The organism is Lysobacter sp. P5_B9, from assembly GCF_054049835.1.
In genome coordinates this window covers 226,647-282,885 of record NZ_JBFULP010000002.1, presented here as the reverse complement: position 1 = coordinate 282,885, position 56,239 = coordinate 226,647, and the positions used below count along the sequence as shown (strand labels likewise).

The following is a 56,239-nucleotide window of genomic DNA, read 5'->3' as shown; positions in this document are numbered from 1 at the left end:
GGATTGGTCGCGCGGATCGACTCGCACCACCAGTTGTTGTTCATCTCGTTGACGCGGTCGATCAGGATGAAGCCCGGCTCGGCGTAGTCGTACGTCGAGACCATGATCATGTCCCACAGGTGCCGCGCGCGGATGTGGCCGTAGATCTTGCAGGCGACCAGGCCGTCGTCGCGGGTGATGTAGTTGCGGTGGGTCGGCCACTCGCGCCACACGACCTGTTCGGCGTTCTTGAGGTCGATGTCGCCGCGTTCCTTTTCGTTGACCGGGAACACCAGCGGCCAGTCGGCGTCGTTCTTGACCGCGTCCATGAAGCCGTCGGTGATCAGCAGCGACAGGTTGAACTGGCGCAGGCGGCCGTCTTCGCGCTTGGCGCGAATGAAGTCCTTCACGTCCGGATGCGACACGTCGAAGGTGCCCATCTGCGCGCCGCGGCGGCCACCGGCCGAGGACACGGTGAAACACATCTTGTCGTAGATATCCATGAAGGACATCGGACCCGAGGTGTACGCGCCGGCACCGGCGACGAAGGCACCGCGCGGACGCAGGGTCGAGAATTCGTAGCCGATGCCGCAGCCGGCCTTCAGCGTCAGGCCCGCTTCGTGGACCTTGTCGAGGATGCCGTCCATCGAGTCCTCGATGGTGCCGGACACGGTGCAGTTGATCGTCGAGGTCGCCGGCTTGTGCTCGAGCGCGCCGGCGTTGGACGTGATGCGGCCGGCCGGGATCGCCCCGCGGCGCAGCGCCCAGACGAAGCGGTCGTACCAGTAGGCCTGCTTCTCGGAGTTCGGCTCGGCTTCGGCCAGGGCCTTGGCGACGCGCTGGTAGGTCGCGTCGATGTCCGCATCCACCGCCTCGCCCGACTTGGTCTTCAGCCGGTACTTCTTGTCCCAGATGTCCTGGGACGCGGGCTGCATCGGGATTTCCTGTTCGGCCATCTTCGTCTTGACCGCTTCGAGGCGTACGGTGCTCATGCCTGTCCTGTCTCCTGTGAATCGGGTGGCAGGTCGAGGCCGGCCGCCCATGCTGTTCTTATGATTGTGTGTTGCGTGTCACATTCACCGACGCCACCGACAGCGTGGCCCGCGTCGCTTTCTGACCACTCCGTTGGAGATGCCGATTGCGTCGCGTAGCCGTTGGTTTTGTTGGTCGTCCGGGCCCTTGCCGACCCGTTCCGCTCCCGCCGCAAGCCGCTCCCCCGCGCCTTCCGACCGTTGCCTCTACCTCCCAGCTTACCCCTAAGCTTGGGCTACTTCCGCCGACCAGACCACAAGATGTAGTGGCCGGACAGGAATCAAACCTAAACCCGCCCCCAAACCAAGTCAACCGTTTTTTTGCATCGTTGCGGGTGGGTGCGGCTACCCACGCGGGGGGGCCGTTTTTTCGGCCGATGCACCTGTCCGAGCCCGTTTTTTCTTTCTGACTGCGTCAACGCTCGGCTGAAGCGCACGGTCCGTAAGGGTCGGCGAAGCCTGCGGGCCGGCGCTTCAACTCCGCCTGTAGTGCGGCATGACTCCCCCACCAGTGGCGACCGCGCGGGGTCGCCTCGAGGAGACCACCATGGACATCCGTTCACGGCACGCACTGCTTTCGCTGTGCATCGCGCCGTCGCTGCTGTTGTCGGCCTGCGGCGGGGGTGGGATGACCCGGTCCGAGCCCGCGCCCGCGGCGCAGCCGCCTCCGCCTCCACCTCCGCCCCCTCCTGCAGCGGCCCAGACCGGACCGTGCCAGGCTCCCGTGACCGGTCCCTGCAATGTCACCACGCCCGGCGTGCTGGCATGGAACGAATTCGGGATGACGGGCGGTCGCCAGAGCGACTTCGAGTTGAACGTCACCGGAGGCGGTTGGCTGAACCTGCGAGGCGGTGAATACCGCTTCGGCCGCACCAGCATCAGCGGCGCAAGTCTCGTGGTCTGGGACACGCTGATCTCCGATGTGTTCGTGCTGCACGACGCCTCGTACCAGGGCAAGACCTCGCTCTGGCTGACGGGCACGGTGCGCGGCAACGTGACCAACGACGACTTGCTGAGCCTGCGGCACAAGTGCGGCACGGGCCTCAACGCATGCATCGAGGACCGCCACAGCCGCATCGAAGGCAATTACACGCAGGGCGCAACCGCCGAACTCGAAGCCGTGCTCGGCTGGGACCTGCAGATCACCGGCAGCGCGGCGCTGGATGGCAAGTTGACGCTGGTGCGCGGCACCTCGCAGTCCTACGTGATGCCGACCGCACCGGCCAGCGTGCTGATCCTGCACGCGAACGGCGGCATTGCCGGGCAGTTCGCCAGCTGGGGCAGCGACGGCCTGTTTGTCGAGGGCACCGTCCGCTACGCATCCAACGACGTGTTCTTCGATGCGACGCGCATCTCCGTGCAGGCCGCCATGGCCAGCGCCGGCCAGGATCGCGAGACCCTGGCCGTGGCCTCGCGCCTGGACCGCTCTTTCGGCCGCGCCGATGGCTTTGCCGCGGGTCCGGCCAGTGCGCTGAGCGAGACGCAGCGCCAGTTCGTGGCGTCTGCCGCGTCTATCCAGCACATCGGCGATGTCGAACAGGCCCGCCGCAGCCTGGACAGCCTGAGCGGTCGTGCGCATGCACTCGCGGCGGCAGCATTGGACGATCAGTTCGCTTCCAGCACGGCGCGCCTGCGCACGCGCCTGGATGCACTGGCTCCGGGAGCCGCCACTCCACGCATATGGTCCGAAACCTTCGCGGATTCGGGACGACTCAGCGGTGCGCATGCCACTGACGGCGTCGCGAGCGGATACGAGGCGTGGTTGTCGTCGAACTGGCTGGTGGGCGGGAGCGTCGCGAGCAGCGAGTCCTCGATGCATTTCGACCGCTACGGCGGAGAAGTGGCCGGGCAGACGCCAATGGCCAATGCCTATGCGTACTACCGCGACACGCACTGGTACGCGACGGGCGTGGCAGGAGTGGCCAGCACGTCGTTGCAGACGCGGCGCCCGATCGACCTGGGCATTGCAGGCCTGCACGACGCGCAATCGCGGCGCCGGGTCGGGGAACTGCAGATCCACGGCGAAGTCGGTGGCAGGGTGAACGTCGGGCGCGGTCGGCTGTCGCCGTTCGTGGGGCTCGACTACGCATACCGTCGCGACGACGGCTTCACCGAACAGGGCGACACCGGCTTCGAATTGGCCGCGGCCCCGGCGTCCACTGGCCTGCTGTCAGGCTCGCTCGGGCTGCGCTTCGCCCAGGACTGGCGTTTCGAAGGCAATCGATGGCTGCGCCTGGACCTGGACGCGCGCTACCAGCGACGCGTCGCCGATTACGGTGACGACCCGCAGGCCGCGTTCGTCGGCACCCCGGACGTCGCCTTCGAACTCGCCGCCTGGCAGCCCCTTGGCAGCAGTGCCATGACCCTGGGCTTCACCGGCGGATTGGACCGGTACTGGCAGTGGTCGCTGGACTACGAACGCCAGTTCGGCACGAACATCGACGACTCCGGCTGGCTCCTCGGCGTACGCCGCGAATTCTGAGCGGCTGGGCCGCGCGCCAACGCCGGCCATCGGCCGCGCCGGGAGCCCGCGAATGCGGTCCGGCGCGCCCGGCGGGGCGCGACCGGCAGGCCCGATCGTGCGGGGCATTGCTCGTCTTCAGGATCGATTGCACGATTTCCGCCGAAACTGAACCCCTTCGGTTCACGGCGCCATGCTTGCAATGAAGACCTCTACCAAGACCCTGCTCGCCCTCACTGCCGCTGCCGCGTTCGGCGGCTTCGCTGCAACGGCGCTGCGCGACGCGTTCGAGGTGCCGGCCGAGGCCGCTCCGCTCGCCGCGGCCGCCGTGCCCACCGTTGCCGCGTTGCCGGCTGCGGTCGGCACCACGCCGGTGCCCTCGCTGGCGCCGATGCTGGCCCGGGTCACGCCCGCGGTCGTCAGCGTGCACACCAAGCAGCGCGTACAGGTGGGCGTGGGGCCGTTCGCCAACGATCCGGTGTTCCGCCGCATGTTTCCGCAGCTCACCCAGGAGCGGATCAACGAGTCGCTGGGTTCGGGCGTGATCGTCGATGCGGCGCGCGGGCTGATCCTCACCAACCACCACGTCATCGAAGGCGCGGACGAGGTCTCGGTGACGCTGTCCGACGAGCGCACCTTCAAGGCTGAATTCGTCGGTTCCGATCCCGACACCGACGTCGCGGTGATGAAGATCAAGGCCAGCAACCTCAGTGCCTTGCCGCTGGCCGATTCCAGCCAGCTCAAGGTCGGCGACTTCGTGGTCGCGGTCGGCAATCCGTTCGGCATCGGCCAGACCGTCACCTCGGGAATCGTGTCCGCGGTGGGCCGTAGCGGCCTGCGCGGGCTGGGCTACCAGAACTTCATCCAGACCGACGCCTCGATCAATCCGGGCAATTCCGGCGGCGCGCTGGTCAACCTGAACGGCGAGCTGGTCGGCATCAACACCGCCAGTTTCAATCCGCGCGGTTCGATGGCCGGCAACATCGGCCTGGGCTTCGCCATCCCCACCAGCATCGCGCGCGGGGTGATGAACCAGCTGGTCGCCACCGGCGAGGTGCGCCGCGGCACGCTGGGCCTGGAAGCGCAGGACGTCGATCCGCGCCTCGCGCAGGGCCTGGGTCTGGGCGAAGCGCGCGGCGCCGCGGTAACGCGCGTGTTCTCGGGTTCGGCCGCGGCGGCCGCGGGCCTGAAGCCGGGCGACGTGATCGTCGGCGCCAACGGCGAGCGCATCGACGACCGCAATGCGTTGCGCAACTTCGAAGGCCTGCAGTCGGTCGGCAGCCGCGCGACCCTGGACGTGGTGCGCGACGGCAAGCCGCTGCAGCTCAGCGCCAGCCTGCGCGAGCAGCCGCGTGCACTGGCCGGGGCCGAACTCGATCCGCGCCTGGACGGCGCGACCTTCGCCGAGCTGCCGGCCTCGCTGCGCCAGTCCGGCGCCAGTGGCGTGCTGGTCGAGACGGTGGCCGGCGGCAGCCGCGCCGCCCGTAGCGGCCTGCAGAGGGGCGACATGGTGGTGGCCGCGACCAGCGGCGACTTCGACGACCTGCCCGGCTTCCGCGCCAGCTTCACACGGTCACCCGCAAGGTTGGTGTTCCGTATCATCCGTGGCGGCGGGCGCGGCGATATCGAGATGCTGTAACGCCGCGCTTTCCGCTTCGCCATCCCCAGGAGAAAGAGCATGTCCCCCACGAATACCGATGGCATGAAGTCCCATCTCGGCGAAGCCGGCGGCCACCTCAAGCAGGCCGCGGCGGACACGGGTGATGCGCTGCGCAGCGCCGCGAGCGCGGCGGCCGACGAGTTGCGGCTGGGCAAGGCCAACGTCAAGGCCGACCTGGCCGACGGCGCGCTGGCCGGGCTCACCGCCGCCGAACACGCCGGCGGCGTGGCGCGCGAGCAGGTGGACGCGCTGATGGACAAGGGCCGCGACCTGATCGACAGCGCAGCGGACCTGATCCGCGAGCGGCCGCTGGCCTCGTTCGGCGTCGCATTCGCCGCGGGCTGGATCATCGCTAAGCTCGCCCGCAGCGGCGACAAGTAAGCCTCGAATGTAGCCCGGGCGGGTCCGGGCGCCATCCGCATGGACGTTGTCGGGAACATCCCTGCGCAGGCGTCGCTCGCCCGGGCTACTCTCCAAGGCCAACAGGGCCATGTCGGCCAGCGGGCAGGCGATGGACGAACCGCACAGCGACGACACCACTCCGAATCCTGATGCGCGCAAGCCGCCGGCACCCGACCTGGCCGATTCGCTGCGCCAGGTCGGAGACGCCGGCCGGGCCGGACTGAAGGCCGCCAACGATGCCGCCAAGGCATTGCGCGTGCTGGTCAGCGCCGACCTGTCGCTCGCGCGCAGCGCCCTGGGCCGTGCTCTCGCTTTCACCGGCGTGGCGATCGCGTTCGGCGCTTCGGCCTGGATTCTGCTGATGGCCGCCGTCACCGCGGTATTGCACGATGCACTGGGCTGGTCGTGGACGCTGTCACTGGCCGTGTGCGCGGCGACGAGCCTCGTGATCACGGCCCTGGGCATGTGGCGCGCGATGCACTACTTCGAGCACACGCGCATGCAGGCGACACGGCGGCAGCTGGCGCGCCTGGGGATCGGCGAACTGGCCGGCTTCATGCCCGATGCGGATTCGGGCGAATCCACCCGGCACGCCGCCGAACGCGTGGCCGACGCGACCAGCGGCACGCCGGTGAAGAAGGGCCTCGGCATCGACGTCACGCCACCCTGAAGCAGCCGCACGACCAGCGTTCCACCCCGCCTCCACTTCGAGCCACGCATGGGTTTCAAGCAACTCCTCACCAAGGTGCAACAGGCCGAAGCCGCACTCGAGACGCGCGAGCGCCGCGTCGGCGCCGAGTGGCAGCGCTTGAAGGTCACGTGGAAGGAGGCGTGGACACCCGGGCGCGTGATCATCGCGGGACTGGTCAGCGGCTTCGCCGTGGGTCGCGCCCAACCCTTGCGCGCCGCTGCGCGCAGCGGCCAGGTCATGCAGCTGGTGACGATGCTGTCTGGCCTGTTCGCCGGCGGCAGCGCGCAGGTCGCGGCGACCGAGGCGGAACACGCGGCGGACACCGCCGAAGGCGTAGCCGATGCGGTCGCGCCGCAGGCGGGGTCCACGGCACCGGATGCCGCGCCGTCGGGAGCCATGCCGTCGGGAGCTGCGCAGGCGCCAGCGGCGCAGACACCGCCGTCGCAGGCACCGTCGCAAGCTGCCGCTGCACAAGACTTCCCACCTTCCGAGCCCTGAGCCGTGCCCCTGTCCGAAACCGTCATCAAACCCGCGGCAAAGAGCGACGCCGGCCCGGCTCCCGATCCAGTCACCGATTCCACCCGTTCGCGTCCAAGCTCATCCGCGGCCGCGCTCGTACTCGCCACCATCGCGGTGGGCACGGTGCTGTGGGCGGCGCAGGACCTGATCCTGCCGGTGCTGCTGGCGATGTTCTTCGCCCTGATCGGCAACCCGATCATCCGCGTGCTGCAGCGGCTATGGATTCCGCGCTTCCTTGGCGCGCTGCTGGTGCTGGCCGGCGGCCTGTTCCTGGCGGGCGCGCTCGGCAACCAGCTGATCGAGCCCGCGGGCGAATGGGTGCGCCAGGCGCCGCGCGAACTCAAGGAACTCGCGCCGAAACTGCGCGAGATGGTCAAGCCGATGCAGGAAGCGAACAAGGCCGCGGAGAATTTCGCCCGCGCCGCCGGTGGCGAATCCAGGTCGGTGCAGGTGGTGCGCACCGAGGTCAACGACCCCTATCGCGTCCTCACCACCACGCCGCGCATGCTCGCCTCGGTACTCGCGGTGGTGCTGCTGACGTTCTTCTTCATGGTCTATGGCGAGGGCCTGCAACGCAACGCGATCGCGCTGCTGCAAAGCCGGCAACGGAAGAAGTTCACCGTCGAGGTACTGCAGTCGATCGAAGCCGAGTTGTCGCGCTACGTGCTGACCATCAGCGTGATCAATGCGGTGGTCGGGTTGGCACTCGCCACTTCGCTGTACTTCCTCGGCCTGCCGCTGCCCGAAGCGCTGTTGTGGGGCACGATGGCCATGCTGCTCAATTACGCGCCGTATGTCGGCCCGCTGGTCGGGATCACGGTCATGCTGCTGATCGGCCTCGCGGCATTCGATGGCCTCGCGGCGCTGCTGCCCTCCGGCATCTACCTGCTGCTGCACACGCTGGAAGGCCAGATCGTCACCCCGATCGTGCTGGGCCGGCGCATGCGGCTGTCGCCGCTGGTACTGATCCTCGGGCTGATGGTGTTCGGCGCGCTCTGGGGCCTCGTCGGCCTGTTGCTGGCGGTACCGCTGCTGGTGTGCGTGAAACTGGTCCTGGAGCGCACCCAGGGCATGGACGGCTGGGCGCGGCTGCTTGAATGAACACGCCCGCGACCAAATCGACACACCCGCGCACCCCGCGCCGCGCGGGCGGCTAATATCGGCAAACAACCGGCTGTAGTCCCGCGAACACCCCGCAGGCGGCCGAAACCGGCAAACAACCGGCTGTCATCACGAGAACACCCGCCGCAGCCCGCAATTCAGGGCCCCCGCCGTCCGCCGTTACAATAGTGCGGTGAGCTTCCCGATCCGCGCCATCACCCTCGACCTCGACGACACCCTCTGGCCCTTCGCGCCGATCGGCGCGCGGGTCGAACAGGTGCTGCACGACTGGCTGGCGGCGAACTGCCCGCGCACCGCCGCGCAGTTCCCGATCCTGCGCATGCGCGAGCTGCGCGACGAACTCAACGCACAGCACCCGCACCTGGTCCACGACTTCAGCGCGATGCGGCGGATGACGCTGGAGCGCGCGATGCGGCTGGCCGGCGACGACCCGGTGCATGTCGATGCCGCGTTCGAAGCGTTCTTCGCTGAACGCAATCGCGTCGAGTTCTATCCCGACACGCTCGCCGCGCTGCAGCGACTGGCCGCGCGGGTACCGCTGGCGGCGCTGAGCAACGGCAACGCCGACCTGTCGCGCATCGGCGTGCACGTGCACTTCGCCTTCCAGCTCGGCGCGCGCGAACACGGCGCGCCCAAGCCCGTCGCCAGCATCTTCCACGCCGCCTGCGAGCGCCTCGATGTGGCGCCCGCGCAGGTGCTGCACGTGGGCGACGACATCGACATGGACGTGGTCGGCGCCCACCGCGCCGGCCTGCGCACCTGCTGGCTCAATCGTGAGAACCTCGCCTGGCCGCACGACGATGTGCGCCCGGACCTCCAATTCGCCTCCCTTGCCGCACTGGCCGACTGGCTGGATGCGCAGCATCAACAGGAAGAAGTAGCCGCATGACCCTGCCCGCTGGCCTCACCCGTGATTCCGCCGCCGTCCCCTTGCATGTGGTCACCCGCGCGGATTACGCCGAATGGCGCTCAGCGCAACCGACCGCGGTCGGTACCTGGCTCGATGCACAAGGCTTCGACGGCAGCGCGTATACCGCGCTGGTCGTGCCCGATACCGACGGCAGCATCGCCGCCGCGGTGATCGGCGTGGGCGACCGCCTCGATCCGTCTTCCTACGGGCACGCGCCGTTCGCGCTGCCGGCATGTGCGTGGCGCCTCGCCGACCGCCTCGACCCGGCCGAGACCGCCGCCCTGCAGCTGGGCTGGGGCCTGGGCAGCTATCGCTTCAACCGCTACAAGCAGCCGCTGCGCGCGCCAGCGACGCTGGAAATCGAAGGCGATACCGACGACATGCTCGCCGAACTGGCCGCCTGCCTGCGCGTGCGCGACCTGGTCAACACGCCGACCGAGCACATGGGCCCGGACCAGCTCGAGCAGGTGTGCTGCGAGATCGCCGAACGTTTCGGCGCGCATATCGACGTGGTCAGCGGCGACGACCTGCTGACCAGGAATTTTCCGGCCATCCACTCCGTCGGCCGCGCCTCCCACCGCGCGCCGCGCCTGATCTCGCTGACCTGGGGCAACGCCGCGCATCCGCATATCGCCATCTGCGGCAAGGGCGTGTGCTTCGACACCGGCGGCCTCGACCTCAAGCCTGCCGACGGCATGCGCAACATGAAGAAGGACATGGGTGGCGCCGCGCACGCGATCGCCCTGGCCGAGCTGATCATGTCGCGCGAGCTGCCGCTGCGCATCACCCTGCTGGTGCCGGCGGTCGAAAATGCCATTGGCCCCAACGCGTTCCGTCCCGGCGAAGTGGTCGCGACGCGCGCCGGCATCAACGTCGAGATCGACAACACCGATGCCGAAGGCCGCGTCGTGCTGTGCGATGCCCTCGCCTACGCCGCCGAACAGCAGCCGGACCTGCTGCTCGACTTCGCCACCCTCACCGGCGCCGCGCGCATCGCGCTCGGCCCCGACCTGCCCGCCGTGTATTCGAACGACGAAGCCGTCGCCGCCGCCTGGCTCGACGCCGGCGCGCAGCTGCGCGACCCGCTGTGGCGCATGCCGCTGTGGCGTCCGTACTGGCGCTACCTCACCAGCACCGTCGCCGACATCGCCAACGGTGGCCCGTCGAAGATGGCCGGCAGCATCACCGCCGCGCTTTACCTCGAACGCTTCGTGCCCCTGCAGCAGAAGTGGGCGCACCTCGACGTCTATGCATGGAACGACAGCGACCGTCCCGGCAAGCCCACGGGCGGCGAGGCGCAGGGACTGCGCGCCGCGTACGCGATGCTGAAGGCGCGCGCCGCAGGCTGATCGTGGCCTGATGATGTGCACGGCTTGCGGATCCGCCGTGCACCCCCCGTCGCCACGCGCTTGGCGGCGACACGCCGACCCGCCACACTGGGCCCTCACGCCAGGGACCGGCGCTCTGTCGTGCGCGAGAAACTTACTTCCGGCAGGTTGGCGCATGACGGACGACGCGTTCACACTGGCGCCGCCTTGAAACCGGGCGGTCGAAACGGGCCTCGCCCGTTCGTCTTCCCGACATGCCGCCCGTTTGCGCCCGCCCCAGACTCAGGATGAAGGTCCGTACCGGATGAACAATTCCGACTTGCTCAAGGAACTCCGCATCGATCGCAGCGCGCCGCCGCCTGCACCGTCGCGCACCGGCCTGTGGATCGGCCTGGGCAGCGCCGCCGCGCTGCTCGTGCTCGCAGTGGTCGGCTGGGTCGTGTTCGGCCGCGACAACGCCATCGAAGTGAAGACCGCGCAGGTGACCGCGCTCGACAGCGCCGGCGGCAGCGCCTCGGTGCTCGACGCCACCGGCTATGTCGTCGCCCGTCGCATGGCCACGGTGTCCGCCAAGATCACCGGCAAGGTGCGCGAAGTGTTGATCGAGGAAGGCCAGCGCGTCGAAGCCGGCCAGGTGATGGCCACGCTCGATCCGATCGATGCCGACGCCCAGCGCGACCTCGCCGCGTCGCAGCTCTCCGCTTCGCGCAGCCAGATCGACATGGTGCAAGCGCAACTGCACGAGGCCGAAGCCAATGCCGATCGCCTCAGCGGCCTGGTGCAGCAGCAACTGGTGTCGAAGGCGCAGTACGACCAGGCCATCGCCGCCCGCGACGCCTTGCGCGCGCAGTTGCAGACCGCGCAACGCAACGCCCGGGTCGCCGGCAGCGGACTGCGCATCGCCTCGCAGGGCGTGGACAACACCATCGTGCGCGCGCCGTTCGCGGGCGTCGTGATCGCCAAGGCGGCGCAGCCGGGCGAAATCGTGTCGCCGCTGTCCGCGGGCGGTGGTTTCACCCGCACCGGTATCGGCACCATCGTCGACATGGATTCGCTGGAAGTCGAAGTCGATGTCAGCGAGGCCTACATCGGTCGCGTGCAGCCGAAGATGCCGGTGGAAGCGGTGCTCAACGCCTATCCGGACTGGCGCATCCCCGCCGAGGTGATCGCGATCATCCCGACCGCCGACCGCGCCAAGGCCACGGTCAAGGTGCGCATCGCGCTGAAGTCGAAGGACCCGCGCATCGTGCCGGACATGGGCGTGCGCGTGTCGTTCCTTGAGCAGGAAGACAAGAAGGCCGCAGCCGTGGCGCAGGCGACGCCGCGCACGCAACTGCCCGCCGCGGCGCTGCGCAAGGACGGCGAGCAGGACATCGTCTTCGTCGTCCACGACCGCAAGGCCGAGCGCCGCGCCGTGCGCCTGGGCGGCAACCTCGGCGACAACCGCCAGGTATTGGCCGGCGTCAGCGCCGGCGAGCAGGTGATCACCGAGGCACCGGCGACGCTGAAGGATGGCGATGCGGTGCGCGTGGCCACCGACAAGAACTGATTCCCCCGTTCCTTCCCGCCTTACCCGTATAGCCCCGAACCGCTGCCCCCCCCAAGACTGAATTTCCCTAAAACCTTCCGCGAGGCCCCGCGATGAACGACATGAGCAACCGAGACGCGATGATCCAGATCCGCAACGTCACCAAGTCGTATGAGCGCGGCAAGCAGAAGGTCGAGGTGCTGCATGGCCTCAGCATCGACGTGCCCCGCGGCGACTTCGTCGCCCTGATGGGCCCGTCGGGCTCCGGCAAGACCACCCTGCTCAACCTGATCGGCGGCCTCGACACGCCCACCTCGGGCGAGATCAGCGTCGACGGCCAGCGCATCGACCAGCTCAAGGGCGGCCAGCTCGCGCACTGGCGCAGCCACAACGTCGGCTTCGTGTTCCAGTTCTACAACCTGATGCCCGTGCTCACCGCCGAGGGCAATGTCGAACTGCCGCTGCTGCTCACCAAGCTGTCCGCGGCGCAGCGCAAGAAGAGCGTGCAGGTCGCGCTGCAGGTTGTGGGCCTGGCCGATCGCGCCAAGCACAAGCCGCGCGAACTGTCCGGTGGCCAGGAGCAGCGCGTCGCGATTGCCCGCGCAATCGTCTCCGACCCCCATCTGCTGGTCTGCGACGAACCGACCGGCGACCTCGATCGCACCACCGCGGATGAGATCCTCAAGCTGCTGCAGGCACTCAACCGCGAACACGGCAAGACGATCGTCATGGTCACCCATGACCCGCTCGCCGCCGGCTTCGCCAACCGCACCCTGCACCTCGACAAGGGTCGTCTCGCCGAACAGGTAGGCGCGTGATGCGCACCGGCCACCGGAGGATCAGCCCATGACCAAGACCGGATTCGTTTTCGCCAATCTGTTCCGCAAGAAGACGCGCACGACGCTCACATTGCTGTCGATAATCGTGGCCTTCCTGCTGTTCGGCCTGTTGCAGTCACTGAACCACATCTTCAACGCCGGCCCCGACTTCCTCGGCGCCACCCGCCTGATCACGCAGGCGCGCGTGTCGTTCACCCAACCCATCCCGCTGTCGATGCTGCCCAAGCTGGAGAGCACGCCGGGTGTCGAGCGCGCCACGCATTCGCAGTGGTTCGGCGGCGTATGGCAGGAGAACACCCAACTGTTCGTGTTCGCGGTCGACCCGCAGCGCCAGCACGAGGTGTATCCCGAGTGGATCATGCCCGACGCGCAGTGGAAGGCCTTCGAGCAGACCCGCACCGGCATGATCGCCGGGCGCAACCTCGCCAACCAGTACGGTTGGAAGATCGGCCAGAAGATCCCGATCAGCTCCAACATCTATCCGCAGAAGAGCAACGGCAGCAAGGCGTGGGCCTTCGACCTGGTCGGCATCTACGACGGCAAGGACCAGGACTTCCAGAAGCGCACGATCACCGTCTTCATCAACCACGAGTATTTCGACGAGGCCAATCAGTTCAGCCACGGGCGCACCAACTTCTACGCGCTCAAGCTGAAGCCCGGCGCGGATGCGGGCCAGGTCGCGCGGACCGTCGATGCGATGTTCGAGAACTCGCCCGACGAGACCAAGACGATGACCGAGAAGGACTTCAACATCGGCTTTGCCAAGCAGATCGGCGATATCGGCATGATCGTGCGCTGGATCCTGTTCGCGGTGTTCTTCACCCTGCTCCTGGTAGTGGGCAACACCATGGCGCAGAGCGTGCGGGAACGCATTCCGGAGCTGGCGGTGCTCAAGACCCTGGGGTTCCGCGACAGCACGGTGCTGGGCTTCGTGCTCGCCGAAGCCGGCGCGCTGTGCTTCATCGGCGGCGTGATCGGCATGGGGCTGGCGACGCTGCTCGGCGCCTTCCTGGAACGCGCCAGCGGCGGCCAGTTCAACATCGCGCTGAGTCCGCCGGTGTGGGGCATGGGGCTGCTTGCGATCGTGCTGATGAGTATTGCCGTGGGCCTGCTGCCGGCGTTGCGCGCGCAGCGGTTGAAGATCGTCGATGCGCTTGCCGGCCGCTAAGGAGACAACCCCATGTTGAGCCAAATCACTGCCATAACCGGCCTGAACCTCAAGAGCATTCCGGAGCGCTGGGCCTCGTCGCTGGTCATCGTCGTCGGCCTGGCCGGCGTGGTCGCGGTGTTCACGGCGCTGCTGGCCATGGCCGTCGGCTTCGAAAGCACGCTCAAGGCGAACGGCCGCAACGATGCGGCGATCATCCTGCGCGGCGGTTCGGACACCGAACTGAACTCCGGCCTGTCCCGCGATACGGCCACGCTGATCAAGCAGGCGCCGGGCATTCGCAAGGGCGCGGACGGCCTGCCGATGGCTTCGTCGGAAGTGATCGTGATCGCCGAGCTGGTGCGCAAGGGCGACACCACCAACGGCGCGAACATCACCGTGCGCGGCGTGCAGCCGGAAGCCTTCGCCCTGCGCCCGCAGCTGAAGATCGTCGAAGGTCGCGCGTTCAAGCCCGGCCTGCGCGAACTGATCGTCGGACGCGGTGTCACCAGGCAGTTCCAGGGGGCGGCGCTGGGCCAGACCCTGCGCATGCGCGGCTCGGACTGGAAAGTGGTGGGCGTGTTCGAGTCCGGCGATTCGCACGACAGTGAGCTGTGGGCCGATGCCGAGGTCGCGCAGACGACGTTTGGGCGGGGTGGCTTCAGCTCGCTGCTGGTGCAGCTCGATGGCGACAGCTCATTCCAGACGCTCAAGGATGCGCTCAAGGCCGACCCGCGCATGAGCGTGGACGTGCAGCGCGAACAGGACTACTACAGCGCCCAGACCAAGCAGTTCCGCCAGCAGATCGGCGTGCTCGCCGGCTTCGTGACCCTCGTCATGGCACTCGGCGCGATCTTCGCCGCGCTCAACACCATGTATGCGGCCGTCGCCGCGCGCGGCAAGGAAATCGCCACGCTGCGCGCGATCGGCTTCGGCGGCCTGCCGGTACTCGCATCGGTGATGATCGAGTCGATGGTGCTGTCGCTGATCGGCGGCGTGCTCGGGGCGGTGATCGCCTACGTGCTGTTCAACAACTTCTCGGTGTCGACGCTGGGGCAGAACTTCACCCAGGTGGTGTTCGCGTTCAAGGTGACGCCGGGGCTGGTGATGACCGGCTTGATCATCGCGCTGGTCATCGGCTTCTTCGGCGGCTTGATGCCGGCGTGGCGTGCGGCGCGGATGCCGGTGACCACGGCGTTGCGCACGGCGTAGTCCGGGCTCTCGTTCGCAACATCGACAGGCCGCAGCAATGCGGCCTGTTTTTTTGGTCCCCGTCAGGCTTCCGCGACGTTCGCGCGAAAATGGAAGCACTCGATACCGAGGCCTTCGCGGAAATAGAAACGATGCGCGTCTTCCCGCTTCACGTGGGAGATCAGCTGGAGCTGGCTGCAGCCCAGCGCTCGAGCCTCGTCCTTCAGCCGCGCCAGCAGTCGCGCGCCATGGCCGCGCGAACGCGCGCGCTCGTCCGTGACCAGGTCGTCGACGTAGAGCAGCCGCCCGCAATACAGCATGTTCATGATGCGATAGCCGGCGACGGCGCGGACCTGGCCGGCGTCGCGCAGCGCCAGCAGTTGGAATCCGTCGCTGGCCTGCATGTCGCGCACCGTGGCGACGTACTGCTCGCGCTGCAGGTGCGGTCGCAGCTGGTGCATGACGTCGAAGGTCGAAGCGATCTCGTCGTCGCTCTCGGCTCGCAGGAAATCGATCATCGGGTCAAGCCTCGTAGGTTCATGCCTCGCAGGTTCGTGCCTCGCAAGTCCGCGCCTCGTGGGTTCACGCCTCGCGCGCAGGCATCGGCGTGGCCACGACCGGCGCCGCCCGCCGCCGCGAACGCAGTAGCCCTTCGAGCGCGAAGATCGCCAGTCCGATCCAGATGAAGACGAAGCCGACCAGGCGCTGCTGGTCGAAGGCTTCGTGGAACACGAACACGCCGGTGAGGAACTGCAGCGTCGGTGCGATGTACTGCAACAAGCCCACCACCGACAGCGGCACGCGCCGCACCGCGAAGGCGAAGCCGATCAGCGGCAGCGCGGTGAGCGCGCCGCCGACGATCAGCAGCGCATCCATGGCCATGCCCCAACCGGGCGCGCCGCCCAGCGGCAGGAACCCGCCCTGCCCGTGCGCCTCGCCCCACACCAGCATCGCCAGTGCAGGCAGGAACAGGTAGACGCTTTCGACGCCGAGACCGGTCACCGCATCGATCGCCAGCAGCTTGCGCAGCAGGCCATACAGGGCGAACGACAGCGCCAGGCAGATCGCGATCCACGGCGGCTGGCCGAAGTTCACGGTCAGCCAGACCACGCCCGCCGCGGCGAGCGTCACCGCGACCCACTGCGCGCGGCTCAGGCGTTCGTGCAGGAACACCACGCCCAGCACCACGTTCAGCAGCGGATTGATGAAGTAGCCCAGGCTGCTCTCGACCACGTGGCCGGCGTTCACCGCCCAGATGTACAGGCTCCAGTTGAAGCCGATCAGTGCGCCGCTCAGCGCCAGCATCCACGCCGCGCGTGGCCGCGCCAGCGCGGCGCGCAGCCAGCCGCGGCCGTTCTTCCACAACAGCCACGCCACCACCAGCAGCGTGCTCCACACCACGCGATGCGCGACCACCTGCATCGACGGCACCGCCTTGAGCAGGTGCCAGTACAGCGGCATCAACCCCCACAGTACGAACGAGGCGACCGCCACCCACAGGCCGCTGCGATTCTCGGCTACCGGATTCATGCGGCGGGCTCGCTGGCGGATGCGTCGGTGGAGTCCGTGGAGGCCACCGGCGTCGTGGACCGCGCCTTCGCCAGCGTGATGATGACGACGCCGGCCAGGATCACGGCCATCGCGCCGAGATCGTGCGTGGTGAAACTTTCGCCACCGAGCATGAAGCCGAAGAACACCGCGATCGGCGGATTCACGTAGGCGTAGCTGGTCGCCAACGCCGGGCGCACGTGGTGCAGCAGCCAGATATAGGCGGTGAAGCCGAAGATCGAGCCGGCGACGACGAGATACAGCATGGCCGCCGTGGCGCCCATCGAGGGCACGCCGGCAGAGCGCTCGCCGGTGACGAGCGCCGCGACCAGCATCCACACGCTACCCGTCAGCATCTGCACGGCCGCCGACATGAAGGGCTCGGGCAGGTCCTGGTCGCGGCTCCAGATCGAACCCCAGGCCCACGAGATGGCGGCGGTCGCCAGGCAGACCACGCCCAGCACCGACGAGGACAATTCGCTGCCCGCGTTGAGCCAGATCACGCCGAGGAAGCCGATGATCGTCCCGACCCACTCGATCTTCGTCGGGTAGCGCCCGCGCAGCATCGCGAAGACGCCGGCAAACAGCGGCATCGAAGCGACGGCGATCGCGGCGAGGCCAGAACCCACCTGGGTCTCGGCGAGGTTCACCAGCCCGTTCGACAGCAACACCATGAAGATCGACAGCACGGCCAGCGTGCGCCACTGTTTCTTCGTGGGCGGCTTCACGCCGCGCCAGCGCAGCACGGCGAACATCAGCGCGCCGGCGATGGCCATGCGGATGGCGCCGAGCAGGAACGGCGGATAGCCCTCCAGCGCGAAGCGGATCGCCAGGTAGGTCGAGCCCCACAGCACATACACCGCGGCCAGTGCCAGGGCGATGGCAAGCGCGGAGGCGGTGCGTTCGGGAGTGGAGGCGATGGCGGTCATGGGAGAAGTAACGGCAAGGGAGGGCTTCAGGAAGTGACGGTGGCGACGCGCGAGGCCTCGATCTGCCCCAGCAGCCATTGCAGCCCGGCGAGATGTTGCTGGTCGTGGCTGCACAGGTAATGCACCAGGCCACGCATCGTGACCGGGCCGTATCCATCGAACTGGGCCGTGCGGGACCAGTCGTCAGGATGCAGCGCCGCCAGCATGGCCACCGTGCGCGTCCGTGCAACGTGGAATTCCGCCAGTGCAGCCGTCGCATCCGTGGCCTGCGCATAGCGCCGTTCCGCCGCCAGGGCATAGCTGTCGATGTCGGCCAGCAGGGGATGCGTTTCGTGCAGCGTACGCTGGAAACGCACGTGGTAGCCGTCGACCTCGATGTCGCGGACGTGCAGCACCTGCTGCAGGGGCGTGAATCGCTCGCTGGGCACGCCGTCCCAGGATGCCGGCGCCCACTGCGCGAAGCCCGCGGGCACGGCGGCGTAGTGCGCCGCCAGCTGCTGCGGGAAGGCGGCGAGCGCCTGCAAGGTCGCGTCGATGATCATCGTATTCTCCTCAGGCCAACCGGCGTGGTTCGAGCACCATGCGCACGGCCAGGCCGCCGAGCACGCTGCCCATGAGGTAGCGCTGCGCCGCCATCCACGCCGGCTTGCGCGCGAACCATGCCGCCAGGCCGGCCGCCGAGAGCGCAATCAGCAGGTTGAAGGTGAAGCTGATCGCGATCTGCAGGCTGCCTAGCAATACGCTCTGGGCGAACACCGAGCCGCGATGCGGGTCGACGAACTGCGGCAGGATCGACAGGTACAACACCGCGGCCTTCGGATTCAGCAGGCAGGTGAGGAAGCCCATGCGGAACAACCTGCCCGGCGAGTCCGGCGGCGCCGGTTGCAGCGGGGATCGTGCACCGGGCTTGACTGCCTGCCACGCCAGGTACAGCAGGTACGCGGCACCGGCGACCTTGAGCGTGTCGTAGGCCAGCGGCACCGCCACGAACAGCGCGGTGAGTCCCGCCGCGGCGGCCGTCATGTGCACCAGGAAGGCGCACACCACGCCGAACAGCGACACCACGCCCGCACGCGGCCCCTGGCTCACCGAACGCGAGACCAGGTAGATCATGTTCGGGCCCGGGGTCAGCACCATGACCAGCGCGGTGGCGGCGAACAGCAGCAATTGCTCGATCGGGACCATGAGCGAACGGGCTTCACGACGGGGGATGCAAACAGCGTATCGACGCGCCAAGCATCGCGCTTGAAAATAAACCCGCGATCGCGCAAGAATTTTGCGTGACCAATTCCCTTGCCCTCGATGAATTCGACCACCGCCTGCTCGACCTGCTGCAGCGCGATGCCGGCGTCACCCTGACCGCCCTGGGCGAGGCGGTGGGGCTGTCGGCGAGTGCCGTGCAGCGGCGGATCAAGCGCTATCGCGAAAGCGGCCTGATGCGCACGGTAGCGGTGCTGAATCCATCGCAGCTGGGCAACATCACCCTCGCCACCGTGCTGGTCGCGCTGGAGCGCGAATCCGCGCGCCACCACGCCGCGCTGCACGCCCGCCTGCGCGCGGCGTCGGAGGTGCAGCAGTGCTACGTGCTCGCCGGCGAGTGGGACTACCTGGTGATCCTGGCGACGACCGGCCTGGCGCAAACGCGAGAAGTCGCCGAGCGCCTGTTCGGCGGCGACGACAACCTCAAGCGTTACGAGACGCGGATGGTGTTCGAACCGGTCAAGCAGGGGCTGGCGCTGCCGACACGGCCGCCGGGACGACGCAAGCGCTAGCGCATCACGCCGCGCGCTCGCGCTGCAGCACTTTTTCCTTCAGCGGCAGGCCCCAGCGGTAGCCGCCGAGCGAACCATCGCCACGCACCACGCGGTGGCACGGCACTACTATCGCGACGCGGTTGTGCGCGCAGGCGCTCGCCACCGCGCGCGCGCCACGCGGGGCGCCCAGTTGCGCCGCGACCTCGGCATAGCTGCGGGTTTCGCCGGGAGGGATGCGCATCAGCGCGTCCCACACCTTTTTCTGGAAGGCGGTGCCGATCAGGTCGGTGTCGACGCGGGCCTGCTTGCCCGCGAGCGCGTCGGCCACCGCACGCAGGCGCGGGGCGAGGAATTCGTCGCGGCCGGCGTCCACGCGCTCCAGCGCCGCGCGCGGGAACTCACTGCGCAGCTTCGCCTCCAGCGCGGCGATGTCGTCGCCGAGTTCGATCATGCAGATGCCGCGTTGCGTGGTCGCCACCAGCGCGGTGCCCAGTGCAGTGTCGAGCAGGCTCCAGCGGATCTGCTCGCCTTCGCCGCCGGCGCGATAGCGGGCCGGGGTCATGCCCAGTTTCGCGGCACCGCGTTCGTACACGCGCGAGGGCGAGCCATAACCCGCGTCGTACAGCGCGGCACTGACGTCGCGGCCTTCGCGCAGCGCCGACTTCAGCGTCCCGAGCTTGCGTTGGGCCAGGTACTCGGCCGGACTGATCCCGAAGCGCGCGGTGAAGCTGCGCTGCAAGTGCGACGGGCTGAGCCCGACGGCATCCGCCAGTTCGTTCAACGAGGGTTCGCCGGCGTCGAGCAGCATGCGCACGCGCTCGAGCTTGTCGCGGGAACCGCTGGCCGGGTTGGGAAATGTCTTGACCATGGCGTTCACGGCCCCAAGCGTAGCGGGCACCCGAAGGTGCCCGCTATCCGATTCTTGTGGTGGCGCCGCGGCCGGTTAGTCCGCCCAGTGGCCTGGCGTCGCCGCCTGCGGCAGCACGGTGGCGGACAACTTGCCGTCGGCGTTGAGCAGCTGCACGGCGTCGGCCAGGATCGCGGCCGATTCGCGCAGCAGCGGATCGGGACGCTGGTCGGCGAGCTTCTCGCGGGCGGCATCCTTGGCGATGTCACGCTCGCTCGAAGCCAGGCCGTCGTCGGCGTTGTCGTCGGCCAGCGGGTCGATGGCGAGGCCCAGCGCCTTGCGCTGTTCCTGGCGCAGCTTGCGCTTGGCGTCGTCGCGGTCGCGTTCGGCGCGGCGCTCGGCTTCGTTCAGCGACACCGACTTCTTCGCACGCTCCTCGCGGAACTGCGCGACGTCCTCGCTCCACCACTGGAATTCCTTGTCCTTGGCGATGCGCGCGGAATGCATCGTTTCCAGCTTCGGCAGCAGCGGCGCGAAGTTGCCGTAGCGCGTGTGCTGCACGCCCGCGATGCGGGTCCACGGCAGCGCGTTGTCGTAGGTGCTCTCGCCGAATTCGCTGGCGTCGACCGACACCGGGAAAGCGATGTCCGGCACCACGCCCTTGTTCTGCGTGCTGCCGCCGCTGACGCGGAAGAACTGCGCGATGGTCAGCTTGACCTGGCCGAAGCGCGCGGTCTCATTGGCCGGCCAGCGATCGAGGTCGACGAGGTTCTGCACCGTGCCCTTGCCGAAGCTGGTCTCGCCGATGACGAGGCCGCGACCGTAATCCTGGATCGCACCCGCGAAGATCTCCGACGCCGAGGCGGAACCGCGGTTGATCAGGACCGCAAGCGGGCCTTCCCACGCGATTCCGGAATCCTCATCGCCGTACACCTGTACGCGACCGCCGGATTCGCGCTGCTGCACGACCGGGCCGCGTTCGATGAACAGGCCGGTGAGGTCGATGGCTTCGTCGAGCGAACCACCGCCGTTGTTGCGCAGGTCGAGGACGACGCCGTCCACCTTGTCGCCGCGCAGCTTGGTGAGCAGCTTGGCTACGTCGCGCGTGGCCGACGCGTAGTCGCCGTCGTTGCGGCGGCGGCCCTCGAAGTCCTGGTAGAAACCGGGCAGCTTGACCACGCCGATGCGGCGCGCGGGCGTGCCGTTGGCGGCGGGCAGCGTGATGATTTCCGACTTCGCCGCCTGGTCTTCCAGCCGCACCTTGTCGCGCACCAGCACGAGGCGGTTGGGATGGCTGTCCAGGCCGGCTTCGGCCGGGATCACGTCGAGGCGCACCTTGGTGCCCTTGGCGCCGCGGATCTTGCCGACGACATCATCGATGCGCCAGCCGACCACGTCTTCCATCACGCCGCTGTCGCTCTGGCCGACGGCGACGATGCGGTCGCCGACCTTGAGCTTGTGCGACTTGCCGGCCGGGCCGCCCGGCACGATCTCGCGGATCGCCACCACGTCGTCCTGCTTCTGCAGTACCGCGCCGATGCCTTCCAGCGACAGCGACATGGTCATGTTGAAGTTGTCGGCCGAGCGCGGGGTGAAGTAATCGGTGTGCGGGTCGATCGCGTTGGCGTAGCTGTTGAGGAAGGTCTGGAAGACGTCCTCGCCCTTCAGTTCGGCCACGCCCTTGGCCATGTTGAGGTAGCGCTTGTCGAGCGTCTTGCGGATGTCCTCGGGCTGCTTGCCGGCCAGCTTCAGTCGCAGCCAGTCGTTGCGCACGGTCTGCTTCCACAACGCGTCGAGCGCGGCTTCGTCCGCCACCCACGGTGCGTCCTCGCGGTCGTACTCGAAGCGGTCGTTGCCGGTGAAAGTGAAGATGTCCTGCTTGAGCAGGTTGCGCGCATACGTGACGCGCGCATCGAAGCGCTGGCGATACGTGCCGAAGATCGCGTAGGCGGGATCGAGGTTACCCGACTTGATCGCGTCGTCGAACTTGAACTTGTAGGCATCGAACCTGGCGATGTCCTGCGCGGTGAAGAACTGCTTGCCGCCGTCGAGCGCCTCGAGATAGCGCTTGTACATGTCGGCCGACAGCGTGTCGTCCAGCGCGCGCGGGCGATAGGCGTAGCGGCTGTCGGACAGCAGCCCGTACACGAGCTTGGCCGCCGTGGTCTGGTCGGTGGTCGGCGCATTCGGCAGCGTCTTCGCATCGACCGACTTCAGCAGCGCCTTGTCGCTTTGCGGCGGCGTCGGCAGCTGTGCGGTCTTGGCACCATCCGCGGCAAGCAACGCGAGCGGGGCGGTGAGCAGGAAGGCAACCAGTACGGTCGCGGCACGTGGGGTCTTGATTTTCATCGCGTGGGCTTCGCGGGCCCATGTGGCCCGGATCAAGGATGTCGCGGAATTCGACCGGTCCACAGTGCCGGAAGTTGCATGCGCTGTCGACTGCGTAAATGGTGCCAAAGCGTGCTGATTGCGGGCCTTGCGCGCCGGTCCGCAGGAAAGGTTCAGTTTCGCCGCATCGCGCGTGCGCCGACCGGGGTCGGCACGCGTATTGCGTAAGCAACCTTAGCTTGTCGTCACGGAAGGCGGGGCGAAGCCCGGCCATCCCTGTTCACGCTTCGGCGTAACCCGCTTCGATCGCGGAGCGGTCGGCGTGGTACGAGGAACGCACCAGCGGACCCGAGGCGACGTGGCTGAAGCCCAGTTCGTACCCGTACGTTTCCAGTTGCTTGAATTCGTCCGGCGTCCAGTAGCGCATCACCGGATGGTGGTGCGCGGTCGGCTGCAAATATTGGCCGATGGTGATCATGTCGACGTCGTGCGCGCGCAGGTCGCGCAGCGTCGCCTGCACCTGCTCCATGGTTTCGCCCAGGCCCAGCATGATGCCGCTCTTGGTGGCCACATCCGGATGCTGCGCCTTGAACTTCTGCAGCAACGTCAGCGACCACTGGTAGTCGGCGCCCGGACGCACATTGGTGTACAGGGCCGGCACCGTCTCGATGTTGTGGTTGAACACGTCCGGCGGGTCGGCCGCGAAGATCTCCAGCGCGCGCTCCATGCGGCCCTTGCCGCGGAAGTCCGGCGTCAGCGTCTCGATCTTGGTCTTCGGGCTGTGCTCCCGGATGGCTCGGATGCAGTCGACGAAGTGCTGGGCACCGCCATCGCGCAGGTCATCGCGATCGACGCTGGTGACGACGACGTATTTCAGGCCCATGTCGGCGACGGTGGTGGCCAGGTGCATGGGTTCTTCCGCATCCGGCGGCTTCGGGCGGCCATGGGCCACGTCGCAGAACGAGCAGCGGCGCGTGCATACCTCGCCGAGGATCATGAAGGTCGCGGTGCCGTGGCTGAAGCACTCGTGGATGTTGGGACAGCTGGCCTCCTCGCACACGGTCACGAGGCGGTTCTCGCGCAGCTTGGCCTTGAGCCGCGCCACCGAGTTGTCGCTGGGAATGCGCACGCGGATCCACGACGGCTTGCGCAGCACGGGCGCGTCGGCGAACTGCACCGGCGAACGGTTGATCTTGTCGCCACCAAGCTGCTTCACCCCTTCCTGGAGCCGGCCGGCCGGTTGTGGCGCAGGCGCATCGCTGCTCACCACCGCAAGCGGAATGGTCTTGGAAGCGGACTCGGTCATGGTGTCGGGATGGGAAGCGGAGGGGGTCAGGCAGGCAGGTGCGGCGCGGCGGATTCGACATCCAGCCCGAACAGTCGGGCGATGTGCGCGACCAGCGCCGGTTTCACCGCGTCCAGGCTGGACGGGCCGCCCAAGTCTAGCATCGAGGTCACTTGCAGCCCCTGGTAACCGCAGGGGTTGATGCGGCTGAACGGCTCCAGGTCCATCGCGATGTTGAAGGCGAGGCCGTGGAAAGTGCAGCCGTGGCGCACGCGGATGCCCAGTGCGCCGATCTTGGCGTCGTTGACGTAGACCCCGGGGGCGCCCTCGCGGCGCTGGGCGTGGATGTTCCAGTCGGCCAGGGTGTCGATCATCGCCTGCTCGATTTTGCAGACGTAGTCCTTCACGCCGACTTTGAGCCGGCGCAGGTCCAGTAGCGGGTAGAGCACGATCTGCCCGGGGCCGTGGTAGGTCACCTGGCCGCCGCGATCGACGTGCAGGACCGGGATGTCGCCGGGCATGAGCACGTGCTCGTCCTTGCCGGCCTGGCCCAGGGTGAAGACGGGATCGTGCTCGACCAGCCACAGCTCGTCGGGCGTGGTGTCGTCGCGCGCATCGGTGTAGCGCTGCATCGCACGCCATACCGGCTCGTACGCTTGCCGGCCCAGATCGCGCAGGAATGCTGGCGCCGCCGCCGGGGCGGCGTCGTTCGCTTGCGGGAGCGGGCAGGCCGCGGCCGTTACAGGGTCCACTTCACTTCCGGATGGTCGCGCAGCACCTGGTGGGCCAGGTCGTACTGCTCGCGGTTTTCGGCGCGGAAGCTGATGCGCACCGACACGTACTTGCCGTTGGACGAGTGCTTCCACTGCACCGTTTCGGTTTGCACCTCGATGCCGGCATCCAGCAGCCGCTGCGGCAATTCACGCTCCAGGCCGATATCGGCCGAACCCATGGCGCTGAGCTCGAAGGAGCCGGGGAACTGGAAGCCGTGCTCGGGGTTGTCTGACTTGATTTCCATTGGCCGGAAATGGGGACAGGGGCGGAATATCCAAGGGGCGTAGGATGCGCCTAATCGCGCGGACGGACCAATGAAGATGGACACCGGCTTGTTGTTGTGGGGATTGTTGTTCAGCTCCATCGGGCTGGGCTATTTCATCTATGGCAAGCGCCAGCAGGCGCCGATTCCACTGGTCTGCGGGCTCGCCCTGATGGTGTTCCCCTACTTCGTGTCGAGCGCCTGGACCGTGGTGCTGGTGGGCGCGGGCCTGATGGCGATTCCCTACTTCGTGCGCCTGTAACCGCGTTTGCGCGTACCCGCGAGAACCTCGCCAAGAAAAAAGGCTGCCGGGAGGCAGCCTTTTTTCGAAGGGGATGGCGGCGCTGGCGCGCCCACCGGGCCTTATTCCGGGCTTTATTCGGACTCCCACCACATCCAGAACTCATCCCACAGGCGCTTGAAGAAACCGCCCTCTTCCACCGCGCTGATCGCCACCAGCGGACGCTGCGCGATCACCTTGCCGTCGAGCACGACCTTGACCGTGCCGATCTTCTGGCCCTTCTTGATCGGCGCGACCAGGCTCTTGGGCACGTCCATCGACGGCTTCAGCTGCGCATAGCGGCCGCGCGGCACGGTCACGAGCATCGGCTCGGCCACGCCGAGGTTGACCTGGTCGGCCGCGCCCTTCCACACCTTCTGCTTGGCGATCGCCTTGCCGGCGTCGTACAGCTTGTGGGTCTCGAAGAAGCGGAAACCCCAGTTGAGCAGCGCCAGCGAATCGCTCGCGCGCTGGTTCTCCGACGTGGAACCCATCACCACGCTGATCAGGCGCTGGTCGCCGCGCTTGGCCGAGGCCATCAGGCAGTAGCCCGCGCCGGAATGGTGGCCGGTCTTGATGCCGTCGACGGTCGGATCGCGCCACAGCAGCAGGTTGCGATTGGGCTGCGTGATCGGACCGACGGTGAATTCCTTGATCTTGTTGTAGGCGTAGGTGTCGGGGTAGTCGCGGATGAAGGCGCGGCCGAGCAGCGCGAGGTCGTGCGCGGTCGAGAAGTGATCCGGCGCGGACAGGCCGGTGGCGTTGACGAAGTGCGAGTTCTTCATGCCGATGCGCGCGGCATAGGCGTTCATCAGCGAGGCGAAACTATCCTCGCTGCCGGCGACGTGTTCGGCGAGCGCGATCGCGGCATCGTTGCCCGACTGGATCGCCATGCCCTTTTCCATCTGCTCCAGCGGCGCGGTCTTGTTGACCTCGAAACCGCTGTAGCTGCCATCGGTGCCGGCGCCGCCGGTGCGCCACGCGTTCTCGCTCATCATCACCTGGTCGGTGGCCTTGACCTTGCCGCCTGCGATTTCCGCGGCCACCACATAGCTGGTCATGACCTTGGTGATGCTTGCCGGCTCGAGGCGGGTGTCATAGGCGTCGCCGGCCAGCACGTTGCCGCTGGCGTAGTCGACCAGCACCCACGATGTGCCCGTCACTTTCGGCGGCGGCGGGACCGGCAGGGCGTCGCTGGCGGGCGGCAGGGCGGGCTTGGGCGCGGGTGTCTGCGCCACGGCGAGCCCGAGCGTCGAGGTGAGCAGGAAGGCGGCGGCGAGGGCGAAGCGGGATTTCATTGCGGGAGTGGCTCCGGCGGCCGGGGTCCGGCCGTTCTACTGCGGAAGGAAAAACATCGACGACTCGGAAGAGTCGGAAAAACTGGGCGAATCGTAGTGCAGTGTCGCGCCGGGCTCCACGTCCGATGTGAAGACTGGCCGGATTGGGGGTTCCTCAACAGCCCGTTGCTTGCCTTTCTCGGCCGCGGGCGCGGCATCACCGTTATCGTGTCTCCAGGTTTGCCGGGGGCCGGCGCGGCATCACCGTTACCGTGTCTCCAGGTCCACCGCGGGCCGGCGCGGCATCACCGTTATCGTGTCTCCAGGTTTACCGCGGGCCGGTTTGCCTCGGGCCCCCGCACGCGTTGCGGCGTCCCGAAGCCCAGGCCGGCGATGCGGGCGGCGAGTTCCGGGGCCATCGTGGCCGCCAGCGGGCCCACCCGCAGGCGCCAGACCTTGTGGCCGTTGGCGTCGCCGTCGGACAGGGACGCCGCGTCGATACCGGCCCCGTGCAGCATCGCCAGGGCGCGATCGGCGTTGGCGCGCGCAGCGAAGGAGGCGACCTGCAGGACCACGCCGTCGGCCTTCACGACCTCGGTGGCCAGCGGCAGAGCTGGCTGGCTCGCGGCGTCCGGGCCGGGGACGACTTCCTGCGGCGCGCGCGCTTCCGGCTTGCCGGGCTTGCCCGTGGCGATGCGCACCTGCCGCGCCTTCATCCACGCGTCGAATTCGGCCGCGCTCATGGCCTTGCCGTCCCCGCGCATGTCGAAACGGTAGTCGCCTGGCGCCGGCTGGTTCACGCGCGCTCCCGGCTTGTCGGCAGCCGCCGCGGTCGCCACCGGTATCGCCGCGACCAGGCTGTCGATGGCGCTGGGCGCGACAGCTTCCTGCGGTGGCGGGGAGTGCCTGGCCACGGCGCGATCGCCCTGCTCATCGCCGGGCAGCAATGCGCGCACTTCCACGCGCGCAGTGCCCTTGCTGACATAGCCGAGCTTGGTCGCGGCGGCATAGCTGAGGTCGATGATGCGGCCGGGATGGAACGGGCCGCGATCGTTGACGCGCACGACCACCGACTTGCCGTTGTCGAGGTTGGTCACCCGGGCAAAGCTCGGCAGAGGCAGCGTCTTGTGCGCGGCGCTGAAGGCGTACATGTCGTACACCTCGAGGTTGGAGGTGCGGCGACCATGGAATTTCTTGCCGTAGAACGAGGCGATGCCGGTTTCGACGTAGCCTCCCGGATGGTCGAGCACCTCGTACTTCTTTCCGAGCACGGCGTAGGTCTTGCGGTTGCCGACCGCGGAGCGCGGTTCGTTGGTGACTTCCGGTTCGGGAATCGCGTCCACGTCGGGAATCTCGTCCGGCACGCTGTCGCGCTCGCCCGGCGCGTAGAGGCCACCGGCGACGTAGTTGCCACGCTTGCCGGGGTCCTCCTGCGCGGCCGCATACGGCGACTTCTTTCGCGCCGTGGGCGCAGCAGCGGCGGCGCGCGCCTCGGGCTTCGCGGCTGCAGCCGCGGGGGGCGCGGATTTCTTCGGAGCGCCGGCGCAGGCCGCGAGGCCCAGCACCACCACAACTCCGCTCATCCTGAGCCTGTCGAAGGACCTCATGCGCCCGGTTGTCCGTCGCTGGGCGGCGCGGCGACCGGCGCGACGCTTTCCGCTGGCTGCGCGATCAGCTGCGACAGCTGGTACACCGCGGTCGCGTAGCGGATGGAGTTGTTGTAGCTCCAGATCGCGCGGAAATTGCGGAAGGTCAGCCAGTACTCGTCGGTTTCGCCATCGAGCAGGATCGGAGCGGCGGTGAGGCCAACCGGCACCGGCTCCAGCGGCTTGTAGCCGGCCTGCTCGAGCGTCGCGAGGGAGTGGATCGGGTCGCCGTTGGAATCGACCAGCGCCACCGGGCCGGGCGTGAAGCTCGCACGCACCATCACCGGTTGCCCGCGCAGCCAGCCGCCCTTCTTCACGAAATAGTTGGCGACCGAGGCGAACACGTCGTCGGGGTCGGTAAACAGGTTGCGCATGCCATCGCCATCGCCGTCCACGGCGTAGGCGCGATAGCTCGACGGCATGAACTGGCCCCATCCCATCGCCCCGGCATAGCTGCCATTGAGCGTGGCGATGTCGAGCCCGGTCTCCTTGCCCAGCTTCATCAGCTGCGCGAGTTCATCGCGGAAGTAGGCTTCGCGCTGGTTCTCGCGCTCGATCTTGTCCGGCGCATTGGTGCGCGGATAGTTGAAGGCGAGCGTGTACAGCGCATCGAGCACCGGCGTCTTGCCGGTGTTGCCGCCCCACATGGTTTCCACGCCGAGGATGGCGACGATGACTTCGGCGGGCACGCCGTACTGCGCTTCTACTTTCGCCAGCTGGTCGCGGTGCTCGGCGAGGAAGGCGCGGCCGCCGTCGATGCGCTGCTGGGTGATGAAGATCGGGCGGTAGTCGCGCCACGGCTTGGTCTCGGCCGGGCGCGACATCGCCGTGAGTGTGCTTTCGCGGATCTGCGCGCGTGCGAGCACGGATTCGATGTAGGCGGCGTCCAGGCCGTACTTCGACGCTGTCTCCTTTACGAAGGCCGCGCGCACTTCATCGCTGGGCGGACGCGCGACCGGCAACGGTGTGGTGATCGCATCGGACGCTGTCATGCCGGGCGCCGACGGCGGGGCAGGCGTGGGCGTGGGCGTGTGTACTGGAGGCGGTGCCTGGGTAGCACAGGCGGCAAGTGCGAGGGCCAGTGCGCAAGTGAGCGCAGGCCGCACCTTGAGCCACGCGCGTGAAGGGGACGGGCATCGGGTCATCGCGGCCGAGGGTAGCATGCGGCCCGGCAGCGAAAAACCTTTGTTTTCCGCTGGATGAACGCGCCGGTCAGCTTCGCGTGTGTAGTGCGCGCGAAGCATCAGCGCGCGTGCACCGGCCGATGCGCATGCACCGCCATCACCACGCCCAGCCCCGCGAGCAGCGAAACGGCCGAGGTGCCGCCGTAACTGAGCAGCGGCATCGGCACGCCGACCACGGGCAGCAGGCCCGCGATCATGCCGCCGTTGACAATCACGTAGACGCAGAACGCCAGGCCGAGCGCGCCCGCCACCAGGCGCGAATAGCCGTCGCGCGCACCCGACGCGATCCACAGGCAACGGCCGATCACGAACAGGTACAGCGTCAGCACGAGCAGCACGCCGAACCAGCCGAATTCTTCGCTGAGCACGGCGAAGATGAAGTCCGTGGTGTGCTCGGGTATGTAGTTGAGGTGCGACTGCGAGCCCTCGCCCCAGCCCTTGCCGAAGAAACCACCGGCGCCGATCGCGATCTTCGACTGGATGATGTTCCAGCCGGTACCGAGCGGATCGGACTCGGGATTGAGGAAGGTGAGGATGCGGTCCTTCTGGTACGGCCGCAGCAGCCAGAACCACGCCACCGGCGCGACCGCCGCGATCGCGCTGAACGCCGCGCCGAACCACCACCACGGCAGACCCGCCAGGTAGAGCACGAAGGCGCCGCTGATGCCCACCAGCATCGCGGTGCCGAAGTCGGGTTGCAGCAGGATCAATCCCGTCGGCACGCCGATGATCACCGCCGCCACCAGCACGACGTTGAAGCGCGGCGGCAACGGCCGGCGATTGAGGTACCACGCGACCATCATCGGCAGGCTCAGCTTGAGCACTTCGGCCGGCTGGAAATAGAAGACGCCGAGGTTGATCCACAGGTTGCCGTGCTTGCCCTGCCCGATCGCCAGCACGATCAGCAGCGGGATGATCGACAGTGCATAGACCAGCGGCGTCCAGTTGCGCAGCTGCGTCGGCGGCAGCCGCGAGAGTGCCCACATCACGCCCAGGCCCATCGCGAAGCGCGTGCCCTGCGCCACCACCAGCCGCATGGACTGGTCGCCGGCGCTGTACAGCACGGCGAGGCCGATTGCCATCAAGGCCAGCAGCGCTCCGAGTAGCGGCAGGTCGAGCGTGCGCGTGAAGCGCACCAGCATGTCGAACAGCCAGCGCAGGATGAGCCTCATCGCGCGGGCTCCGTCGACGGCGGCGGTTGCTGTGGCATCTGTTGCGGAGTCTGCTGCGGGTTCTGTTGTGGAAGCTGCGGTGCCTGCTGCTGCGGTGCCTGCTGCTGCGGTGCCTGCTGCTGCGGTACCTGCTGCTGCGGCGCCTGCTGCTGCGGTGCCTGCTGCTGCGGTGCCTGCTGCTGCGGTGCCTGCTGCTGCGGTGCCTGATGCGGTGCCTGCTGCGGTGCCTGCTGCGGTGCCTGTTGCGATGTCCGCTGCGACTGCGTGCCCGGCGCGGTGGCAACCACGTTCGCGGCGGCCGGTGCCGCGGGCGCCACAACCGCCGGCTGTACCGCCGCCGGCGGGGCGCGACCCGGCATCAGCATCCCGCCCTGCGGCGAACGCGTCACGCCTTCTGCCGGCTCCGGCATCTTGCCCAGCAGCCACGCATCGAAGACCTTGCGCGCGATCGGGCCCGCGGACGACGCGCCGAAGCCGCCGTGCTCCACCGATACCGCGATCGCGATGGTCGGGTTGTCCGCTGGCGCGTAGCCGACGAACAGCGCCTGGTGGCGCAGGTTGTACGGGAGCGAGTGCGGATCGAAGCTGATGTTGCCCTTGCGGCTGATCTTCTGCGCAGTGCCGGTCTTGCCCGCCATCATGTACGGCGCACCGCGCGCCATCGACGCACCCGTACCGCCACCGTGGATGGTGTCGATCATGCCCTCCTGCACCGCGCGCAGGTTGCTCGCGCTGTCGGTGATGCGCACGGGCTCGGGCTGCGGCAGTGGTGTCCATGGCCGGTCATAGCCATCGCGCCGGTCGTCGACCAGGTGCAGGCGCCGCAGGTTGCCGCCGTCGGCGATTGCTGCCGTGCCGCGCACCAGTTGCAGGACGGTCGCGACCCAGTAACCCTGGCCGATGCCGGCGTTCACCGTTTCGCCCGGATACCAGCCTTCCTTCGAACGTTTGCGCTTCCATTCCGGCGACGGCACCACGCCGATGTTCTCGCCGGAAAGATCGATGCCCGTCTTGCCTCCGAACCCGTACTTGTACATGTACTGGTCGAAGCGATCGATGCCCATCTCGTAGGCAAGCTTGTAGTAGTAGAAGTTGACCGATTGCGAGATCGACTTGCGAAGGTCGGTCCAGCCCGCGCCGCCGTGCGCGTCGCGCCAACCGCGGCGCTGGCCCGGAATGTAGAACGTGCCGGTCGAGAAGACCTTGTATTCGGGGGTGCGCAGGCCGCTGTCGAGGCCGGCGAGGCCGATCAGCGGCTTCACCGTCGAACCCGGCGGCCCACCGCCCAGCACGTTGCGGTTGAACAGCGGCCGCGACACGTTGTCCATCAGCGCGCGGTAGTCGTTGTGCGAGATGCCGTTGACGAAGAGGTTGGTGTCGTACCCGGGCAGGCTCACCATTGCGAGGATCTCGCCGGTGCGCGGATCGATCGCGACCGCCGATCCGTCCATGTCGCCGAACGCGGTGACCATCGCCTGCTGCAGGTCGAGGTCGATGCTCAGGCGCAGGTCCGCGCCTGGCTGCGCCGGCACGCGTCCGGCCGAATACATCGGACGGCCATCGACGTTCGTCACGATCTTCTCGTAGCCGACCTTGCCGCGCAGGTCCTGCTCGTAGAAACGCTCCAGCCCGGTCTTGCCGACATGGCTCAGCGCGGCGTCGCTTTCGCTCATCGTCTTGAGGTCGTTGGCGTCGACGCGGCCGACGTAGCCGATCACGTGCGAAAGCAGTTCGCCGTAGAGATAGCGGCGATTGAGGTAGGACTGCAGTTCGATGCCCGGGAAGCGCCAGCGGTCGACGGCGAAGCGCGCGGCTTCCTCCTCGCTCAGGCGCAGCTTCAGGGTGACCGGCTTGTAGCCACGCGCGACGTGGCGACTGGCCTCGTAGCTGGCGATGTCCTCGGGCGAGAGCGCGACGATCTTCGCCAGTTCCGGCAGCCACTTCTTGCTGTCGCCAGCCTCATACGGGGTGACGTCGAGCCGGAACGCGGGCACGTTGTCGGCGAGGATGCGGCCCTTGCGGTCGTAGATCAGCCCGCGCGCCGGCACCACCGGGCGCAGCTTGATGCGGTTTTCCTCCGAGCGCGTGGCGTATTCGCTGTGCTGCCACACCTGCAGGCGGAAGTACCAGAGCGCCAAGCCGGACAGCGCCAGCAGCACGCCGGTGAACGCGACGAACGCGCGGCGGCGGAACTGGTCGGCCTCCAGCGCGGCGTTCTTCAGCACACGGCGGCGCGGGCGCAGGCTCATTTCAGCGCCTGCGCCAGCCGCCCATGCGCAGGCCGTCCAGCAGCATGAACACCGGAATCCACAGCAGCATCCCGAGCAGCGGCGAGACCCACGCCAACGAGGCCTGCACCGGCTCGCCGAGCGTCACCCGGACCGCCATCGTCACGATGCGGTCGTTGAGCAGCAGCGCACCGATCGCGAGGGCCTGCTGGGACATCGGGAAGAAACGCAGGCGCGCGCGGAAGCGTTGCAGGATGAAGGTGATTACGACCAGGCGCAGCGCCTGTTCGCCCAGCACGCTGCCGACGACTAGGTCAGCGGCCAGCCCGATCAGAAAGGCGAAGCCCAGGCCGACCCGGTCGGGCTCTTCCATCACCCAGTACGCGAGCACGAGGGCCAGCCAATAGGGCCGCAAGCCCTGCAGCTGCGGCGGCACCGGCAGCAGTGCCAGCAGCAGCGCGGCCAGCAGGCTCAAGGGCAGTATCCAGGGCGAACGCGCGCGCATCAGCGATGCTCCTCCGGGGTGGGCGGAGCGGGCGCGGGTTCGCGCTTGGCCGCGGCGTCCGCGGCCTTCGTGGGAGTCGTCGCCGCCGGCACGGCGGGATGCGGCACCTTCGCCGCCGGCGCGGATGCGGGGCCCGTGCCGGAGGACTTGGGTGCGCCAGCGGGCTGCGTTGCGACCGTCGGCGGTGTCGCGCTCCCGGCAACGGGCGCGGAAGCCACGGTGCCCGGAGCCGCCGGACCGATGACCGGCCGCGCCGGCAGGGTGCGCAGCAGCAGCACATCGCGACCGCGATCCAGCTGGGCCGCCGGCTTCACGTCGCCGACGAGGAACGCGCGGCTTTCGTCCGGCCGCAGCGCGGTGATGGTGCCAACCGGAAAGCCCGCGGCGAAACGTCCGCCCAGGCCCGAGGTGACCAGGATGTCGCCCACCTTCACGTCGCTGGACAGCGGCACGCTGGCGAGGGCGAGCTGGTCGGCGCGACCGGTGCCGTAGGCGACCAGGCGCACGCCGTTGCGGGCGATCGCCACCGGCATCGCATGGTCGGGGTCGGTGAGCAGCAGTACCGTCGACTGCAGCGGCCCGACTTCGATGATCTGGCCGACCACGCCACCGGCATCGATCACCGTCTGCCCGGTATGGACGCCGTTGTTGCTGCCCGCGCGCAGGACCAGGCGCTGGCGGGTGGGATCGAGGTCGATGTCCAGCACCGGCGCGAGCTGCACGTCGAGGCTGCCCTGCTCCGACGCGCCGAGCAGGCCGCGCAGGCGCGCGTTGTCGGCATTGACCGTGGCCAACCGCGCCATGCGCGCGTGGGTCACCAGCAACTCGTTGCGCAGGCGGCGGTTCTCGGCAGTGAGCTGGCTGAGCGTGCCGGCGTCGTTGGAAACGGTTTCGACCACGCGTCCGGGCAGGCCGGCCACGGCCCGCACCGGCTGGGTCAGCACCTGGGCCTGTTGCCGCACACGGCTGAGCCAGCCGCCGCGGTGATCGAGCACGATCAGGACGACGGCCATGGCGAGGTACGCCAGCAGCCGCAGGGTGTCGGCGATGTCGCCGGAGCGGCTTGCGGAGGGACCGGCGTAGGAAGGCACGTCAGATCAACAGGAGGCAGGAGTCGGGGGAGGCGACGCGGCAGGGCGCGTCGCGGGCATTGCATCATTTTCTAAAAGCACGCAGACAGTGTGTGGCGGATGTCTTGCTTTCCGCCTGCCGTCTCCCGCATACCGACTCATTCCGGCGCGAAGAACTCGTTGCCGTGCATGTCGACCAGCTCCAGCGCGCGACCGCCGCCGCGGGCCACGCAGGTCAGCGGATCGTCGGCGACCTGCACGTGCAGGCCGGTTTCCTCGCTGATCAGGCGGTCGAGGTCGCGCAGCAGCGCACCGCCGCCGGTGAGGACGATGCCGCGCTCGGCGACGTCGGCGCACAGTTCCGGCGGGGTCTGCTCCAGCGCCAGCCGGATCGCGGCGACGATGCCGGAAAGCGGTTCGCGCAGGGCCTCGTAGACCTCGTTCGAGTTCAGCTTGACCATCTTCGGCACGCCCTCGGCGAGGTTGCGGCCGGAGACCTCCATCGAGCGCGGGTCCTTCTGCGGCGTGGCGCAGCCGATCTCGAGCTTGATCCGCTCGGCGGTGGTTTCGCCGATCAGGGTGCCGTAGGTGCGGCGCACGTAGCTGATGATGGCCTCGTCGAAGCGGTCGCCGCCGATGCGGACCGACTGCGAATAGACGATGCCGTTCAGGGCGATCACCGCCACTTCAGTGGTGCCGCCGCCGACGTCCACGACCATCGAGCCGCGGGCCTCGGTCACCGGCATGCCGGCGCCGATCGCGGCGGCCATCGGTTCCTCGATCAGGTAGACCTCGCGGGCACCGGCCTCTTCGGCCGATTCCTTGATCGCGCGGCGCTCGACCTGGGTCGAGCCGCAGGGCACGCAGACCAGCACGCGCGGGCTGGGGCGCAGGAAGCGCGACTTGTGCACCTTGCGGATGAAGTACTTGAGCATTTCCTCGGTATAGGTGAAGTCGGCGATGACGCCGTCCTTCATCGGGCGGATCGTGTTGATGTGGCCCGGGGTGCGGCCGAGCATCTGCTTGGCCTCCGAACCGACCGCCGCCACCGAGCGGTTGCCGCCCACCAGGCGGTCCTGGCGCACCGCCACCACGGAGGGCTCATTCAGCACGATCCCCTGCCCGCGGACATAGATAAGGGTGTTGGCCGTGCCCAGGTCGATGGACAGGTCATTGGAGAACATGCCGCGGAACTTCTTGAACATCAGGAAATCAGCCGTTTTTTGCCGGGGGGAAGGGGGGCGCAAGGAGCCCGGTAGACTACGCCCCGCCCCTTGTCCAGACAAGGAACTTTTGCCCAAAAAGCTGTATTGAAGCTGGCCCGGCCCGGGCCCAGCGGCTACCCTACGCGCCGCGCGGCGTCCCGCCGCCCCCGGACAGCTTCCGGAACTCCTCGCTCCGCCCCTCCCGGGGGCTCCCCACCAGGACGATTTGCCGATGGCAGCCTTGATCTGCGGCTCGCTGGCCTACGACACCATCATGGTGTTCCCGGACCAGTTCAAGAACCACATCCTTCCGGACAAGGTGCACATCCTCAATGTGTCCTTCCTGGTGCCGCGCATGCGCCGCGAATTCGGCGGCTGCGCCGGCAACATCGCCTACAACCTCAAGCTGCTGGGCGGCGAGCCGATCCCGATGGCGACGGTGGGCCAGGACTTCGGTCCCTACCGCGACTGGTTCCTCGAGCAGGGCATCCCGCTCGACCGCGTCAAGGTGATCGATGAACTGTTCACCCCGCAGGCGTTCATCACCACCGACCACGACAACAACCAGATCACCGCCTTCCACCCGGGCGCGATGATGCGGTCGTACGAGAACCACGTGAAGGACGTGCCAGGCGTCACCTTCGGCATCGTCAGCCCCGATGGCCGCGAAGGCATGCTGCAGAACGCGAAGGAATTCGCCGAGGCCGGCACGCCCTTCATCTTCGATCCGGGCCAGGCGATGCCGCTGTTCAACGGCGCCGAGCTGCGCGACTTCATCGAACTGGCCGACTACGTCACCGTCAACGACTACGAATCCAACCTGCTGCAGGAACGCACCGGCTGGAGCGAGCAGGACATCGTGTCGCGGGTGAAGGCCTACATCACCACGCGCGGCCCCAAGGGCGCGGAAATCCACACGAAGGAAAAGACCTTCGATATCGCGCCGGCGCACGAGCGCCGCGTGACCGATCCGACCGGCTGCGGCGACGCCTTCCGCGCCGGCCTGATCTTCGGCATCGAGAAGGGCTACGACTGGATGACCATCGGCCGCATCGGCAACCTGATGGGCGCGTTGAAGGTCGAGCATCCTGGAACGCAGAATCAGCGCTTCGACTACGAAGAGTTTGCGGAGCAGTTCAAGCAGCAGTTCGGTTACGCGCTGTAAGTATCAGGCGGCCGCACCACCGGCCGTGGCGACGGCGCCGGCATCACTGGCGCCTTATTGCCATCGCGGCGCGCGCTTCGACTACGAAGAGTTTGCCGAGCAGTTCAAGCAGCAGTTCGGTTACGCACTCTGACGGCAGGCGCCTCGCGCACCGAAGAAAAACCGCCCAACAGGGCGGTTTTTTTTGGTCTCAGGGCACGAGACGTTTGTGCAGCAATAGCAACAGCAGCAAGCGCACGGCCACGGCCACGGTCGAAGCATGTGGCTTCTCGCCACGGCGCTGCGAAAAGCGGCCGGCCGGGACCATCGCCGCGACCGGCCCGGGTTCGCTACATCACGTGCGCCAGCCACAGCAGTTCAGGCTGCGCCAGCTTCTCGAACTCGGCGTAGGGCATGCGCACGGCATCGGTGTGCGAGCCCGCGTTGAACGCGATCTCCGGCTGCTGCGCCAGGCGCGAATCGACGTAGACCGGCATACCGTAGAGATGCCCGAACGGCGGCATCGCGCCGACTTCGCAATCGCTGAAGGCGTCCTTGAATTCGGTTTCGCCGGCAAGCTCGACCACGTCGCCACCGAGGGCGCGCGACAGCCGGGTGAGGTCGATGCGATAGGCCGCGGGCATCACCATCATGGCCAGCTTGCCGTCGACCTTGAGCATCACCGTCTTGGCGAATTGCTGCTGGCGCACGTGCGATGCAGCGGCGGTTTCGTGCGCGGTGACGGTGCGGTCGTGGACGAGGGTCTGGTAGGCCGAGTGATGCTCGTCAAGCAGGTTGTGCAGGCGTGGGGACAACATGACTCCCTCCGCGAGGCTTCCGCCTTTCTTCCCGTGCGGCGGCGCCGCTGGTGGACGCAGCGCGCGCTTCCTTCGCGCGCCGTCCCGGCGCCGCTCGCCCATGGCGCTGCGTCGACGCCTTCGTGGCGAGCTTACTCCCGCGGTCTTGGGATGGCGTGAAGCAGGTTTTAACTGAAGGCCACGATCATCAAGCGCGCAGCAAAAACTGGTAGTTCTCCGCGGTCGGCCGCGGGCGCGGCTTCAGCAACCACGCAGCTTCAGCTGTGTCGCGGGCCGGCGCGGCTTCAGCAACAACGTAGTTTCAGCTGCGTCGCGGGCCGGCGCGGCTTCAGCACAACGCAGCTTCAGCTGCGTCGCGGGCCGGCCGGCCCTCACCACTTCGGCAATTTGCCCGGATCCAGGCCACCCACTTCGAACACCGCCGTGCGCTTGCCGCCGGCCTTGACCGGGAACTCGATCGCCATCGTCTTCGCGCCATGCGCCATGCGCCACAGCGCGCGTTCGTCCTCGATGAACATGGCGATGGCTTCATCGGTCTTGGGACGCGAGGCGGCCATTGCCTTCGGCGCCTTGTCGTCCAGCGTCACCTGCACCTTGCAACCGCCGTAGCAGTTGAAGTCGCCGTTCTCCAGCACGAGGTAGCTGCTGCGTCCCCACTCGGGATGGTCGCGGAAGATCAGGCGCACCGGATACGCCGTGCCGCCGCCGGTATCGATCGGCTTCTTCGAATAGATCGCGGCCGACAACTGCTGGCCGCCCTTCACCGCGACGCTCTGGTACTCCCACAGGCCGGCCATGCGCCGCTGCTCCCGCACCTCGTCCGCCTTGACCTTGGCTTCTTCGTACTGCGGCTTGATGCGCGCGGTCACCGGACTGTCCGGGTGCATCACCACCAGTTCCTCGCCGTGCGCCCGTGCGAGCTCCCAGTTGTGCTGCGCGTACTGCGCGTCGAACTGCTTGCCGATCTCCTGCGCCTTCTGCTCCTTCGCCGCGGCCTGCGCGGTGGCGGCGGCCTGCGCGGCCGCCTGCTGCTTTTCGGCGGAATCGCACGAGGCCAGGGCGAAGGCGGCGGCGAGGACGAGGGCGAGGTGGGTCGGCTTCATGGTGGCTGGCTCTGTGGCTGGCTCTGTGGCTGGCTCTATGGGCGTGGCGCGGAGGGCTTTTCGATCAATGCTGTCACCGCGGCGGCGACGGCATCGGGGCGCTCCACGATGGACATGTGGCCGCAGTCGTCGAGCATCACCTGCGCGGCCTGCGGCATGCGCGCAGCGTACAGCGCCAGCGCACTGGGATCGATCACGGCATCCTGCCGGCACCACAGCAACAACGCGGGCTGGTGGATGTTCGCGGCTTCGTCGCCGGGCAGGAAACGCTCGGGCCCGCGGCCGATGCGATCGAGCACGGCCTGCTCGAAGGCGGCATCGTGGCGACGTCGCGCGATCAGGCCACGCGACGCGGGCCAGGGAATGGAGGGCCTGGCCGCCGGGTCGTGGAAAACAGTGTCGAGGTAACGCTGCAGCGATGCATCATCGGCAACGGCGAAGGGATTCCGCCCCGCGAGCACGTCGGCGCCGAACCGGTTGTCATGGAAGCGCACGCCGGCCGCATCCAGGAGCCCCACTCGCGCGACATCGCGCGGATGGCGCGCCGCCACCAGCGCGGCCACGCCGCCGCCCATCGAATGCCCGAGCAGCACCACTGGCCTTGCCGGCGACAACGCGCGCACGAACGCATCCACGCGCGCGCTTTCCGCGACGAAGCCATAGTCCTCGCCCGGCCTCCGTTCGCTCTCGCCCCAGCCCGGCAGGTCCGGAATGAGCAGCCGGTAATGGCCACGCAGGCGGCGCGCGACGGGATACCAGTTCTCCTTGCTGCCGGTGAAGCCATGCAGCATCACCACGACAGGCGCATCCGCCGGCGCATCGTCGCTAAAGGCGTATATCCAGTGGTGGCCGGCAACGTCGATGCTGCCACGCGAAAGCCCGGCGCCGAGGCGTTGGCGGCTGAATTCCAGGCGCACCAGCCGGTACGGATCGAGCGCCACCGCGACGATGGCAACGCTGGCGGCCAGCGCAAGCAGAACGGCCGCCACGCGGGCGGCCGTTCGCAGGGGGCGATGCGTGCGCATCACTGCCCGTGGTTCTTACTTCGACGCCGGCTGCGTGGTCTTGGCCGCGGCCGCCTTCGCGTCCGCAATCGTGGACTCGACCGAGCCGGTGGTGATCGGGTGGTAACCCGGCTTCGCCTTCGCGAAGGTCTCTTCCGCCAGTGCCAGGCCGGCCGGCGTCTTCACCAGTTCCTTGTAGGTCGGCATGATCAGCTTGCGCCGGCCGACGCGCTCGAGGAACTTCGCGATCTCGGCATTGGCCTGCGTGTAGCCGCTGCGCACCGCGAGCGGGTACCAGCGCTGCGCGATCTCGCCGTTGGGCGTGCCGGTGAAGTGGTAGGCGGCGTCGAGCGCGGCGAGCTGTTCCGGCTTCAACGTCTCGGGCATGCCTTCGATGAAGTGCACCCACTCCTGCGTGCTCCACTGCTTCGTCGCGGCGGCGGCCGGCAGCGTGCCGGCGTCGAGGAAGCCCTTGCGGGCCGCGTCGACGGCGTCGAAGCGCGCCGAGGTGACCTGCGGCGCGGTCGCCGGGATGCCCGGCTCATGCAGCCATTCGTCAAACTCGGCCTGGGTGACCTTGCCCGGATACTTGTCGAGCAGGTTGGCCTTGGCGTAGTCGGCGAACTGCTGCGAGGAGATCGACTGGAACGCGAAGTGGTCGAAGTAACCGCGCAGGAACGCATCGAAGTCGGCGCGGCCAATACGCTGCTCGAGGAACTGCATGAACCACGCGCCCTTGGCGTAGACCGTCGAGCCCAGGTTGTCGTCCGGATCCTTCAGCTCGCCCGGCTTGCCGGCGAGCACCTGCAGCGCCTTGTTCTCTTCGGTGAATTCCTGCTTCAGTTCGTTGCGCGCGATCACGCGCTCCATGTCGGCGCGGTCCTTGCCGTACAGCTCCTCGTCGATGCGACCCTCGACATAGGTGGTGACGCCTTCGTTGAGCCAGGCATCCTTGGCGGTGGAGAAGGTCACCAGGTTGCCCGACCAGCTGTGCGCAAGCTCATGCGCGATCAGCGACACCAGCGACTTGTCGCCGACGATCGCGGTCGGGGTGAGGAAGGTCATGCGCGGGTTTTCCATGCCGCCGTACGGGAACGACGGCGGCAGCAGCAGCATGTCGTAGCGCTCCCAGCGATAGGGGCCGTACAACTTCTCCGCCGTCTGGATCATCTTCTCGGTATCGGAGAACTCGTTCGCCGCGCGGTCGACGGAGGCCGGTTCGGCCCAGATGCCGCTGCGGTTGCTGATCGGCTTGAACACCAGGTCGCCCACGCCGATCGCGAGCAGGTAGGACGGAATCGCGTTCGACATCTTGAAGCTGTAGTCGCCGTCGCGCTTGTTGCCGCTGTTGTCGGCGCCCGGCTCGAACGCCGCGCTCATCACCACCATCGCGTCCTTCGGCGTGAGCACGTGCGCGGTGTAGGTGAAGCGCACCGACGGCGTGTCCTGCAGCGGCACCCACGAACGTGCGTGGATCTGCTGCGACTGGCTGAACATGAAGGGCGTCTTCTTGCCCTCGGTCATCGCCGCGGTGAGCCATTGCAGGCCCGAAGCGCCCGGCGACGTGGTGTAGGTGATGCGCACGCGCGGGTTGCGCTTGGGTGTCTCGATGGTCAGCTTGCTGCCAAGGACCTTGTCGGCCGGCGCCAGCGTGTACTTGAGGTCTTCCCATTTGCCGTCGCTGCGCTCACCGACGATCTTGCTGATGGTCAGGTCGCGCGTGTCCAGGTTGAGCTGGGTGGCGGTCTGGTCGAGCCAGTCCAGCGCCAGCGTGGCACTGCCGTCGATCACCTTCCGGTCGAAGTCGACCTTGAGGTCGAGGGCGAGGTCCTTGACCTTGACCTTGTCGGGTTCGGCGTAAGAGTGCTCGTCGATCATGTGCGCGGCAGCGGCAGTGGCGGACGTGGCGGTGGCGGTCGGCTGGTTGGCATCGGCCGGCGCGGCGTCGCGCTTGCAGCCGGCGGTGACGGCCAGCACGGCCGCGAGGGACAGCATCAGGATCGAATGGCGCATGGGTCGTGCCCGCGGGAAGGAAGCGCGGAGTTTAGCGCCCCGACCGTGAGCGTTTTCAAGGGCCTGTCAACGCTATCCGAGCAGGTCGCGCCGGGTTGGAGGGCGTGCGAGGCAAGGAAGAGCGAGGGCGCATATGTCGATATGCAACCGAGCGATGACGCAGCATCGCGCGCTCTCCGGCCCGGCCCTTCGGGTTGATCCTCAGTGGCCGCCAGGCGGCGCCTCGCGCCTTGACCTTGCAATCAGCAAGGCGCGGCGGCGCGCAACACCACCTGGCGGCCACTGAGAAGCAACGCGACCTGCTCGGATAGCGTTGACAGGCCCCGCCCCCTACTTTCGACAGGGTCGGCAAGGCACCCCTTCCCGGACAATGGGCGGATGCACCCGACTTACCTTTTTGGCGGCCTGCTCGCGCTGGCCGTCCTGCCCGCGTTTGCGTCCGAAACCCTGACCATCCCACGCGTCGACGGCGACATCGTCGTCGACGGCAAGCTCGACGACCCCCTCTGGGCCCACGCCGCCAGCGTCGACCTGGCCTACGAGGTCACGCCGGGCGACAACCTGCCCGCCGCGGTGAAGACCACCGCGCGCATCGCCCATACCGACGACGCCCTGCTGGTGTCCTTCCACGCCGAGGATCCGGATCCGGCGAAGATCCGTGCCTTCCTGCGCGATCGCGATGCGCTGTACAGCGACGACTTCGCCGGCGTGATGCTCGACACCTTCGACGACCAGCGCCGCGCCTACGAATTCTTCGTCAATCCGCTCGGCGTGCAGGCCGACCTGATCAAGGAAGAGGCCACCGGCAACGAGGACGACTCGTGGGACGGCCTGTGGACGAGCGCGGCGCAGATCACCGCGAACGGCTACGACGTGGAGTTGCGCATTCCGTTCGCGACCCTGCGCTTCCGCGACACCGACGACGCGCGCCGCTGGGGCGCCACCTTCCTGCGGGTCCGCCCGCGCGACTTCCGCTACCAGTACTTCAGCAACCGCGTCGAGCGCGGTGCGCGCTGCCTGACCTGCACGTTCGGCAAGGTCGAAGGCTTCGCGGGCGTCCGGCAGGGGCGCAACCTCGAGATCGTGCCGACGCTCACCATGAGCCACGACGAGGAGCGCGTGGCGCCGGATGCGCCGTGGACCGGCGAAGGCACGGACATCGAGCCCGGCCTCGACGTGGCGTGGGCGCCCAGCCCCAACCTCACCCTCAACGGCACCCTCAATCCCGATTTCTCCCAGGTCGAAACCGACCAGGCGCAGCTCGACCTCAACACCAGCTTCGCGCTGTTCTTCCCGGAGAAGCGGCCGTTCTTCCTCGAAGGCGCGGACTACTTCAGCACTCCGCTGCAGGTGCTTTACACGCGCCAGATCGCCGATCCCGACTACGGCCTGCGCACGACCGGCCGCAGCGGCCAGCAGGCCTACGGCGTCATCGCCGCACGCGACGCGACGACGCAGCTGCTGGTCCCGGGCGTGCTGGGTTCCTCGTTCCGCTTCCTCGACCAGGAAGCGGACGACCTCGTCGGTCGCTACCGCTACGACGTCGATGCGCACACCAGCGTGGGCGCGATCGCCACCTACCGCGGCGGCGACGATTACCACAACGCCCTCGCCGGCGTGGATGCGCGCTGGCAGAAGGACGAGCACACGCTGCGCGGCCAGTGGCTGCACAGCGATTCGCGCTACCCCGACGGACTCGCACTGCCGGACACCGCGCCGAGCGGCGATGCGCTGTTTCTCAACTACAGCTACGGCAACAAGAACTGGCGCGGCAACCTGCAGCATACCGACATCGATCCGGGCTTCCGCTCCGACCTCGGCTTCATCGCCCAGGTGGGCTACGACAAGTCAACGGTCGGCGGCGCCCACACCTGGTTCTTCAAGGACGGGAGCGCGATCAACCGGATCGAGCTGTATGGCGACTGGGACATTACCCACCGCTTCGACGGCCAGCTGCTCGAGCGCGAACTCGAGGGGTACCTCAGCGCGCGCGCCTCGCACCAGGGTTACTACGAACTCGGCGGCCTCACCCGCGTGCGTTTCTGGGACGGCCAGATGTTCGACGAGCACTGGGGCACCGGCTACCTTGAAATCACGCCCCTGGCGGGATTCAAGCTCACCGCATTCGTGCGCGCCGGCCAGCAGCTCGACCTGCTGGCGTCGCGCATGGGCCACATCATCGAGTTGCAACCGTCGGTGCAATGGGATGTCAGCCGCGGCCTGAACCTCAACATCAGCTACACGCAGCAGCGCCTCACGCGCGATGGCGGCACGGCATTCGATGCCCAGGTCGTCGACAGCCGCCTGGCCTGGCAGTTCGACCCGCGCCAGCGCCTGCGCCTGTCGGTGCAGGGCAGCCATATCGACCGCGACCAGGCGCTGTATGCCACCGCGGTCGACGAGCGCTTCCATGATGTCGCGGCGCAGCTGCTGTATTCGTACAAGCTCAATCCGCGCAGTGCGCTGTATGCGGGCTATTCGCAGGGCGGATATTCCGACGACGAGTTCCAGCAGCTGTTCACCAGCAACCGCAGCCTGTTCCTCAAGCTCAGCTACGCTTGGCAGCCCCAGGCCTGACCACTGGCCTTGGCCGCCGGCGTGCCCGGCGGCAGATGCCCCTCGTTGCAGACCAGTTGCCCACCGCCCTGGGCCTTGGCGGCATACATGGCGGCGTCAGCCTCCCGGTACAACTGCATCACATCCGTGCCGGGACGGTGCTGCGCACAACCGACGCTGACACGGATCGGGATGCCGTCGGCGCGGGGCATGGCGAGTTCATCCAGCCATGACTGCACCCGCCTGTTGGCGGAAGCTGCCGTGTCGTGGATGCAGATCAGGAATTCATCGCCGCCCCAGCGACCGATCCAGTCGCCGTCCTGCAGCCATTTGCGCGAATGCTCGACGAGATCGATCAGCATGCGGTCGCCGGCGGCGTGGCCGTATTCGTCGTTGACCGGCTTGAGGTTGTCGACGTCGAGCACATAGAGCACGAGCGGATGGCCCTGCTCGGCGCGCTCCACGCAGGCGCCCAGTTCGCGGTCGCTGCCACGCCGGCTGAGGGCGTGGGTCAGCGGATCCTCCAGCGCGACACGTTCCAACTCGCGGATGCCGCTGTCGATCTCCCGCAAGCCGCAGTTGATGCCACGCATCAGCAGGCCCATTTCGTCGCGGCCGTCCTCGGGCAGTTCCGGCAGGCGATGTTCGCGGAAATACGCCTCGACGACATCCGCCATCATGCGCAGCGGCGTCAGCAGGTGATAGAGCAGGACCAGCGCGATCAGCACGCCGACCAGGGTGGCGACGACGGCCACGCCCGCGCCCATGGCCAGTTGCGCCGGGCTCAGGTGCCGGTAGAACAGCAGCCAGATGACGAAGACGCTGATCGGCACCAGCGTGCATCCCACCACGACTGCCATGAGCTTGGCCCGGAACGAGTGCGGAAACACCCGGGAAAGCGTGCGATAGACGCCGAGGCCAGCCATTTTTTACGCACCGCCGGGAAGGTGTTACCTGACCCGAGAATAACCACTGGTGTCACAAAGCCCAGTGACGTATGACCCCATCCCCCGATCGGGTGAGGTCAGATCTTGTAACCGGTGTGGATGGCGACGATTCCCGCGGACAGGTTGCGATAGCCGCAACGCGCGAAGCCAGCGGCTTCCATCATGGCCTTGAGCTCGTCCTGCGGTGGATGCTTGCGGATCGACTCCGCCAGGTATTGATAGCTGTCGGCATCGTTGGCGAACAGCTTGCCCAGCTTCGGCAGGATGTTGAACGAGTGGAAGTCGTAGACGGGTTTGAACCATTGCGCCTTCACTTCCGAAAATTCGAGCACGCGGGCCTGTCCGCCGACCTTGAGCACGCGCTGCATCTCGCGCAGGGCGGCGTCCTTGTCGGTGACGTTGCGCAGGCCGAAGGCGATGGTGACCAGGTCGAAACTGGCATCGGGGAACGGCAGCTTCTCCGCATTGCATTCGACGAACTCGACGCCGGAGACCACGCCGCGATCGGTCATGCGGTCGCGTCCGACCTTCAGCATCTCGCCGTTGATGTCGCCCAGCACGACGCTGCCGGTGGTGCCGACGCGGTCGCGCAGCAGCAGGGCGATGTCGCCGGTGCCGCCGGCGAGGTCGAGCACGCGGTCGCCGCGCTTCACCTGGCAGGTGCCGACGAAGTAGCGCTTCCACACGCGGTGGATGCCCAACGACATCAGGTCGTTCATCAGGTCGTACTTGCCGGCGACCGATGAAAATACTTCGCCGACCAGCTTCTGCTTCTCGCCGACCGGGACATCGCGGAAACCGAAGTGGGTGGTGCCGGGCTGGTTGTCGTGCTCGCTCATGCCGGGATTATCGCATTGCCATCCACGGATCGGCGCCGGAAGCGCGAGGGCAAGCTGTAGATCGGGCTGGCCCGGAGCGGCGGCGCATGGATCGACGAATGCGGCATCATGGCGCCCGCCCCTGCCAGGACCCCGCATGATCGAGACCCCGGATTACCGCGCCCTGCTCGCCACGGCCGTGGCCGAAGCCCGCCAGGGCATCGCAGAAGGCGGCATCCCGATCGGTGCCGCGCTGTACCGCGACGATGGCCAGCTGCTGGGTTGCGGCCATAACCGCCGCATCCAGGAAGGCGATCCATCCGTGCATGGCGAAACCGACGCCTTCCGCAAGGCCGGCCGCCAGCGCCGCTACCGCGACACGATCATGGTGACCACGCTGGCGCCGTGCTGGTACTGCAGCGGCCTCGTGCGCCAGTTCAACATCGGCACCGTGGTGGTCGGTGAATCCGTCAACTTCCGCGGCGGCATCGACTGGCTGCGCGAGAACGGCGTGAACGTGGTCGACCTCGCCGACGCGGAATGCATCGAAATGCTGGGAAGCTGGATCGCCGCCAATCCCGAGGTCTGGAACGAGGACATAGGCGAGGACTGAAACGCATGTCACTGCGATCCACGCGTGTCGACCACCACGGCACGCCCTGCACGCTCCTGCATGGCGAAGGCGGAGCCAGCGCGCTGGTCGCGTTGCACGGTGCGCACGTGCTGTCCTGGATTTCCGCCGACGGGCGCGAGCGCCTGTTCCTCGGCCAACGCGCCTGCTACGACGAAGGCGCGGCCATCCGCGGTGGCGTCCCGGTGATCTTTCCGCAGTTCGCCGGCCGCGGGCCGCTGCGCAAGCACGGGTTCGCGCGCACGTTGCCGTGGCGCTTCGTGGGCGCCGACGAGCGCGCGTGCTTCGAACTGGACAGCGGCCCAGCGACGGCTTCCTGGCCACACGCCTTCACCGTCCGCCTGCATATCCGCCTGGATGCCACGGCCTTGGACCTCGAGCTCGAAGTCGACAACAACGGCTCCTCCGGGTTCGCGTTCACCGCCGCGCTGCATACCTACCTGGCGGTCGACGCACTGGACACCACGACCCTGCACGGCCTGCGGGATTGCCGTTACGAGGACAGCGCCAACGCGGGCGCGATCCTGCGGCAGGAAGACGAGCTGCTGCGCTTCGACGGCGAAGTCGACCGCATCTATTCATCACCGTCGCGATCCATCGAACTTCGCGATGGACCGCGGCGCACCACGATCAGCCAGCGCGGATTCGCCGACACCGTGGTGTGGAATCCGGGTTCGGCGCTGGCGGCCAGCATCGGCGATCTCGCGCCGGACGAATACCGGCGCTTCGTCTGCGTGGAAGCCGGACAGGTATTGCAGCCTGTGCAGCTTGTGCCGGGCGGGCGCTGGTCCGGAGCACAGCACCTGCGCTGAGCCCGAAGCCCTGCGACCGGTAATCGCACCGCGTTAACGGCGGCGGGGAACAATGCGCAGGCCGGGCCGCGGCGCGGCTGCGGATGTCCGCCTTCCGGTGGATCGCGCGAAGGATCACCCCGAGGGATCACCCACATGGAGATCTCCAGATGAAACAGTCGATCTTCTTCAGCCTTTGCCTGTTGCCCGTCTGCGTGCTGGCGGCGGAACCGCAACCGGGATCGAGCGCCACGACCTCCCCGCACGTGATGGTGCGCGCTGCCGCCACCCAATGGGGCGACGCACCCGCCGCCCTGCCACGCGGTGCGCAGGCGGCGGTCCTCTCGGGTGATCCCGGCAAGCCCGGCGCATTCACCATCCGCCTGAAGGCGCCCGCCGGTTACCGCGTCCCGCGTCACTGGCATCCCACCGACGAACAGGTCACGGTGATCGAAGGCGGCCTCAGCCTGTCGATGGGCGACGGCAGCAACGCACACGCGGCCGACTTCGTGGCGGGCGACTACGTGCTGCTGCCGGCGAAGATGCAGCACGAGGCGACCACCCGCGATGGCGCGATCCTGCAGATCAACAGCACCGGGCCGTTCGAGGTCAACTACATCAACCCGGCGGACGACCCGCGCAAGCAGGCCGCGGCGAAAGCGGTGGAAGGCAAGCACTAGTCGCCCCTGACGCGTCTTCGCGGATGAATGTCTCCGGCGGATGATCCGTCGGGCCGGCTGCGCGCCACTGCGAGGCAGATTCCGGCATGCCCCTTGCCAACCCCGCTTGGCTCGGGCCACGCATCGCGCGTGCGACAATTCCGCCGCCACGCCAACGTGCCGTGCCGAGGACCACCTCGTCGATGAGCGCTTACGGACCACGCGAATGGCTGCCTCACGAGCGGCCGCTCTTCCCGGGCTCGCCTTCGACCCCGAGCCATCCCCTCGCCCTGCGCTGGGTTTTCGCCCTGCTCGGCACGCTCGTCGCCATCACCGGCAGCCTCGGCAATGCGATGGTCACGACCAACCAGCTCCAGCTGCAGGGGGCCCTGGGCGTGACCGCGGCCGAGATCGCCTGGCTGCCGGCCGCCTACGTGATGACCAACGTCTCGGCCAACCTCATCCTGATCAAGTTCCGCCAGCAGTTCGGGCTGCGGCTGTTCACCGAGATCAGCCTGGTGCTGTATGCGCTGGTGACGTTCGGGCACCTGTTCGTGCACCAGCTCGGATCGGCTATCGCGGTGCGCGCCGCGCACGGCATCGTCGGCGCGGCGCTGACCACGCTGGGCATTTTCTACATGATCCAGGCGTTTCCGGCGCAGCACCGCCTGCGCTCCCTGGCGGTCGGCATCGGCCTGACCCAGATCGGTACGCCGCTGGCGCGGGTGATCTCGCCGAACCTGCTGGAATTCGGCGAATGGCGCGGCCTGTACCTGTTTGAGCTCGGCCTGGCCCTGCTGTCGCTGGGTGGCGTGATGCTGCTCAGGCTACCGCCGGGCGATCGCTACAAGGTCTTCGAAAAGCTGGACCTGTTGAGCATCACGCTGCTGTCCATCGGCATGGCACTGCTGTGCGCCGTGCTGTCGCTGGGTCGCATCGAATGGTGGCTGGAAGCGCCGTGGATTGGATGGGCGTTGGCGGGCGCCATCGTGCTGGTGGTGTCCGGCATCGCGATCGAGCATTTCCGCGCCAATCCATTGATCAACACGCGTTGGCTCGGCAGCGGCCTGATGCTGCGGCTGGGCGTGGCGATCATCCTGCTGCGCATGGCGCTGTCGGAGCAGAGCGTCGGCGCCGTGGGCTTCCTGCAGGCGATGGGACTGACCAACGAGCAGATGCGCGGCCTGTTCGCCGTGGTGCTGCTCGGCTGCCTGCTCGGCATCGCGGTCAGCGCCATGACGGTGAAACCGGTGCTGACCCGGCTCCCGGCCCTGATCGCGCTGACCTGCGTCATGACCGGTGCGTTGATGGATGCGTCCTCCAACAGCCTGACCCGGCCGGCGCAGCTGATGATCAGCCAGTTCCTGATCGGTTTTGGCAGCACGTTCTTCCTGGCGCCGGCGCTGATTGCCGGCGTCGGCAGCGTGATCGCGCAGCCACGCAACCTGATCAGTTTTTTCGTGATGTTCAACATCGCCCAGAACGTGGGCAGCCTGCTGGGCTCGGCGTTCCTGGGGACGCTCCAGGTGATCCGGGAGAAGTACCACTCCAGCCAGATCGTCGAGCACCTGACCCTGCTCGACCCCCAGGTGGCCACGCGCATCCAGTCGGGCGCGGCGAGTTATGGACAGGCCGTCACCGACCCGGCGCTGCGCAACGCACTGGGCGTGCGCGCCCTGGGGGCGACGGCATCACGCGAAGCCAATGTCCTTGCCTATAACGATGTGTATCTCGCGATCGCCGCCATCGCCCTGATGACGATGATCTGGTTGACCTACATCGCCGTCCGGTCGCGGCTGCGCGCCCGGCGCGAGAGCCTCCTTTCCGCCCAAGCGACTCCGGCACCCGCCACATGAGCACTCCCTCACCCGCTCCGGCCGCTCCGCCCGCACCCGCTCCGGCCGCTCCGCCGGTATTGCCGCCGCGCCCGCGGTGGCAGATCGCGGCCTTCGCGGCGGTGGCCCTGGGCGGCGCGCTGGTCGTGCTCTACGCGTGGCGGCTGCCACCGTTCCGCAGCGCCATCCAGAGCACCGAGAACGCCTATGTGCGCGGCCAGGTCACCCTGATCAGCCCGCAGGTCAGCGGCTACGTCATGCAGGTGCCGGTGCGCGACTTCCAACGCGTGCGCAGGGGCCAGCTGCTGGCGCAGATCGACGACCGCATCTACCACCAGCAGGTTGACCAGGCCCGCGCGCAGTTGCAGGCCGCGCAGGCCAGCCTCGCCAACTGGACGCAGCAGCTTCGCAGCGCCCAGGCCAGTACCGTGCAGGCGCGTGCGAACCTGGCCAGCAGCGACGCCCAGCATGTGCGCACCGCGGCGAGTTTGCGGCGCATCGAGCAACTGGCTGGGGAGAAACTGCTGTCGGCGCAGGATCGCGACACCGCTTTCGCCGCCAATGCGCAGGCGGTGGCCAGCGTGAACCAGTCGCGCGCCGCGCTCGATGCGGCGGAACAGGGCGTGCGCAGCGTCAGTGTCAATCGCGCCACACTGGAAGCCGCCGTGGCCGGCGCCCAGGCCGCCGTGAAGCTGGCCCAGATCAATCTCGACCACACCCGCATCGAAGCCCCGCGCGACGGCCAGCTCAGCCAGGTGTCCGTGCGCGAAGGCGCCTACGTCACCAACGGTACGCAGCTGATGGCGCTGGTGCCGGACGCGTTCTGGGTGGTGGCCAACTTCAAGGAGACGCAGATGCGCGACGTGCGCATCGGCCAAGCCGCGCGCTTCAGCGTCGACGCCCTGGGCGGCAGCCGGCTCACCGGCCGCGTCCAGGAGATCTCCCCCGCCGCGGGCTCCGAGTTCAGCGTGCTGCCCGCGGACAATGCCACCGGCAACTTCGTGAAGATCGCCCAGCGCATCCCGGTCAAGATCGCGATCGATCCAGGGCAGGCGGCCGCGGCGCGGCTGCGCCCGGGAATGTCGGTGGTGGTCGACCTGGATACCGCCAGCCACCCACGCGACGAAAACCCCTAAGCCGCCCCGCTGCCTGCGGCGCGGATCAGGCGTGGATCAGAGGATGTAGCGGCTCAGATCGGGGTCTTTCACCAGCTCGTTGAGATTCGCGTCGACGTACTCACGGTCGATCGCCACCGATGCGCCGTCGCGATCGGGCGCTTCGAAGCTGAGCGAGTCGAGCAGGCGTTCCAGCACCGTATGCAGACGGCGCGCGCCGATGTTTTCCTGGCGCTCGTTGACCTGCGCGGCGATCTCGGCGAGGCGGTCGATCGCATCGGGAGTGAACGACAGCGTCACCCCTTCGGTATTGAGCAACTCGACGTACTGCGTGGTCAGTGCCGCCTTGGGTTCGGTCAGGATGCGGACGAAGTCGTCCTTGCTCAGCGCGCCCAGCTCGACCCGGATCGGGAAGCGGCCCTGCAGTTCCGGGATCAGGTCGGAAGGCTTGGCCAGGTGGAACGCACCCGAGGCGATGAACAGGATGTGGTCGGTCTTCACCGAGCCGTACTTGGTACTGACGGTGGAACCTTCGACCAGCGGCAGCAGGTCGCGCTGCACGCCCTCGCGGCTGACGTCGCCGCCGATCATGCCGGCGTCGCTGCGCTTGGCGACCTTGTCGATCTCGTCGATGAAGACGATACCGTGCTGTTCGCAGGCCTCGATCGCGGCATCGCGCACGTCGTCCTCGTTGACCAGCTTGGCCGCCTCTTCCTCGATCAGCTGCGCACGCGCGGCCTTGATCGTCGCGGTGCGCTTGTGGGTCTTGCCGCCCGCCACCTGCGAGAACATCTGCCGCAGCTGCTGGCCCATCTCCTCCATGCCGGGCGGAGCCATGATGTCGACGCCGACGTTCATGGCGAAGTCGAGTTCGATCTCCCGCTCGTCCAGCTCGCCGGCGCGCAATTGCTTGCGCAGCTTGGTCCGGGTCTTCTCGTCGCTTTCGGACTCCTGTGGCGTCCGCTCCGGCTGCGCGGCCTGCTGCGCGCCTTCGGGATCGCCCTGGAAACCGAACAGCGTGACCGCGCGCCGCGGCAACAGGGCATCGAGGATGCGGTCTTCCGCGCGGTCCTCGGCCTGCGTGCGCACGCGCTGCTTGGCCTGCTCGCGGTACATCTTCACCGCGGTGTCGGCGAGGTCGCGCACGATCTGCTCGACGTCCTTGCCCACGTAGCCGACTTCGGTGAAGCGCGTGGCTTCGACCTTGACGAACGGGGCATTGGCGAGCGTGGCGAGGCGGCGTGCGATCTCGGTCTTGCCCACGCCGGTCGGGCCGATCATCAGGATGTTCTTCGGCATCACCTCGTCGCGCATTTCCGGCGCCAGCTGCATGCGGCGCCAGCGGTTGCGCAGGGCGATGGCGACGGCGCGCTTGGCGGCGTGCTGGCCGACGATGTGGCGGTCGAGTTCCTGCACGATCTCGCGCGGGGTCATGGTGGCGGAGGTATTCAAGAGCTTGCCCATCACAGTTCTTCCACCACGATGTTGCGGTTGGTATAGATGCAGATGTCGCCGGCGATGTTGAGCGCTTCGGCGGCGATCGACTTCGCGTCCAGTTCGGTGTGCGCAGCGAGCGCGCGCGCGGCCGACAACGCATACGGCCCGCCGGAGCCGATCGCGACGATGCCGTCCTCCGGCTCGATCACGTCGCCGGTACCGCCGACGATCAGCGAGGTTTCCTTGTCGGCGACGATCAGCAGCGCCTCGAGCTTGCCGAGGCGGCGTTCGGTGCGCCACTCCTTGGCCAGCTCTACCGCAGCGCGCGTGAGCTGGCCGTGCTTCTCGAGCTTGGCCTCGAACAGTTCGAACAAGGTGAAGGCATCCGCCGCCGCGCCGGCGAAGCCGGCCAGCACCTGGCCATCGCGGCCGAGGCGGCGCACCTTGCGCGCGTTGGATTTCATTACGGTGTGGCCGAGCGTGACCTGGCCATCGCCGGCGACGGCGACGTGGCCGTTGCGGCGCACCGAGACGATGGTGGTGGCGTGGAAGACGTCGGGGTTGCGGCTGGGATCCATGGGTTTCTCCGTGGGGTCCCACCGAATTGGGGGCGTGGCGGCGCTGTTCAAGCGCTCTGGCCGGCGACTGCCCGTCCATGTAACCCGGATTTGCTGCCGCACCGGCGTGCCGCGCTACCTTCAGCGCCGATACAGCGCCAGCTACTCTCCGCTCTTTTCCGTTTTCCGCTTCGCCCGCGGATGCGCGGCGTCGTACACCTTGGCGAGGTGCTGGTAATCCAGGTGGGTGTAGATCTGCGTGGTCGCGATGTCGGCATGGCCCAGCAGTTCCTGCACGCCGCGCAGGTCGCCGGACGACTCGAGGATGTGGCTGGCGAAGGAATGCCGCAGCAGGTGCGGATGCACGCGCTTGAACAGGCCCTGCTGCTGGGCGAGCTGGCGCACGCGCAACTGGATCGCGCGCGGCGTGATGGTTCCGTTGCGGCCCGGGAACACGGGAGCATCTTCAATCCGTGCATCCTGAGCCTGCCGAAGGACGGTCGACGCGCGCCATTCGCGCAATGCGTTGCGTGCGTGCGACCCCAACGGCACGCTGCGCTGCTTGCGGCCCTTGCCGAGCACCGTCACCAGCGCCTCGTCGAGGTCGAGGTCGCGCCAGCGCAACGCGCATAGTTCGCTCAGGCGCAGGCCGGAGGAATAGAACAGTTCCAGCAGCGCACGATCGCGCAGGCCCAACGGCGCATCCGTGGGAACTTCCACCAGCGCCTTGGCTTCATCCGGATCGAGCACCTGTGGCAGCTTGCGCGGCGCCTTGGGCGCGCGGATCGCGGCCGCGGGGTTGGCGCCGATGCGGCCGTGCCTGAGCAGCCAGGTGTAGAAGCTGCGGCAGGCGGAGAGGCGACGCTGCAGCGACTTGGGCGACAGTCCGCGGCGGTGTTCGGCGGCGACGAACAGGCGCAGCTGGTCTGCCTGCAGCGAGACGGGATCGGCGGCCTGCGGCTGCGCCCACGCACTCAATGCCTCGAGGTCGCGGCGATAGGCATCGAGCGTATGCGCCGACATCTGCCGCTCGACCGCGAGATAGGCGAGGAAGTCGTCGAGAGCGGAGGGCATCATGTAACCCGATCGTCATCCCGGCGAAAGCCGGGATCCATTTTGATTTTGCCGTGGTTGTTTCGATGCAAAGTCAAAGCAACCGCAAAATGGATCCCGGCTTTTGCCGGGATGACGACAAAGATGCGGTTACACCGCAGGCCCATACCGCTTCAACGCCACCGCCACGGCTTCGCCCATCATGCGCAGGAACAGGGTGCCCATGCCCGGGAAGAAGCGGTTGGCGTCATGGCTGCCCACGGCGACGAGGCCGATGCCGGCCACGGGCAGCAACGCCGTCGACTGCACTTCCTCCGCGCGTGCGCCGTAGAGCAGGGCGTGCTTCTCCGGCTGCAGGCGGCCGCACAGCGGTTCGCCTTCGGCGATGCAGTCGCGGAACGGTTGCAGGCGCGCGTCGTTGGCCGGAATGTGCTGCAGCCATTCGGCCTGCTCGAGGCCCGCGACCGCTTCGAACGCCACGATCCGCACGAGGTCGCCGTTGAAGTCCTCGGCCAGCGTCGCCGCCAGCGCGCGCAGCGTATCGGCGGCGTTGCCCTGCTTCATCAGTGCCAGCGTGAACTGGTGCGTGCGTACGGCCAGGCGCTCGTTCTCCTGCGCGTTGCCGAACAGTTCCTGCAGGCGGCGCGCAAGCTCGCGGTTCTTGTCGCGCAGCACTTCGAGCTGGTAGCTGGCCAGCGATGCGGCCGGGCCCTCGTCGCGTGGCACGACCAGGCTGAGGGCGAGGTCGGGAAACTGCTTGAGGAACTGCGGATGCCGGCGCAGCCAGGCGGCGACTTCGTGCGCGCCGAGCTTTTCGGTTACGTCTGTCATGCCAGCCATTCCCCCTCGAATACAAATGCGGCCGGTCCGGCCATGGTGATCGGTGCGTCGTCGTTCGGCCAGGCGATCTGCAGCTCGCCGCCGGGCAATGCGATGGTCACGTCGCGATCGACGCGGCCGCGTTTCATCAGCACGGCGGCGGCCGCGCAGGCGCCGCTGCCGCAGGCCAGGGTCTCGCCGGCGCCGCGCTCGTATACGCGCAGGCGCACGCGCTGGCGCGATTCGACCTGGGCGAAACCGACGTTGGCGCTGTCCGGGAACACCGGCAGCGATTGCAGTAGCGGACCGGCGGTCTCCACCGGTGCGCTGGCCACGTCGGCGACTTCGAGCACCGCGTGCGGATTGCCCATCGACACGGCGCCGAAGGCGAATGCCCGGTCGTCGTGGCTGAGCACGTATTCGTCCTGGGCATGCTCGAAACCGCTCATCGGGACGTCGGCGGGGGCGAAACGCGGCACCCCCATGGCGATACGGAAGCGCCCGTCGGCCAACCGCGTGACGTGATGCGTGTCGACCGGACTGTCGACGTCGAAGGCTTCGCCGCTCGCGGTGCCGTCGCGCAGCAGCCAGGCCGCCACGCAGCGGGCGCCGTTGCCGCACTGGCGCGCGAGCGAGCCGTCGGAGTTCCAGATGCGGTAGCTCGCCACCGCATTCGCGCTGCGCGGTGGCTCGATGGTCAGGATCTGGTCGCAGCCCACCCCGGTGTGGCGGTCGCCCAGGGCGCGGCACAGCATGGCGTCGAGCGAGACCAGGCCGTCGCGCAGGTCGACCACGACGAAGTCGTTACCGGCGCCGTGCATCTTGCTGAAGCGCAGTGCGCGACTGTCGCGCACGGCGGATGCAGCCGGCGATGCAGCCACTTCAGCCATTGCCGTCGCCGCCGGGTGCGGGCGGAGGGGGTGGGGTTTCCGGTGGCTGGGGTGCTTCCGGCGCGGGCGGCGTTGCGGCCGGCGGCTGGACGGTCTCGGGCGCGGGTTCGGCCGGCGCGGCCTCCGCCGGAGTGTCCGGCAGCGTGACCGGTTCGGTCGGCGGCGGCGCGGACGGCAGCACCAGCGGGCCCTTGTTGCCGCACCCGGCCAGCGAGGCCAGTGCGGCGGCGATGAAGACGATGCGGAGTGTGCGATTCATGCGGGGAGTGTAACGCGGGGGCACGGGCGGTTCCGCAGAACCGCCCTGCCCGGCCCGGCTTACTTCACGCCGAGCTGGTCCAGCATGAACGCATACATCTCGGCGCGCTCCTTGTGGCGGCGGAAGCGACCCGACTTGCCGCCGTGGCCCGCGTCCATGTTGGTGCGGAAGACCACGGTGCGCCCTGAGGTATCGAGGTCGCGCAATTTGGCCACGTACTTCGCCGGTTCGTAGTACTGCACCTGCGAGTCCCACAGGCCGGTGCCGACGAACATGGCCGGATAGGCCTGCGCGCTCAGGTTGTCGTAGGGCGAGTACGACAGCATGTAGTCGTAGTAATCCTTCTTCTCCGGGTTGCCCCACTCGTCGTATTCGTTGGTGGTCAGCGGAATGCTGGCGTCGAGCATGGTGGTGACGACGTCCACGAACGGCACTTCGGTCAGGATCACGCGGTAGCGGTCCGGCGCCATGTTGCTGATCGCGCCCATGAGCAGGCCGCCGGCGCTGCCGCCGTGCGCGGCGACGCGATCCCTGGCCGCATAGCCTTCCTTCACCAGGAAGTCGGTGACGTCGATGAAGTCGGTGAAGGTGTTCTTCTTCTTGAACAGCTTGCCGTCGTCGTACCAGGCGCGGCCCATTTCCTCGCCGCCGCGGATATGGGCGATGGCGTAGACCATGCCGCGGTCGA

General features: G+C 67.9%; 52 protein-coding genes and 1 pseudogene (2 of these 53 only partly in view). 21 read left to right on the top strand and 32 right to left on the bottom strand.

Going from position 1 to position 56,239, the window contains the following annotated elements; genetic code table 11:
* Positions 1-971 carry the 5' end (the start) of an adenosylcobalamin-dependent ribonucleoside-diphosphate reductase gene (locus ACXJJ9_RS06395; RefSeq protein ID WP_457096376.1) on the bottom strand. It extends 1,183 nt beyond the left edge of the window, so only the first 971 of its 2,154 coding nucleotides appear in the window; its start codon is at positions 969-971; the stop codon falls past the left edge of the window.
* Between the two features lie 763 nt (positions 972-1,734).
* Here ACXJJ9_RS06395 and ACXJJ9_RS06390 point away from each other — a divergent pair.
* The 12 genes from ACXJJ9_RS06390 (at position 1,735) to ACXJJ9_RS06335 (ending at position 14,829) form a co-directional block, all read left to right on the top strand.
* Positions 1,735-3,492, top strand: coding sequence for an autotransporter outer membrane beta-barrel domain-containing protein (locus tag ACXJJ9_RS06390; RefSeq protein WP_457096375.1), 1,758 nt, complete (start codon positions 1,735-1,737; stop codon positions 3,490-3,492).
* A gap of 181 nt (positions 3,493-3,673) precedes the next feature.
* On the top strand, positions 3,674-5,110 hold the full coding sequence (locus tag ACXJJ9_RS06385) for a Do family serine endopeptidase (RefSeq protein ID WP_457096374.1): 1,437 nt from the start codon (positions 3,674-3,676) through the stop codon (positions 5,108-5,110).
* A gap of 39 nt (positions 5,111-5,149) precedes the next feature.
* Complete coding sequence (locus ACXJJ9_RS06380) at positions 5,150-5,512, top strand: hypothetical protein (RefSeq protein ID WP_457096373.1); 363 nt, start codon at positions 5,150-5,152, stop codon at positions 5,510-5,512.
* 109 nt (positions 5,513-5,621) lie between these two features.
* Complete coding sequence (locus ACXJJ9_RS06375) at positions 5,622-6,203, top strand: phage holin family protein (protein WP_457096372.1); 582 nt, start codon at positions 5,622-5,624, stop codon at positions 6,201-6,203.
* A 48-nt stretch (positions 6,204-6,251) separates the two neighbouring features.
* Positions 6,252-6,722 carry a hypothetical protein gene (locus ACXJJ9_RS06370; RefSeq protein ID WP_457096371.1) on the top strand — a complete coding sequence of 157 codons (471 nt, stop codon included), beginning with the start codon at positions 6,252-6,254 and terminating at the stop codon, positions 6,720-6,722.
* A gap of 9 nt (positions 6,723-6,731) precedes the next feature.
* Entirely contained in the window at positions 6,732-7,844 is a 1,113-nt protein-coding gene (locus tag ACXJJ9_RS06365) for an AI-2E family transporter (protein WP_457096595.1), read from the top strand.
* A gap of 193 nt (positions 7,845-8,037) precedes the next feature.
* Positions 8,038-8,754, top strand: coding sequence for an HAD family hydrolase (locus ACXJJ9_RS06360; RefSeq protein ID WP_457096370.1), 717 nt, complete (start codon positions 8,038-8,040; stop codon positions 8,752-8,754).
* A complete protein-coding gene (locus ACXJJ9_RS06355; RefSeq protein ID WP_457096369.1) occupies positions 8,751-10,124 on the top strand; it encodes a leucyl aminopeptidase family protein in 1,374 nt (457 codons plus the stop codon). The genes ACXJJ9_RS06360 and ACXJJ9_RS06355 overlap by 4 nt, the downstream gene beginning before the upstream one ends.
* A 283-nt stretch (positions 10,125-10,407) precedes the next feature.
* On the top strand, positions 10,408-11,652 hold the full coding sequence (locus tag ACXJJ9_RS06350) for an efflux RND transporter periplasmic adaptor subunit (protein WP_457096368.1): 1,245 nt from the start codon (positions 10,408-10,410) through the stop codon (positions 11,650-11,652).
* A gap of 101 nt (positions 11,653-11,753) precedes the next feature.
* Positions 11,754-12,449, top strand: coding sequence for an ABC transporter ATP-binding protein (locus tag ACXJJ9_RS06345; RefSeq protein ID WP_457096367.1), 696 nt, complete (start codon positions 11,754-11,756; stop codon positions 12,447-12,449).
* A 28-nt stretch (positions 12,450-12,477) separates the two neighbouring features.
* Entirely contained in the window at positions 12,478-13,638 is a 1,161-nt protein-coding gene (locus tag ACXJJ9_RS06340) for an ABC transporter permease (protein ID WP_457096366.1), read from the top strand.
* 12 nt (positions 13,639-13,650) lie between these two features.
* Positions 13,651-14,829, top strand: a complete 1,179-nt coding sequence (locus ACXJJ9_RS06335) for an ABC transporter permease (RefSeq protein WP_457096365.1) — start codon at positions 13,651-13,653, stop codon at positions 14,827-14,829.
* A gap of 62 nt (positions 14,830-14,891) precedes the next feature.
* On the opposite strand, the gene ACXJJ9_RS06330 is transcribed toward ACXJJ9_RS06335, so the two are convergent.
* From ACXJJ9_RS06330 to ACXJJ9_RS06310, 5 genes are all read right to left on the bottom strand, one after another.
* On the bottom strand, positions 14,892-15,326 hold the full coding sequence (locus ACXJJ9_RS06330; protein ID WP_457096364.1) for a GNAT family N-acetyltransferase: 435 nt from the start codon (positions 15,324-15,326) through the stop codon (positions 14,892-14,894).
* Between the two features lie 64 nt (positions 15,327-15,390).
* A complete protein-coding gene (rarD, locus tag ACXJJ9_RS06325; RefSeq protein ID WP_457096363.1) occupies positions 15,391-16,338 on the bottom strand; it encodes an EamA family transporter RarD in 948 nt (315 codons plus the stop codon).
* On the bottom strand, positions 16,335-17,285 hold the full coding sequence (gene yedA / locus ACXJJ9_RS06320; RefSeq protein ID WP_457096362.1) for a drug/metabolite exporter YedA: 951 nt from the start codon (positions 17,283-17,285) through the stop codon (positions 16,335-16,337). Before yedA ends, rarD begins: the two co-directional genes overlap by 4 nt.
* Positions 17,286-17,311: 26 nt before the next feature.
* Positions 17,312-17,827: a DinB family protein gene (locus tag ACXJJ9_RS06315; protein WP_457096361.1), complete on the bottom strand. Its 516-nt coding sequence runs from the start codon at positions 17,825-17,827 to the stop codon at positions 17,312-17,314.
* A gap of 10 nt (positions 17,828-17,837) precedes the next feature.
* Complete coding sequence (locus ACXJJ9_RS06310; protein ID WP_457096360.1) at positions 17,838-18,470, bottom strand: LysE family translocator; 633 nt, start codon at positions 18,468-18,470, stop codon at positions 17,838-17,840.
* 95 nt (positions 18,471-18,565) lie between these two features.
* Between ACXJJ9_RS06310 and ACXJJ9_RS06305 the strand changes: the two genes are divergently transcribed.
* Positions 18,566-19,057 carry an Lrp/AsnC family transcriptional regulator gene (locus ACXJJ9_RS06305; protein ID WP_457096359.1) on the top strand — a complete coding sequence of 164 codons (492 nt, stop codon included), beginning with the start codon at positions 18,566-18,568 and terminating at the stop codon, positions 19,055-19,057.
* 4 nt (positions 19,058-19,061) lie between these two features.
* Here ACXJJ9_RS06305 and ACXJJ9_RS06300 read toward each other — a convergent pair whose 3' ends face one another.
* The 5 genes from ACXJJ9_RS06300 to ACXJJ9_RS06280 form a co-directional block, all read right to left on the bottom strand.
* Positions 19,062-19,907 (bottom strand): methylated-DNA--[protein]-cysteine S-methyltransferase, encoded by an 846-nt coding sequence (locus ACXJJ9_RS06300; protein ID WP_457096358.1) that lies wholly within the window; start codon positions 19,905-19,907, stop codon positions 19,062-19,064.
* 75 nt (positions 19,908-19,982) lie between these two features.
* A complete protein-coding gene (locus ACXJJ9_RS06295; RefSeq protein ID WP_457096357.1) occupies positions 19,983-22,235 on the bottom strand; it encodes a carboxy terminal-processing peptidase in 2,253 nt (750 codons plus the stop codon).
* A 259-nt stretch (positions 22,236-22,494) separates the two neighbouring features.
* Complete coding sequence (gene lipA / locus ACXJJ9_RS06290; protein ID WP_310054310.1) at positions 22,495-23,520, bottom strand: lipoyl synthase; 1,026 nt, start codon at positions 23,518-23,520, stop codon at positions 22,495-22,497.
* A 26-nt stretch (positions 23,521-23,546) separates the two neighbouring features.
* The gene (gene lipB / locus ACXJJ9_RS06285) at positions 23,547-24,251 is read right to left on the bottom strand and encodes a lipoyl(octanoyl) transferase LipB (protein ID WP_457096356.1); all 705 of its coding nucleotides are present in this window, start codon (positions 24,249-24,251) and stop codon (positions 23,547-23,549) included.
* On the bottom strand, positions 24,239-24,517 hold the full coding sequence (locus tag ACXJJ9_RS06280) for a DUF493 family protein (protein WP_310054312.1): 279 nt from the start codon (positions 24,515-24,517) through the stop codon (positions 24,239-24,241). The genes lipB and ACXJJ9_RS06280 overlap by 13 nt, the downstream gene beginning before the upstream one ends.
* Before the next feature lie 70 nt (positions 24,518-24,587).
* Here ACXJJ9_RS06280 and ACXJJ9_RS06275 point away from each other — a divergent pair, with 70 nt between their 5' ends.
* Positions 24,588-24,797 (top strand): hypothetical protein, encoded by a 210-nt coding sequence (locus tag ACXJJ9_RS06275; RefSeq protein WP_457096355.1) that lies wholly within the window; start codon positions 24,588-24,590, stop codon positions 24,795-24,797.
* 113 nt (positions 24,798-24,910) lie between these two features.
* Here the strand turns inward: ACXJJ9_RS06275 and ACXJJ9_RS06270 are convergent, their stop codons facing one another.
* The 8 genes and pseudogenes from ACXJJ9_RS06270 to ACXJJ9_RS06235 form a co-directional block, all read right to left on the bottom strand.
* A complete protein-coding gene (locus tag ACXJJ9_RS06270) occupies positions 24,911-26,113 on the bottom strand; it encodes a D-alanyl-D-alanine carboxypeptidase family protein (protein WP_310054314.1) in 1,203 nt (400 codons plus the stop codon).
* Positions 26,114-26,403: 290 nt separating this feature from the next.
* The gene (locus ACXJJ9_RS06265) at positions 26,404-27,699 is read right to left on the bottom strand and encodes a septal ring lytic transglycosylase RlpA family protein (protein WP_457096354.1); all 1,296 of its coding nucleotides are present in this window, start codon (positions 27,697-27,699) and stop codon (positions 26,404-26,406) included.
* Complete coding sequence (gene mltB, locus ACXJJ9_RS06260) at positions 27,696-28,883, bottom strand: lytic murein transglycosylase B (protein ID WP_457096353.1); 1,188 nt, start codon at positions 28,881-28,883, stop codon at positions 27,696-27,698. The genes ACXJJ9_RS06265 and mltB overlap by 4 nt, the downstream gene beginning before the upstream one ends.
* 98 nt (positions 28,884-28,981) lie before the next feature.
* Positions 28,982-30,094 carry a rod shape-determining protein RodA gene (gene rodA, locus ACXJJ9_RS06255; protein WP_457096352.1) on the bottom strand — a complete coding sequence of 371 codons (1,113 nt, stop codon included), beginning with the start codon at positions 30,092-30,094 and terminating at the stop codon, positions 28,982-28,984.
* Positions 30,095-30,300: 206 nt separating this feature from the next.
* Positions 30,301-32,343 (bottom strand): annotated as a pseudogene (gene mrdA / locus ACXJJ9_RS06250) (penicillin-binding protein 2); the annotation flags it as partial.
* 1 nt (position 32,344) lies between these two features.
* The gene (gene mreD, locus ACXJJ9_RS06245) at positions 32,345-32,830 is read right to left on the bottom strand and encodes a rod shape-determining protein MreD (RefSeq protein WP_457096594.1); all 486 of its coding nucleotides are present in this window, start codon (positions 32,828-32,830) and stop codon (positions 32,345-32,347) included.
* Entirely contained in the window at positions 32,827-33,918 is a 1,092-nt protein-coding gene (gene mreC, locus ACXJJ9_RS06240; protein WP_457096351.1) for a rod shape-determining protein MreC, read from the bottom strand. The genes mreD and mreC overlap by 4 nt, the downstream gene beginning before the upstream one ends.
* 137 nt (positions 33,919-34,055) lie before the next feature.
* Positions 34,056-35,102, bottom strand: a complete 1,047-nt coding sequence (locus tag ACXJJ9_RS06235; protein ID WP_310054323.1) for a rod shape-determining protein — start codon at positions 35,100-35,102, stop codon at positions 34,056-34,058.
* 232 nt (positions 35,103-35,334) lie between these two features.
* On the opposite strand from ACXJJ9_RS06235, the gene ACXJJ9_RS06230 reads away from it, so the two are divergent.
* A complete protein-coding gene (locus ACXJJ9_RS06230; RefSeq protein WP_310054324.1) occupies positions 35,335-36,267 on the top strand; it encodes a carbohydrate kinase family protein in 933 nt (310 codons plus the stop codon).
* Between the two features lie 329 nt (positions 36,268-36,596).
* Here the strand turns inward: ACXJJ9_RS06230 and ACXJJ9_RS06225 are convergent, their stop codons facing one another.
* The 4 genes from ACXJJ9_RS06225 to ACXJJ9_RS06210 all read right to left on the bottom strand — a co-directional run bounded on the left by ACXJJ9_RS06225 (position 36,597) and on the right by ACXJJ9_RS06210 (position 41,184).
* The gene (locus ACXJJ9_RS06225) at positions 36,597-37,064 is read right to left on the bottom strand and encodes an aminoacyl-tRNA deacylase (protein ID WP_457096350.1); all 468 of its coding nucleotides are present in this window, start codon (positions 37,062-37,064) and stop codon (positions 36,597-36,599) included.
* A 371-nt stretch (positions 37,065-37,435) separates the two neighbouring features.
* Positions 37,436-38,167: a hypothetical protein gene (locus ACXJJ9_RS06220; RefSeq protein WP_457096349.1), complete on the bottom strand. Its 732-nt coding sequence runs from the start codon at positions 38,165-38,167 to the stop codon at positions 37,436-37,438.
* Between the two features lie 35 nt (positions 38,168-38,202).
* Positions 38,203-39,156 (bottom strand): alpha/beta fold hydrolase, encoded by a 954-nt coding sequence (locus tag ACXJJ9_RS06215; RefSeq protein ID WP_457096348.1) that lies wholly within the window; start codon positions 39,154-39,156, stop codon positions 38,203-38,205.
* Between the two features lie 51 nt (positions 39,157-39,207).
* Positions 39,208-41,184: a M1 family metallopeptidase gene (locus ACXJJ9_RS06210; protein WP_457096347.1), complete on the bottom strand. Its 1,977-nt coding sequence runs from the start codon at positions 41,182-41,184 to the stop codon at positions 39,208-39,210.
* 378 nt (positions 41,185-41,562) lie between these two features.
* On the opposite strand from ACXJJ9_RS06210, the gene ACXJJ9_RS06205 reads away from it, so the two are divergent.
* The gene (locus ACXJJ9_RS06205) at positions 41,563-43,761 is read left to right on the top strand and encodes a DUF5916 domain-containing protein (RefSeq protein WP_457096346.1); all 2,199 of its coding nucleotides are present in this window, start codon (positions 41,563-41,565) and stop codon (positions 43,759-43,761) included.
* Here the strand turns inward: ACXJJ9_RS06205 and ACXJJ9_RS06200 are convergent.
* Both ACXJJ9_RS06200 and ubiE read right to left on the bottom strand, forming a co-directional pair.
* Positions 43,737-44,666 (bottom strand): GGDEF domain-containing protein, encoded by a 930-nt coding sequence (locus ACXJJ9_RS06200; RefSeq protein ID WP_457096345.1) that lies wholly within the window; start codon positions 44,664-44,666, stop codon positions 43,737-43,739. The genes ACXJJ9_RS06205 and ACXJJ9_RS06200 overlap by 25 nt on opposite strands.
* Positions 44,667-44,764: 98 nt before the next feature.
* Positions 44,765-45,526, bottom strand: coding sequence for a bifunctional demethylmenaquinone methyltransferase/2-methoxy-6-polyprenyl-1,4-benzoquinol methylase UbiE (gene ubiE / locus ACXJJ9_RS06195; protein ID WP_457096344.1), 762 nt, complete (start codon positions 45,524-45,526; stop codon positions 44,765-44,767).
* A 136-nt stretch (positions 45,527-45,662) separates the two neighbouring features.
* Between ubiE and ACXJJ9_RS06190 the strand changes: the two genes are divergently transcribed.
* The 5 genes from ACXJJ9_RS06190 to ACXJJ9_RS06170 all read left to right on the top strand — a co-directional run bounded on the left by ACXJJ9_RS06190 (position 45,663) and on the right by ACXJJ9_RS06170 (position 50,557).
* Positions 45,663-46,118, top strand: a complete 456-nt coding sequence (locus tag ACXJJ9_RS06190; RefSeq protein ID WP_457096343.1) for a nucleoside deaminase — start codon at positions 45,663-45,665, stop codon at positions 46,116-46,118.
* A 5-nt stretch (positions 46,119-46,123) separates the two neighbouring features.
* Entirely contained in the window at positions 46,124-46,948 is an 825-nt protein-coding gene (locus tag ACXJJ9_RS06185; protein ID WP_457096342.1) for a D-hexose-6-phosphate mutarotase, read from the top strand.
* 149 nt (positions 46,949-47,097) lie between these two features.
* The gene (locus tag ACXJJ9_RS06180; RefSeq protein ID WP_457096341.1) at positions 47,098-47,607 is read left to right on the top strand and encodes a cupin domain-containing protein; all 510 of its coding nucleotides are present in this window, start codon (positions 47,098-47,100) and stop codon (positions 47,605-47,607) included.
* 182 nt (positions 47,608-47,789) lie between these two features.
* Entirely contained in the window at positions 47,790-49,442 is a 1,653-nt protein-coding gene (locus tag ACXJJ9_RS06175) for an MFS transporter (protein WP_310054340.1), read from the top strand.
* On the top strand, positions 49,439-50,557 hold the full coding sequence (locus ACXJJ9_RS06170) for an HlyD family secretion protein (protein ID WP_457096340.1): 1,119 nt from the start codon (positions 49,439-49,441) through the stop codon (positions 50,555-50,557). Before ACXJJ9_RS06175 ends, ACXJJ9_RS06170 begins: the two co-directional genes overlap by 4 nt.
* 36 nt (positions 50,558-50,593) lie before the next feature.
* On the opposite strand, the gene hslU is transcribed toward ACXJJ9_RS06170, so the two are convergent.
* From hslU to ACXJJ9_RS06135, 7 genes are all read right to left on the bottom strand, one after another.
* Positions 50,594-52,000 carry an ATP-dependent protease ATPase subunit HslU gene (gene hslU, locus ACXJJ9_RS06165; protein ID WP_310054342.1) on the bottom strand — a complete coding sequence of 469 codons (1,407 nt, stop codon included), beginning with the start codon at positions 51,998-52,000 and terminating at the stop codon, positions 50,594-50,596.
* Positions 52,000-52,551 (bottom strand): ATP-dependent protease subunit HslV, encoded by a 552-nt coding sequence (gene hslV / locus ACXJJ9_RS06160; protein WP_310054343.1) that lies wholly within the window; start codon positions 52,549-52,551, stop codon positions 52,000-52,002. Before hslV ends, hslU begins: the two co-directional genes overlap by 1 nt.
* 141 nt (positions 52,552-52,692) lie before the next feature.
* Entirely contained in the window at positions 52,693-53,607 is a 915-nt protein-coding gene (gene xerC, locus ACXJJ9_RS06155; RefSeq protein WP_457096339.1) for a tyrosine recombinase XerC, read from the bottom strand.
* Between the two features lie 126 nt (positions 53,608-53,733).
* On the bottom strand, positions 53,734-54,414 hold the full coding sequence (locus ACXJJ9_RS06150; protein ID WP_457096338.1) for a DUF484 family protein: 681 nt from the start codon (positions 54,412-54,414) through the stop codon (positions 53,734-53,736).
* Complete coding sequence (gene dapF / locus ACXJJ9_RS06145; protein WP_457096337.1) at positions 54,411-55,292, bottom strand: diaminopimelate epimerase; 882 nt, start codon at positions 55,290-55,292, stop codon at positions 54,411-54,413. The genes ACXJJ9_RS06150 and dapF overlap by 4 nt, the downstream gene beginning before the upstream one ends.
* The gene (gene lptM / locus ACXJJ9_RS06140; RefSeq protein ID WP_457096336.1) at positions 55,285-55,551 is read right to left on the bottom strand and encodes an LPS translocon maturation chaperone LptM; all 267 of its coding nucleotides are present in this window, start codon (positions 55,549-55,551) and stop codon (positions 55,285-55,287) included. Before lptM ends, dapF begins: the two co-directional genes overlap by 8 nt.
* A gap of 59 nt (positions 55,552-55,610) precedes the next feature.
* A protein-coding gene (locus tag ACXJJ9_RS06135) for a S9 family peptidase (protein WP_457096593.1) crosses the window boundary here: on the bottom strand, positions 55,611-56,239 show its 3' portion. The gene runs 1,507 nt beyond the window's last position; only the last 629 of its 2,136 coding nucleotides appear in the window; its start codon lies off the right edge, out of view; it ends in the stop codon at positions 55,611-55,613.

Excerpts from the sequence above, each read along its gene's own strand:
- ACXJJ9_RS06385 (WP_457096374.1), top strand. The coding sequence starts at position 3,674 with ATGAAGACCTCTACCAAGACCCTGCTCGCCCTCACTGCCGCTGCCGCG.
- ACXJJ9_RS06380 (WP_457096373.1), top strand. The coding sequence starts at position 5,150 with ATGTCCCCCACGAATACCGATGGCATGAAGTCCCATCTCGGCGAAGCC.
- ACXJJ9_RS06375 (WP_457096372.1), top strand. The coding sequence starts at position 5,622 with ATGTCGGCCAGCGGGCAGGCGATGGACGAACCGCACAGCGACGACACC.
- ACXJJ9_RS06370 (WP_457096371.1), top strand. The coding sequence starts at position 6,252 with ATGGGTTTCAAGCAACTCCTCACCAAGGTGCAACAGGCCGAAGCCGCA.
- ACXJJ9_RS06355 (WP_457096369.1), top strand. The coding sequence starts at position 8,751 with ATGACCCTGCCCGCTGGCCTCACCCGTGATTCCGCCGCCGTCCCCTTG.
- ACXJJ9_RS06350 (WP_457096368.1), top strand. The coding sequence starts at position 10,408 with ATGAACAATTCCGACTTGCTCAAGGAACTCCGCATCGATCGCAGCGCG.
- ACXJJ9_RS06345 (WP_457096367.1), top strand. The coding sequence starts at position 11,754 with ATGAGCAACCGAGACGCGATGATCCAGATCCGCAACGTCACCAAGTCG.
- ACXJJ9_RS06340 (WP_457096366.1), top strand. The coding sequence starts at position 12,478 with ATGACCAAGACCGGATTCGTTTTCGCCAATCTGTTCCGCAAGAAGACG.
- ACXJJ9_RS06335 (WP_457096365.1), top strand. The coding sequence starts at position 13,651 with ATGTTGAGCCAAATCACTGCCATAACCGGCCTGAACCTCAAGAGCATT.
- ACXJJ9_RS06330 (WP_457096364.1), bottom strand. The coding sequence starts at position 15,326 with ATGATCGATTTCCTGCGAGCCGAGAGCGACGACGAGATCGCTTCGACC.
- rarD (WP_457096363.1), bottom strand. The coding sequence starts at position 16,338 with ATGAATCCGGTAGCCGAGAATCGCAGCGGCCTGTGGGTGGCGGTCGCC.
- yedA (WP_457096362.1), bottom strand. The coding sequence starts at position 17,285 with ATGACCGCCATCGCCTCCACTCCCGAACGCACCGCCTCCGCGCTTGCC.
- ACXJJ9_RS06315 (WP_457096361.1), bottom strand. The coding sequence starts at position 17,827 with ATGATCATCGACGCGACCTTGCAGGCGCTCGCCGCCTTCCCGCAGCAG.
- ACXJJ9_RS06310 (WP_457096360.1), bottom strand. The coding sequence starts at position 18,470 with ATGGTCCCGATCGAGCAATTGCTGCTGTTCGCCGCCACCGCGCTGGTC.
- ACXJJ9_RS06300 (WP_457096358.1), bottom strand. The coding sequence starts at position 19,907 with ATGGTCAAGACATTTCCCAACCCGGCCAGCGGTTCCCGCGACAAGCTC.
- ACXJJ9_RS06295 (WP_457096357.1), bottom strand. The coding sequence starts at position 22,235 with ATGAAAATCAAGACCCCACGTGCCGCGACCGTACTGGTTGCCTTCCTG.
- lipA (WP_310054310.1), bottom strand. The coding sequence starts at position 23,520 with ATGACCGAGTCCGCTTCCAAGACCATTCCGCTTGCGGTGGTGAGCAGC.
- ACXJJ9_RS06280 (WP_310054312.1), bottom strand. The coding sequence starts at position 24,517 with ATGGAAATCAAGTCAGACAACCCCGAGCACGGCTTCCAGTTCCCCGGC.
- ACXJJ9_RS06275 (WP_457096355.1), top strand. The coding sequence starts at position 24,588 with ATGAAGATGGACACCGGCTTGTTGTTGTGGGGATTGTTGTTCAGCTCC.
- ACXJJ9_RS06270 (WP_310054314.1), bottom strand. The coding sequence starts at position 26,113 with ATGAAATCCCGCTTCGCCCTCGCCGCCGCCTTCCTGCTCACCTCGACG.
- ACXJJ9_RS06265 (WP_457096354.1), bottom strand. The coding sequence starts at position 27,699 with ATGAGGTCCTTCGACAGGCTCAGGATGAGCGGAGTTGTGGTGGTGCTG.
- mltB (WP_457096353.1), bottom strand. The coding sequence starts at position 28,883 with ATGACCCGATGCCCGTCCCCTTCACGCGCGTGGCTCAAGGTGCGGCCT.
- rodA (WP_457096352.1), bottom strand. The coding sequence starts at position 30,094 with ATGAGGCTCATCCTGCGCTGGCTGTTCGACATGCTGGTGCGCTTCACG.
- ACXJJ9_RS06235 (WP_310054323.1), bottom strand. The coding sequence starts at position 35,102 with ATGTTCAAGAAGTTCCGCGGCATGTTCTCCAATGACCTGTCCATCGAC.
- ACXJJ9_RS06230 (WP_310054324.1), top strand. The coding sequence starts at position 35,335 with ATGGCAGCCTTGATCTGCGGCTCGCTGGCCTACGACACCATCATGGTG.
- ACXJJ9_RS06225 (WP_457096350.1), bottom strand. The coding sequence starts at position 37,064 with ATGTTGTCCCCACGCCTGCACAACCTGCTTGACGAGCATCACTCGGCC.
- ACXJJ9_RS06220 (WP_457096349.1), bottom strand. The coding sequence starts at position 38,167 with ATGAAGCCGACCCACCTCGCCCTCGTCCTCGCCGCCGCCTTCGCCCTG.
- ACXJJ9_RS06210 (WP_457096347.1), bottom strand. The coding sequence starts at position 41,184 with ATGCGCCATTCGATCCTGATGCTGTCCCTCGCGGCCGTGCTGGCCGTC.
- ACXJJ9_RS06205 (WP_457096346.1), top strand. The coding sequence starts at position 41,563 with ATGCACCCGACTTACCTTTTTGGCGGCCTGCTCGCGCTGGCCGTCCTG.
- ACXJJ9_RS06200 (WP_457096345.1), bottom strand. The coding sequence starts at position 44,666 with ATGGCTGGCCTCGGCGTCTATCGCACGCTTTCCCGGGTGTTTCCGCAC.
- ubiE (WP_457096344.1), bottom strand. The coding sequence starts at position 45,526 with ATGAGCGAGCACGACAACCAGCCCGGCACCACCCACTTCGGTTTCCGC.
- ACXJJ9_RS06190 (WP_457096343.1), top strand. The coding sequence starts at position 45,663 with ATGATCGAGACCCCGGATTACCGCGCCCTGCTCGCCACGGCCGTGGCC.
- ACXJJ9_RS06185 (WP_457096342.1), top strand. The coding sequence starts at position 46,124 with ATGTCACTGCGATCCACGCGTGTCGACCACCACGGCACGCCCTGCACG.
- ACXJJ9_RS06180 (WP_457096341.1), top strand. The coding sequence starts at position 47,098 with ATGAAACAGTCGATCTTCTTCAGCCTTTGCCTGTTGCCCGTCTGCGTG.
- ACXJJ9_RS06175 (WP_310054340.1), top strand. The coding sequence starts at position 47,790 with ATGAGCGCTTACGGACCACGCGAATGGCTGCCTCACGAGCGGCCGCTC.
- ACXJJ9_RS06170 (WP_457096340.1), top strand. The coding sequence starts at position 49,439 with ATGAGCACTCCCTCACCCGCTCCGGCCGCTCCGCCCGCACCCGCTCCG.
- hslU (WP_310054342.1), bottom strand. The coding sequence starts at position 52,000 with ATGGGCAAGCTCTTGAATACCTCCGCCACCATGACCCCGCGCGAGATC.
- hslV (WP_310054343.1), bottom strand. The coding sequence starts at position 52,551 with ATGGATCCCAGCCGCAACCCCGACGTCTTCCACGCCACCACCATCGTC.
- xerC (WP_457096339.1), bottom strand. The coding sequence starts at position 53,607 with ATGATGCCCTCCGCTCTCGACGACTTCCTCGCCTATCTCGCGGTCGAG.
- ACXJJ9_RS06150 (WP_457096338.1), bottom strand. The coding sequence starts at position 54,414 with ATGACAGACGTAACCGAAAAGCTCGGCGCGCACGAAGTCGCCGCCTGG.
- dapF (WP_457096337.1), bottom strand. The coding sequence starts at position 55,292 with ATGGCTGAAGTGGCTGCATCGCCGGCTGCATCCGCCGTGCGCGACAGT.
- lptM (WP_457096336.1), bottom strand. The coding sequence starts at position 55,551 with ATGAATCGCACACTCCGCATCGTCTTCATCGCCGCCGCACTGGCCTCG.